The 56,834-nt window shown below is 62.8% G+C and carries 53 protein-coding genes and 2 rRNA genes (1 of these 55 running past the window's edge); 35 read left to right on the top strand and 20 right to left on the bottom strand.

Translation table 11 applies throughout. From position 1 onward, the window contains the following. The 8 genes from smpB to BI343_RS06420 form a co-directional block, all read left to right on the top strand. On the top strand, nt 1-67 hold the 3' portion of the coding sequence (gene smpB, locus BI343_RS06455; protein ID WP_255408078.1) for an SsrA-binding protein SmpB. Its footprint begins 410 nt before the window's first position; only the last 67 of its 477 coding nucleotides appear in the window; its start codon lies beyond the left edge, outside the window; it ends in the stop codon at nt 65-67. After that, nucleotides 64-414 (top strand): hypothetical protein, encoded by a 351-nt coding sequence (locus BI343_RS06450; RefSeq protein WP_071109111.1) that lies wholly within the window; start codon nt 64-66, stop codon nt 412-414. Before smpB ends, BI343_RS06450 begins: the two co-directional genes overlap by 4 nt. A gap of 89 nt (nt 415-503) precedes the next feature. Next, nucleotides 504-2,087, top strand: coding sequence for a glutamine-hydrolyzing GMP synthase (gene guaA / locus BI343_RS06445; RefSeq protein WP_139165668.1), 1,584 nt, complete (start codon nt 504-506; stop codon nt 2,085-2,087). A gap of 181 nt (nt 2,088-2,268) precedes the next feature. Further along, on the top strand, nt 2,269-3,201 hold the full coding sequence (locus BI343_RS06440) for an IS5 family transposase (RefSeq protein WP_071109109.1): 933 nt from the start codon (nt 2,269-2,271) through the stop codon (nt 3,199-3,201). 312 nt (nt 3,202-3,513) lie between these two features. After that, nucleotides 3,514-4,818, top strand: a complete 1,305-nt coding sequence (locus BI343_RS06435) for an MFS transporter (protein ID WP_139165667.1) — start codon at nt 3,514-3,516, stop codon at nt 4,816-4,818. Nucleotides 4,819-4,945: 127 nt separating this feature from the next. Continuing rightward, on the top strand, nt 4,946-5,260 hold the full coding sequence (locus tag BI343_RS06430; RefSeq protein ID WP_071109107.1) for an ElaB/YgaM/YqjD family protein: 315 nt from the start codon (nt 4,946-4,948) through the stop codon (nt 5,258-5,260). A 5-nt stretch (nt 5,261-5,265) separates the two neighbouring features. Then, entirely contained in the window at nt 5,266-5,658 is a 393-nt protein-coding gene (locus tag BI343_RS06425; RefSeq protein ID WP_071109106.1) for a phage holin family protein, read from the top strand. Continuing rightward, nucleotides 5,655-5,927, top strand: coding sequence for a hypothetical protein (locus BI343_RS06420; protein WP_043628705.1), 273 nt, complete (start codon nt 5,655-5,657; stop codon nt 5,925-5,927). The genes BI343_RS06425 and BI343_RS06420 overlap by 4 nt, the downstream gene beginning before the upstream one ends. A 26-nt stretch (nt 5,928-5,953) precedes the next feature. On the opposite strand, the gene BI343_RS06415 is transcribed toward BI343_RS06420, so the two are convergent. Then, nucleotides 5,954-6,835 (bottom strand): hypothetical protein, encoded by an 882-nt coding sequence (locus BI343_RS06415; RefSeq protein WP_139165666.1) that lies wholly within the window; start codon nt 6,833-6,835, stop codon nt 5,954-5,956. Between the two features lie 385 nt (nt 6,836-7,220). On the opposite strand from BI343_RS06415, the gene tadA reads away from it, so the two are divergent. Genes tadA through BI343_RS06400 form a run of 3 tightly spaced genes read left to right on the top strand, consistent with a single transcriptional unit; the run spans nt 7,221 to nt 8,993 of the window. Further along, the gene (gene tadA, locus BI343_RS06410) at nt 7,221-7,955 is read left to right on the top strand and encodes a tRNA adenosine(34) deaminase TadA (protein WP_071109104.1); all 735 of its coding nucleotides are present in this window, start codon (nt 7,221-7,223) and stop codon (nt 7,953-7,955) included. Nucleotide 7,956: 1 nt separating this feature from the next. Continuing rightward, a complete protein-coding gene (locus tag BI343_RS06405; RefSeq protein ID WP_071109103.1) occupies nt 7,957-8,580 on the top strand; it encodes a L,D-transpeptidase in 624 nt (207 codons plus the stop codon). Next, nucleotides 8,580-8,993, top strand: coding sequence for a DUF2721 domain-containing protein (locus BI343_RS06400; RefSeq protein ID WP_043628709.1), 414 nt, complete (start codon nt 8,580-8,582; stop codon nt 8,991-8,993). The genes BI343_RS06405 and BI343_RS06400 overlap by 1 nt, the downstream gene beginning before the upstream one ends. A 182-nt stretch (nt 8,994-9,175) precedes the next feature. On the opposite strand, the gene BI343_RS06395 is transcribed toward BI343_RS06400, so the two are convergent. The 5 genes from BI343_RS06395 to BI343_RS06375 form a co-directional block, all read right to left on the bottom strand. After that, a complete protein-coding gene (locus BI343_RS06395; protein ID WP_071109102.1) occupies nt 9,176-9,964 on the bottom strand; it encodes a class I SAM-dependent methyltransferase in 789 nt (262 codons plus the stop codon). Nucleotides 9,965-10,336: 372 nt separating this feature from the next. Then, nucleotides 10,337-11,863, bottom strand: coding sequence for a fumarate hydratase (locus tag BI343_RS06390; RefSeq protein WP_071109101.1), 1,527 nt, complete (start codon nt 11,861-11,863; stop codon nt 10,337-10,339). 235 nt (nt 11,864-12,098) lie between these two features. Next, nucleotides 12,099-12,827: an MgtC/SapB family protein gene (locus tag BI343_RS06385; RefSeq protein WP_071109100.1), complete on the bottom strand. Its 729-nt coding sequence runs from the start codon at nt 12,825-12,827 to the stop codon at nt 12,099-12,101. Between the two features lie 165 nt (nt 12,828-12,992). Further along, the gene (locus BI343_RS06380) at nt 12,993-14,645 is read right to left on the bottom strand and encodes an Nramp family divalent metal transporter (RefSeq protein WP_071109099.1); all 1,653 of its coding nucleotides are present in this window, start codon (nt 14,643-14,645) and stop codon (nt 12,993-12,995) included. A gap of 556 nt (nt 14,646-15,201) precedes the next feature. Further along, on the bottom strand, nt 15,202-16,098 hold the full coding sequence (locus BI343_RS06375; RefSeq protein WP_071109098.1) for a DMT family transporter: 897 nt from the start codon (nt 16,096-16,098) through the stop codon (nt 15,202-15,204). Nucleotides 16,099-16,193: 95 nt separating this feature from the next. On the opposite strand from BI343_RS06375, the gene BI343_RS06370 reads away from it, so the two are divergent. Then, a complete protein-coding gene (locus tag BI343_RS06370) occupies nt 16,194-17,018 on the top strand; it encodes an AraC family transcriptional regulator (RefSeq protein WP_043626918.1) in 825 nt (274 codons plus the stop codon). Here BI343_RS06370 and BI343_RS06365 read toward each other — a convergent pair. Further along, the gene (locus BI343_RS06365) at nt 17,008-18,423 is read right to left on the bottom strand and encodes a cryptochrome/photolyase family protein (RefSeq protein WP_071109097.1); all 1,416 of its coding nucleotides are present in this window, start codon (nt 18,421-18,423) and stop codon (nt 17,008-17,010) included. The two genes, BI343_RS06370 and BI343_RS06365, sit on opposite strands and share 11 nt — an antisense overlap. Beyond that, complete coding sequence (locus BI343_RS06360; protein ID WP_071109096.1) at nt 18,420-19,376, bottom strand: LysR family transcriptional regulator; 957 nt, start codon at nt 19,374-19,376, stop codon at nt 18,420-18,422. Before BI343_RS06360 ends, BI343_RS06365 begins: the two co-directional genes overlap by 4 nt. A gap of 174 nt (nt 19,377-19,550) precedes the next feature. On the opposite strand from BI343_RS06360, the gene BI343_RS06355 reads away from it, so the two are divergent. Together BI343_RS06355 and BI343_RS06350 are read left to right on the top strand one after the other, a co-directional pair. Further along, nucleotides 19,551-20,021 (top strand): DMT family transporter, encoded by a 471-nt coding sequence (locus tag BI343_RS06355; protein WP_071109095.1) that lies wholly within the window; start codon nt 19,551-19,553, stop codon nt 20,019-20,021. Nucleotides 20,022-20,023: 2 nt separating this feature from the next. After that, complete coding sequence (locus BI343_RS06350) at nt 20,024-20,488, top strand: DMT family transporter (RefSeq protein ID WP_071109094.1); 465 nt, start codon at nt 20,024-20,026, stop codon at nt 20,486-20,488. 8 nt (nt 20,489-20,496) lie between these two features. Here the strand turns inward: BI343_RS06350 and BI343_RS06345 are convergent, their stop codons facing one another. The 3 genes from BI343_RS06345 to hmpA are packed head-to-tail and all read right to left on the bottom strand — an operon-like array spanning nt 20,497 to nt 22,568. Beyond that, nucleotides 20,497-20,838 carry a YnfA family protein gene (locus BI343_RS06345; protein ID WP_043626911.1) on the bottom strand — a complete coding sequence of 114 codons (342 nt, stop codon included), beginning with the start codon at nt 20,836-20,838 and terminating at the stop codon, nt 20,497-20,499. A 22-nt stretch (nt 20,839-20,860) separates the two neighbouring features. After that, nucleotides 20,861-21,298: an Rrf2 family transcriptional regulator gene (locus BI343_RS06340; RefSeq protein WP_043626908.1), complete on the bottom strand. Its 438-nt coding sequence runs from the start codon at nt 21,296-21,298 to the stop codon at nt 20,861-20,863. 55 nt (nt 21,299-21,353) lie between these two features. Continuing rightward, entirely contained in the window at nt 21,354-22,568 is a 1,215-nt protein-coding gene (gene hmpA / locus BI343_RS06335) for an NO-inducible flavohemoprotein (protein WP_071109093.1), read from the bottom strand. Nucleotides 22,569-22,974: 406 nt separating this feature from the next. Here hmpA and BI343_RS06330 point away from each other — a divergent pair, with 406 nt between their 5' ends. The 3 genes from BI343_RS06330 to BI343_RS06320 all read left to right on the top strand — a co-directional run bounded on the left by BI343_RS06330 (nt 22,975) and on the right by BI343_RS06320 (nt 26,542). Continuing rightward, on the top strand, nt 22,975-25,599 hold the full coding sequence (locus BI343_RS06330; RefSeq protein ID WP_083340845.1) for a glycoside hydrolase family 15 protein: 2,625 nt from the start codon (nt 22,975-22,977) through the stop codon (nt 25,597-25,599). Further along, nucleotides 25,596-25,925 carry a hypothetical protein gene (locus BI343_RS06325; RefSeq protein ID WP_083340844.1) on the top strand — a complete coding sequence of 110 codons (330 nt, stop codon included), beginning with the start codon at nt 25,596-25,598 and terminating at the stop codon, nt 25,923-25,925. Before BI343_RS06330 ends, BI343_RS06325 begins: the two co-directional genes overlap by 4 nt. Before the next feature lie 86 nt (nt 25,926-26,011). Further along, entirely contained in the window at nt 26,012-26,542 is a 531-nt protein-coding gene (locus BI343_RS06320) for a GNAT family N-acetyltransferase (RefSeq protein WP_071109091.1), read from the top strand. Nucleotides 26,543-26,612: 70 nt separating this feature from the next. Here BI343_RS06320 and BI343_RS06315 read toward each other — a convergent pair whose 3' ends face one another. Then, a complete protein-coding gene (locus BI343_RS06315; protein ID WP_071109090.1) occupies nt 26,613-26,933 on the bottom strand; it encodes a cupredoxin domain-containing protein in 321 nt (106 codons plus the stop codon). 345 nt (nt 26,934-27,278) lie between these two features. Between BI343_RS06315 and BI343_RS06310 the strand changes: the two genes are divergently transcribed. The 6 genes from BI343_RS06310 (at nt 27,279) to BI343_RS06285 (ending at nt 37,721) form a co-directional block, all read left to right on the top strand. Further along, nucleotides 27,279-27,896, top strand: coding sequence for a TetR/AcrR family transcriptional regulator (locus BI343_RS06310; protein WP_071109089.1), 618 nt, complete (start codon nt 27,279-27,281; stop codon nt 27,894-27,896). Between the two features lie 73 nt (nt 27,897-27,969). Further along, nucleotides 27,970-28,710, top strand: a complete 741-nt coding sequence (locus BI343_RS06305) for an NADPH-dependent oxidoreductase (RefSeq protein WP_071109088.1) — start codon at nt 27,970-27,972, stop codon at nt 28,708-28,710. A gap of 33 nt (nt 28,711-28,743) precedes the next feature. Further along, nucleotides 28,744-29,850: an alkene reductase gene (gene nemA, locus BI343_RS06300; protein WP_071109087.1), complete on the top strand. Its 1,107-nt coding sequence runs from the start codon at nt 28,744-28,746 to the stop codon at nt 29,848-29,850. A gap of 171 nt (nt 29,851-30,021) precedes the next feature. After that, entirely contained in the window at nt 30,022-32,091 is a 2,070-nt protein-coding gene (locus BI343_RS06295) for a prolyl oligopeptidase family serine peptidase (RefSeq protein WP_071109086.1), read from the top strand. A gap of 138 nt (nt 32,092-32,229) precedes the next feature. Next, a complete protein-coding gene (locus tag BI343_RS06290) occupies nt 32,230-36,801 on the top strand; it encodes a response regulator (RefSeq protein ID WP_071109085.1) in 4,572 nt (1,523 codons plus the stop codon). Further along, the gene (locus BI343_RS06285) at nt 36,798-37,721 is read left to right on the top strand and encodes a diguanylate cyclase (protein WP_071109084.1); all 924 of its coding nucleotides are present in this window, start codon (nt 36,798-36,800) and stop codon (nt 37,719-37,721) included. Before BI343_RS06290 ends, BI343_RS06285 begins: the two co-directional genes overlap by 4 nt. An 80-nt stretch (nt 37,722-37,801) precedes the next feature. Here BI343_RS06285 and BI343_RS06280 read toward each other — a convergent pair whose 3' ends face one another. Both BI343_RS06280 and BI343_RS06275 read right to left on the bottom strand, forming a co-directional pair. Further along, nucleotides 37,802-38,953, bottom strand: coding sequence for a PP2C family protein-serine/threonine phosphatase (locus BI343_RS06280; protein ID WP_083340842.1), 1,152 nt, complete (start codon nt 38,951-38,953; stop codon nt 37,802-37,804). Nucleotides 38,954-39,319: 366 nt separating this feature from the next. After that, a complete protein-coding gene (locus BI343_RS06275) occupies nt 39,320-40,408 on the bottom strand; it encodes a M35 family metalloendopeptidase (protein ID WP_071109082.1) in 1,089 nt (362 codons plus the stop codon). A 267-nt stretch (nt 40,409-40,675) separates the two neighbouring features. Between BI343_RS06275 and queC the strand changes: the two genes are divergently transcribed. From queC to BI343_RS06225, 10 genes are all read left to right on the top strand, one after another. After that, nucleotides 40,676-41,377, top strand: a complete 702-nt coding sequence (gene queC / locus BI343_RS06270) for a 7-cyano-7-deazaguanine synthase QueC (protein ID WP_071109081.1) — start codon at nt 40,676-40,678, stop codon at nt 41,375-41,377. A gap of 1 nt (nt 41,378) precedes the next feature. Further along, nucleotides 41,379-42,398 carry a 6-pyruvoyl trahydropterin synthase family protein gene (locus tag BI343_RS20690; RefSeq protein ID WP_071109080.1) on the top strand — a complete coding sequence of 340 codons (1,020 nt, stop codon included), beginning with the start codon at nt 41,379-41,381 and terminating at the stop codon, nt 42,396-42,398. A 65-nt stretch (nt 42,399-42,463) separates the two neighbouring features. Further along, a complete protein-coding gene (queE, locus tag BI343_RS06260) occupies nt 42,464-43,099 on the top strand; it encodes a 7-carboxy-7-deazaguanine synthase (protein ID WP_223253537.1) in 636 nt (211 codons plus the stop codon). Between the two features lie 292 nt (nt 43,100-43,391). Then, nucleotides 43,392-43,643: a BufA1 family periplasmic bufferin-type metallophore gene (locus BI343_RS06255; protein ID WP_043626873.1), complete on the top strand. Its 252-nt coding sequence runs from the start codon at nt 43,392-43,394 to the stop codon at nt 43,641-43,643. A gap of 88 nt (nt 43,644-43,731) precedes the next feature. Then, nucleotides 43,732-43,992: a BufA1 family periplasmic bufferin-type metallophore gene (locus BI343_RS06250; protein ID WP_043626871.1), complete on the top strand. Its 261-nt coding sequence runs from the start codon at nt 43,732-43,734 to the stop codon at nt 43,990-43,992. Nucleotides 43,993-44,044: 52 nt separating this feature from the next. Then, nucleotides 44,045-44,875, top strand: coding sequence for an MNIO family bufferin maturase (gene bufB, locus BI343_RS06245; protein WP_071109078.1), 831 nt, complete (start codon nt 44,045-44,047; stop codon nt 44,873-44,875). Further along, nucleotides 44,862-45,629, top strand: a complete 768-nt coding sequence (locus BI343_RS06240) for an HvfC/BufC N-terminal domain-containing protein (protein ID WP_071109077.1) — start codon at nt 44,862-44,864, stop codon at nt 45,627-45,629. The genes bufB and BI343_RS06240 overlap by 14 nt, the downstream gene beginning before the upstream one ends. Further along, nucleotides 45,626-46,102 (top strand): DoxX family protein, encoded by a 477-nt coding sequence (locus tag BI343_RS06235; RefSeq protein WP_071109076.1) that lies wholly within the window; start codon nt 45,626-45,628, stop codon nt 46,100-46,102. The genes BI343_RS06240 and BI343_RS06235 overlap by 4 nt, the downstream gene beginning before the upstream one ends. Before the next feature lie 150 nt (nt 46,103-46,252). After that, complete coding sequence (gene serB / locus BI343_RS06230; RefSeq protein ID WP_071109075.1) at nt 46,253-47,101, top strand: phosphoserine phosphatase SerB; 849 nt, start codon at nt 46,253-46,255, stop codon at nt 47,099-47,101. A 9-nt stretch (nt 47,102-47,110) separates the two neighbouring features. Further along, complete coding sequence (locus tag BI343_RS06225; RefSeq protein ID WP_071109074.1) at nt 47,111-47,635, top strand: hypothetical protein; 525 nt, start codon at nt 47,111-47,113, stop codon at nt 47,633-47,635. 6 nt (nt 47,636-47,641) lie between these two features. Here BI343_RS06225 and moaA read toward each other — a convergent pair whose 3' ends face one another. Next, nucleotides 47,642-48,616, bottom strand: coding sequence for a GTP 3',8-cyclase MoaA (gene moaA / locus BI343_RS06220; RefSeq protein WP_071109073.1), 975 nt, complete (start codon nt 48,614-48,616; stop codon nt 47,642-47,644). 567 nt (nt 48,617-49,183) lie between these two features. Here moaA and BI343_RS06215 point away from each other — a divergent pair. Further along, nucleotides 49,184-51,076: a S53 family peptidase gene (locus BI343_RS06215; RefSeq protein ID WP_169828989.1), complete on the top strand. Its 1,893-nt coding sequence runs from the start codon at nt 49,184-49,186 to the stop codon at nt 51,074-51,076. 137 nt (nt 51,077-51,213) lie between these two features. On the opposite strand, the gene BI343_RS06210 is transcribed toward BI343_RS06215, so the two are convergent. Both BI343_RS06210 and BI343_RS06205 read right to left on the bottom strand, forming a co-directional pair. Beyond that, nucleotides 51,214-51,510 carry a glycine zipper domain-containing protein gene (locus BI343_RS06210; protein WP_071109072.1) on the bottom strand — a complete coding sequence of 99 codons (297 nt, stop codon included), beginning with the start codon at nt 51,508-51,510 and terminating at the stop codon, nt 51,214-51,216. 108 nt (nt 51,511-51,618) lie between these two features. After that, nucleotides 51,619-52,359 carry an acetoacetate decarboxylase gene (locus BI343_RS06205; RefSeq protein WP_043630125.1) on the bottom strand — a complete coding sequence of 247 codons (741 nt, stop codon included), beginning with the start codon at nt 52,357-52,359 and terminating at the stop codon, nt 51,619-51,621. 252 nt (nt 52,360-52,611) lie between these two features. Here BI343_RS06205 and BI343_RS06200 point away from each other — a divergent pair, with 252 nt between their 5' ends. After that, the gene (locus BI343_RS06200; RefSeq protein WP_071109071.1) at nt 52,612-52,947 is read left to right on the top strand and encodes a hypothetical protein; all 336 of its coding nucleotides are present in this window, start codon (nt 52,612-52,614) and stop codon (nt 52,945-52,947) included. Here BI343_RS06200 and BI343_RS06195 read toward each other — a convergent pair. The 3 genes from BI343_RS06195 to BI343_RS06185 all read right to left on the bottom strand — a co-directional run. After that, complete coding sequence (locus BI343_RS06195) at nt 52,944-54,080, bottom strand: oxidoreductase (RefSeq protein ID WP_244886588.1); 1,137 nt, start codon at nt 54,078-54,080, stop codon at nt 52,944-52,946. The genes BI343_RS06200 and BI343_RS06195 overlap by 4 nt on opposite strands. A 58-nt stretch (nt 54,081-54,138) precedes the next feature. Beyond that, nucleotides 54,139-54,253: ribosomal RNA gene (gene rrf / locus BI343_RS06190) — 5S ribosomal RNA — on the bottom strand. 123 nt (nt 54,254-54,376) lie between these two features. Continuing rightward, a 23S ribosomal RNA gene (locus tag BI343_RS06185) occupies nt 54,377-56,834 on the bottom strand; the annotation flags it as partial.

The raw sequence follows: 56,834 nt of genomic DNA, 5'->3' as shown, positions 1-56,834 counted from the left end.
CGAAAAAGACCGCGAATGGCAGCGCGAGAAACAGCGCGTGATGAAGAACCAGCGAGGCGCGGCATGAAGCGCAGCGCCGCCTTGCCCATCATGCTGATCTGCCTGGGCTGCGTCTGGCTGTTGAAGAGCACAGCCCTGCTGCCCAACACCACCACCCTGCTCGCCCTGCTGCTGTTTGCCGCCGGCGTGCTGCTGTTGGCGCTGGATGGATTCAACAAATCCACCCTTGTCAGCAGCCCGCTGCTGGCTTATGCCGGCGGCGCCATCTACGCGATAGACCAGCTTGGCCTGCGCACCAGCCATTTCGTGGCGCTGGGCATGGTGCTGGCCGGCGTGCTGATGCTGATCGCGCGCAGCGACCGCGTGCCCGAACGACGCGAACCGCCGCGCCGCTTGCCGCGGGAACCCGATTGAGCGGAACCCGGCGTCTGACGCCCTGAAACCGCAGAATTATTTACAGCATTGACGATAATGGCCTTAACGGTCTGCTTTACATTTCAAGGATAGGCATGGACAAGATCCTCATTCTCGACTTCGGCTCCCAGGTCACCCAGCTGATCGCACGCCGCGTACGCGAAGCTCACGTCTACTGTGAGCTTCATTCTTTCGACATGCCCATCGAAGAGATCCAGGCTTTCGCGCCCAAGGCCATCATCCTGTCCGGCGGCCCCAACTCGGTGTACGAGTCCGACTACCAGGCCGATCCCAAGCTGTTCGAGCTGGGCGTGCCGGTGCTGGGCATTTGCTACGGCATGCAGTTCATGGCCCAGACCCTGGGCGGCAAAGTGGAAAGCGGCGACAAGCGCGAGTTCGGCTACGCCCAGATCAAGGCACGCCACCATTCCAAGCTGCTGGAAGGCCTGCAAGACCAGATCGATGACGCCGGCAATGGCTTCCTCGACGTCTGGATGAGCCACGGCGACAAGGTAACCCAGCTGCCGGCCGGCTTCCAGGTGATCGCCGAAACGCCGTCCTGCCCTTACGCGGCTATGGCGGACGAGGCCCGCTGTTTCTACGGCGTGCAGTTCCACCCTGAAGTGACCCACACCAAGCGCGGCACCGAGATGATCCACCGCTTCGTGCTGCACATCGCCGGCTGCAAGCCCAGCTGGACCATGCCGAACTACATCGACGAAGCGGTGAAAAAGATCCGCGAGCAAGTCGGCGACGAGGAAGTCATCCTCGGCCTGTCCGGCGGCGTGGATTCCTCCGTGGCTGCCGCGCTGATCCACCGCGCCATCGGCAACCAGCTGACCTGCGTTTTCGTCGACCACGGCCTGCTGCGCCTGAACGAAGGCAAGATGGTGATGGAAATGTTCGCGCAGAACCTGGGCGTCAAGGTGGTGCACGTGCAAGCCGAAGCCGACTTCATGGCCAAGCTGGCCGGCGAAACCGACCCGGAGAAGAAGCGCAAGATCATCGGCGCGGAATTCATCGAAGTGTTCGACCGCGAATCCGGCAAGCTGACCAACGCCAAGTGGCTGGCCCAGGGCACCATCTACCCGGACGTGATCGAATCGGCCGGCGCCAAGACCAAGAAGGCGCACACCATCAAGAGCCACCACAATGTGGGTGGCCTGCCGGAAGACATGAACCTGAAGCTCTTGGAGCCGCTGCGCGAGCTGTTCAAGGACGAAGTTCGCCAGTTGGGCGTGGCGCTCGGCCTGCCGCACGACATGGTCTACCGCCACCCCTTCCCGGGTCCGGGCCTGGGCGTGCGCATCCTCGGCGAAGTAAAGAAGGAATACGCCGACCTGCTGCGTCAGGCCGACGCCATCTTCATCGAAGAGCTGCGCAACACCGTGGACGAGAAGACCGGCAAGAACTGGTACGAGCTGACCAGCCAAGCCTTCGCCGTGTTCCTGCCGGTGAAGTCCGTCGGCGTGATGGGCGACGGCCGCACTTACGACTACGTCGTCGCATTGCGCGCCGTGGTGACCAGCGACTTCATGACCGCGCACTGGGCCGAGCTGCCGTACAGCCTGCTGGGCCGCGCCTCCAACCGCATCATCAACGAGGTCAAGGGCATCAACCGCGTGGTTTACGACGTCAGCGGCAAGCCGCCGGCGACGATTGAGTGGGAGTGATTCCGCGTCTGGCAATAGCTGGCACGGACTAGCAGCAACCACCCCTGAAACCCGCATTCGTGCGGGTTTTTTCACGTCTGCGTCTGGCAACGACTGGCAAGAATTGGCAATGCCAAGCACTTACTTTCCGTGGGCGCTGTTGCACAAACCCTCCCCCACCGCAGCTTGGTAAGATAGTGGCATGACCAAGCCCCCTCTGAAACGCTACCGAACCACCAACTGGAAAGCCTACAACCAAGCCCTGATCCAGCGCGGCTCTCTGTCCGTCTGGCTGGATACGAGCATGTCATGGCAGGCGACTCCGCAGGGCAAGCGCGGACGGACGCAGACCTATAGCGATGCCGCCATTCAATTCTGCCTGACCATCAAAAACCTGTTTGGACTGGCGTTGCGGCAGACCATCGGTTTCATGCAAAGCCTGATCCAGTTGGCGGGCCTGGACTGGAGCGTCCCAGATTACAGCACGCTATCCAGGCGGCAGCAGACGCTGCAGGTCAAAATTCCCTACCAGAAAAGTGCTGGCGCGCTGCATCTGCTGGTGGATAGCACAGGCATCAAGATGCTTGGCGAAGGTGAGTGGAAAACCAAGAAGCATGGCGCGGAATATCGCCGGCAATGGCGCAAGGTGCATCTGGGCATCGATGCGGAAACCCTGCAAATCCGCGCCATCGAGGTAACCGACAACCGCCAGAGCGATGCGCAAATGCGACCTTCGCTATTGACGCAAATCCCGGCTGATGAGCCGATAGGCTGCGTGAGCGGCGATGGGGCTTTTGATACCAAGGCGTGCCATGAGGCGATTGCCGCGCGGGGCGCGATCGGGTGCATTCCGAGCCGCAAGAATGCGAGACCGTGGAAAGGAAGTGTGCTGGGAGTGCTGGCGCGGAATGAGATTCTGCGGACCACCAAGCGACTAGGCCGGGCGATCTGGAAGCGTTGGAGCGGCTACCATCGCCGCAGCTTGGTGGAAACCAAGATGTATTGCTTTAAACGGCTAGGCGAGAGGGTGATGGCCCGGCGTTTCGATGGTCAAGTGGCAGAGCTGCAGGTACGTGCTGCCATCTTGAACCGCTTCAGCATGTTGGGCCGGCCGTGCACGGTGCCGGTGGCGTAAATCCGTTTGGGGAAAGGGGAAACTCGTCCTGTTCAGGATTTGTGCAACAGCGCCGTTTGCGGAGGCAAGTCCGGGCGGCCTTGAGCTCAAGCGCCACGCCATTGTTCTGCTCTACAGCTCTTTTAAACATTTAATTTGCATTAAAAAATCGTATCAAGGCAGCCTTACCTACCTCAAATGCCGCCAACCGCGTTACACTGGCGGCCTTGCGGGGCCGCCAGCGGCTCCAGGGAGCCTGCTCGAACGCGCCGCGCGGGCTTCATTCATGATTACAGCGGGCTGACCCACAGCCCCGGCACCTCGTGATTGACCATGACCACAAACCAATCCACACCGCTCACTCGCACCGACTACAAGACCCTGGGTCTGGCCGCGCTGGGCGGCGCGCTGGAAATCTACGATTTCATCATCTTCGCCTTCTTCGCCACCACGCTGAGCAAGCTGTTCTTCCCGCCGGACATGCCGGAATGGCTGCGCCTGCTGCAAACCTTCGGCATCTTCGCCACCGGCTACCTGGCGCGGCCGCTGGGCGGCATCCTGATGGCGCACTTCGCCGACGTGCTGGGCCGCAAGCAGGTGTTCAGCCTGACCATCCTGCTGATGGCCGGCCCCTGTCTGCTCATCGGCCTGATGCCCACCTACGCCGACATCGGCATCCTCGCTCCGCTGATCCTGTTGTCGCTGCGCATTCTGCAGGGCGCGGCAGTAGGCGGCGAGGTGCCCAGCGCCTGGTCCTTCGTCGCCGAGCACGCGCCGCTGCGCCATCGCGGCTACGCGCTGGGCGTATTGCAGGCCGGGCTGACCTTCGGCTACCTGCTGGGCGCGCTGACCGCAACCTTTCTGGCCCGCGTGTTCACGCCGCAGGAAATGCTGGATTACGGCTGGCGCATTCCCTTTTTGCTGGGCGGGCCGTTTGGGCTGATCGGCGTCTGGCTGCGCCGCTGGCTGAGCGAGACGCCGGTGTTCCTGGCCATGCGCGAGCGCCAGGCCGAGCGCGCCGCCTATCCGCTGCTGGATGTGTTGCGCCGCCACAAAGCCACCCTGCTGCCGGCCGCCGCCCTGACCTGCGTGCTAACCTCGGCGGTGGTGGTGCTGGTGGTGGTGACGCCCACGCTGTTGCAGCAACGCTTCGGCATGCATGCCGACCACGCCTTTGCCCTGAGCAGCGTGGGCATCGTGTTCCTCAATATCGGCTGCGTGATTGCCGGCCGGGTGTGCGACCGCATCGGCCAGCGCCGCAGCCTGATCCTGTACAGCGCGCTGCTGCCGGTGGGCGTGGCCGTCCTGTACGGCAGCCTGATCGGCGGCTGGACCTGGCCAAGCCTGGCCTACGCCTTTGCCGGATTGTGCTGCGGGATTGTCGGCGTGGTGCCGTCTATCATGGTGGGCATGTACCCGGCCGATGTGCGCGTTTCCGGCATTTCATTCACCTACAACATCGCCTACTCGATCTGGGCCAGCGTGACGCCGCTGCTGCTGATCGCCGCCATGCCGTGGAATCACTGGATTTGCGTGCTGTATTGCGCTGCGGTGGCGCTGGTGGGAATTTTCTGCGCCCGCAGCGCGCGCCCGGCGCGGGAACCTTTGCTGGACGAGGCGCTCTACCAACGCGGATGAAGCGTTTGACCACATGGTTTGACGCGGCCGCGTCAGGCTGTTAGCGTGGGTTGGCGCAGGCTATGCTTTGCGCCATGCCATGTCTGCGTTTCGAGTCGGTTCCGTTCACCACTGTCAGGAGGTTGCCATGTCCAATGCCACCATCGCCAAGGAAAAAGAACAGCTGCTGGATGACGTACGCCAAGTTTTGGCCAGCACCGAAGAACTGATTGACGCAACCGTCGACGACGGCAGCGCGCACAGCAAAGAGCTGCGCAAGCGTCTGGCCGAGAAGCTCGGCACCGCCAAAATCAAGCTGCGCGACGCCGAACAGGTCGTCATAGGCAAGGCCAAGGAAGCAGCCAAGGTCACCGACGATTACGTGCATGAAAACCCGTGGAAGTCCATCGGCATCGCAGCCGGCGTCGCCTTCCTGCTGGGCATGCTGGTATCCCGCCGCTGATCGATATGTCCGACCCGTCCCGCCAACCCCGCCCCGGCACCCTGCGCTCCTTCATCAATGGCGTCGTGTCTTTGTTGCTGACGCGCGCCGAACTGCTGTCCCTTGAAGCGCAGGAGCTGAAGGATGACGTCGTCGGCAACCTGCTGCAAGGCATGCTGGGACTGGTGCTACTGGGATGCGGGCTGATCGCCGCCGTGCTGGCCTTGTGGGCCTTGACGCCGGCGCCGTGGCGGCTGGCCGTCATGGCCGGCTTGGCGCTACTGTTCTGCGGCGCCAGCGCGATGCTGTTGCTGGGATTGCGGCGCAAGATGCGGCATCAAGCGCCCCCGTTCGCCACCACGCTGCAAGAAATGCGCAAGGATTGGGCCGCATTGGGGCCAGGCGGAGACAAGCCATGACGCCGCAGGATCGCGCCTTGAAGAAACAGCTGCTGGTGATGAAGGGAGAGGCCTTGCGCGTCAAGCTGCGGCTGGAGCAGCAAAAGCTGACAGGGCCGCTGCAATGGGCTTGCGATGGCCTTTCATTCTGGCGCGCGCCCGGCGGCTTAAGCTCGGTCTTTGACCTCTTGGGCAAGCTGATGCCAAGCGACAAGCTGGGCCGTTGGCTGAAAAGCGGCGCGGCTTTACTGGCAGCTTGGCGGCTGCTGCGCCGCGCCTTGCGGCACTGATCGCATACGCAGCCTGCTCCTCGCCCTCACGCGACAGTCGAAGACGCATCCGCTGGCGCGCTCACGTTCACATCCATTTGACCGCTGAGCGCCGCCAGCGCCTCCGGCCCGCCTTTGAGTATGGTGTCCACATCCTGCAGCGCTTTGCCCGCCTGTTCCTGATCCTCTTTCATCTTCCGGTCTTCTTGCGCCTGCAACTGCAAGGCCATTTGCTTGATGAAGGCCTGGACCATCTTCAGTGTGAGCAGCATCTCCTGAATGTCCTGATCTGCGGCTACCGGGTTGCCATGAGCCAGCATATTGCGCAGTGCCGCTTGCGGATCAGCGGCATTGGCTGCGGCTTGGTCGGCCGCGCCCTGCGGGGCAGCCGCGTCGGACGATCCTGCCGGCGCATCGGCCTGGCTAGCCGGCTCTTGCGTTGCGTTGCCGCTTGCCGGTTCGGCGGAGGAAGCCGGCGATGCGTCGGCGGACGCACTGGCCGATGCGACAGCGGCCGTCTCGGCGCTGCTGGCGGCTTGCGCGTCATCCCCCGCATGATCCTGCCCTGGCGAGGCGTCTTGAGCGGATGCGGCTGCCGAATCGGCTGAGGGCTGATCCGCCGCGCCGCCTAAACTGACTGCCATCTGCTGATCCGCGGCATTCTGGGTCATGCTGGCGACCAAGCTCTTCAGCTCGCGCGCCAACTGGGCCAACTGGCTGGCCAACGCCCGCAAACCGGCTTTGTCGCGGGTCATCATCATCATCTGGCGCAAAGCATCCACTCTTTGCTTCAGCAGCTGTTTATCCATCTGGTCCGCCGCGGCGCTTTGCCGCTTGACCGGGCGGCTCAGATCGACCCGGAGTTTTTGCATGTAATCCTGCCAGCCCTGATTCAGCGACTTCTGCAAATCGCTGCGGATGCTGGACATGAGCGCGGCTGGCGAGGGCTGCGCATCCAGGCCGCTCCCCTCCGTCTGGGGCGCGGACGAGGGCGTTGCCACAGACCGGCCGCTGGAAACCAGGCGATTGCGCCACTGCTCGATTCCTGCGATGGCGGATTGAATTGTGATCACGGACATGGTTAGGCTTTCGACTATTTTCTACTCATATCGACCGTTTTTCTGCTTTCTGTATGCCAATACTGCCAGATAAAACCTGAATAAAATGCGATGCGCCTACCCTCACCCACTCTTGGAAATCGACGATTTGCATAAGGCAGAAACGCCCCATCCGCCCTCGCCTAGCCGGATTTGGTCTGCCGCGCCAAACCGGCGATAATGACCACATTGCCGCAACCGTATTTGTTTTCCCCTCGTGACGCTGACATCCCCCCCGCTGCCGCCCTCGGCTCTGGCCTGGCTGGCCAAGCTGAATATCCACACTCGCCAGCAGTTGCTGGATTGCGGCGTCGTCACCGCTTTTCTGCGCCTGAAAGCCGCCGGCCATACCGTGACCCGCCGGCTGCTGTTCGCCTTGGAGGCGGCCGCGCGCGGCATTCATTGGCAAGATCTGCATGATGAGGACAAGGCCGCCCTGCTGCGGCAACTGGCCGATCACCCGCCGGTTTCCCTGCCGCCCGCGCAAGCGGAAATTCAGCGTTTCCTGAAGCTGGCGCGCGAGCTGGCGGCACAGGCCGCCGCAGAGGGCGAAGTGCCGGTAGGCGCGCTGGTGGTGAAGGACGGCGAGGTCATCGGCCGCGGCTACAACCAGCCGATAGGCCGCCATGACCCATCGGCGCATGCCGAAATGCTGGCGCTGCGCGACGCCGCCGCGCGTCTCGGCAACTACCGGCTGGATGGCTGCGATCTTTACGTCACGCTGGAGCCGTGCCCGATGTGCAGCGGCGCCATCCTGCACGCCCGCATCGCCCGGGTGATCTACGGCGCGCGCGACGCCAAGACCGGCGCCGCCGGCAGCACAGTGAATCTATTCGCCGACGCTCGGCTCAATCACCACGCCGCCGTGTTCGGCGGCGCGGAGGCAGAAGCCTGCGCGGAACAACTGTCAGCCTTTTTCCGGCGACGCCGGCAAGATGTCGGGAGGGATTGATATGCGAAGCTTGGGCGCCATTCTGATCGCCTGCCTTGCCCTAACCTGCCATGCCGCAGGCGACGCGGCATGGGTGCTGCAAGCGCAAACCGATGGCCCCTTGCAAACCACGCATCCTAATGCCCGCCATTACGGCGCACCATGGATCTGGGTGGGGGTAAAGTCGCAAACGCTGCGGCTGCTGGATGGCTGGGGACTCACTCAAAAGGAATATACAGTCTCGACAGCCAAGAACGGCGTCGGCGAAACCACCGGCAGCTACCAAACGCCGCGCGGCTGGCATACGGTGTGCGACAAGATAGGTGATGGCGCGGCAGAAAACACCATCATCTTCCGCCGCCAGGTCACGCCATGGAAATACACGCAGACACTGCACGCGCAATACCCGAACAAGGACTGGATACTGACCCGCATCCTATGGCTATGCGGCCAGGAGGCGGGACGCAATCAAGGCGGGAAGGTCGACAGCTATGATAGAGCGATTTACATCCATGGCGCCGGCGATCATGTACCATGGGGCCAGCCCAGCTCGCTGGGCTGTATCCGCATGAAGAACCGCGATGTGATAGAACTGTTCGATGCCGCGCCCAATGGCATCGATGTATGGATAGACGAGAATTCCTGATGCACTCCGCACTGAACCTGGCCACGCCGGCCCTGCTGTTTCCTGCCGTCTCGCTGCTGCTGCTGGCCTATACCAACCGTTTTCTGGGGCTGGCCAGCATCATCCGCAATCTGTACGAAGAGTACCGCGACAGCAAAGACCAGAAAATCCTGCGCCAGATCGGCAATCTGCGCACCCGCATCACGCTGATCAAATGGATGCAGTTCATGGGCATCGCCAGCCTGTTCCTGTGCACCGTGGCGATGTTTCAGATCTACACCGGCTGGCAGGCGACTGGAGAGATCACTTTCGGCGCCAGCCTGCTGTGCATGATCGCCTCGCTGGCCATCTCGCTGATCGAGCTGATCCGCTCATCGGACGCGCTGAACATCCTGCTGTCCGACCTGCAGGCCGAATACGACCGGCAGCACTAGGAGCTGTTGACGTTTTGGCAGAGGTCGCGCCGGGATGCGTTTTGCGCCGAATCGAGGCGTTTCGCGCGCCGCATAGCCATTCTCTGCCGGCGCGGAACAACGAAGAGTCGGCGCGAAAGGCGCCCGGCCCTGCGGGTTTGGCGAAGCTCAAACGCGATCCACTCACCAAACGTCAACAGCCCCTAGGGCGTCGGCTCAATCACTGCCGGGAAAAACCGGGCCGCGTCCTTGCGCGCCACCAGCAGATGCAGAGGCAGTTCGACGCGCCGCTTCTCTCCGCCATGCCCCCAAGCCCGGGCGATGCGCAGGCAGGCCTCGTCCAGAATGCTCTCTCCCAGCGCCTGCTTGCACAGCTTGCTGGCGGAGGTGGTGTTGAGGAAACCGAGAAAATGATCCAGCGTCCAATCTTCGCGGATGGAAAAGCTGGGCGCCTTCAGCAAGGGCAGCGGACAACCGCTGCCGCGGAAGTCATCCCACAACAGCTCGCAGCGACTGGACCAGAATGGTTCGATGATGGACCACAGCACGCTGCAAGCCTTGTCTATCTCCGGCGTCACCACGCAATGATGGTATCCCCAGGCGGCAAAGATTCCGCCAGGCTTCAGCACGCGCTGCGCCTCCGGCCAGAACGATGGTAGGTGAAACCAGTGCAGCGCCTGGGACACGCAAATCAGATCGAAGCAATCGTCGTCAAACGGCGTCACCTCGGCCGGACACTCGCGGTAATACACCTGGGTATGCCGTTCCGCTACTGACAGCTGGTTGGAGCTGATATCGGTGGCGTCGACGCGCGCAAAGCTGTTCCCCAGCCGCACCGCAGTCTGGCCGTTCCCCGTAGCGCAATCCCACGCCCGCTGATAGCCGGGGCACAAGGGCAGCAGCCAGTCATACAGCGATTCTGGGTACACGGGCCGAAAGCGCGCGTACAAATCGGAATACAGGCTGAATGCCTCGACGGAGCTGGTCGTCATACTCATTATCCGATAAGTAAAAACACCGAAAACATGCCGTGAACATTTTCAGTATGTATGACGTAAGCGGCGGATTTGCAAGACAAAAATAAAATTAAATCGCCTGGCCGCAAGTGGTTGCAGCCAAGTCACAACACACTCCCTCATAGAGAGATTCACCAGTTCCGCTCTGGAATATCCTGGCGCTCGATCAGCCAAAAAAATGCCGCCCATCGGGCTAATGCCGTTCACTTAAGAGAAAAGCACCGTCTCCATGCATGGGAAACGGTGCTTTTTTTGTGGATTCCTGTGCTCTCAAGGCCAGAAAAGTCGCCCGAAAATCCTTAAGTGAACGGCATTACGCCCATCGGGCGGCATTTCACAAGCAATCATTTAAGCCTGGCTGACCGGTATCTTCCCAATCTTCACCCGCCACTCAGCCGGGCCGGTGTTGTGCACCGAGGTGCCACAGGAGTCCACCGCCACCGTCACCGGCATGTCCTTGACCTCGAATTCGTAGATCGCCTCCATGCCCAAGTCGGCGAAGCCCACTACCTTGGAGGCCTTGATCGCCTTGGACACCAGGTAGGCGGAGCCGCCCACGGCCATCAGGTAGACCGCCTTGTTGTCCTTGATCGCCTCGATGGCCGCCGGGCCGCGCTCGGCCTTGCCTATCATGCCGAGCAAGCCGGTCTCTTCCAGCATCTGGCGCGTGAACTTGTCCATGCGGGTGGCGGTGGTGGGGCCGGCCGGGCCGACGACTTCGTCGCGCACCGGGTCCACCGGGCCAACGTAGTAGATGAAGCGGTTAGTGAAGTCCACCGGCAGCTTCTCGCCCTTGTTCAGCATGTCCACCATGCGCTTGTGCGCGGCGTCGCGGCCAGTCAGGATTTTGCCGTTCAGCAGCAGCACGTCGCCCGGCTGCCAGCTGGCCACTTCTTCGCGGGTGATGTTGTCGAGGTCCACGCGCTTGCCGTTGGAGGCGTCGTAAGTGATGTCCGGCCAGTCTTCCAGCTTGGGCGGCTCCAGGCGCGCCGGGCCGCTGCCGTCCAGATGGAAATGGATATGGCGGGTGGCGGCGCAGTTCGGGATCATCGCCACCGGCAGCGAGGCCGCGTGGGTCGGGTAATCCAGAATCTTCACGTCCAACACCGTGGTCAGGCCGCCCAGGCCCTGGGCGCCGATACCGAGCGCGTTGACCTTGTCGAACAGTTCCAGGCGCAGTTGCTCGACGCGGGACAGCTCGGCGCCGCTGGCCGCCTTGGCCTTCAGCTCGTGGATGTCCACGTGGTCCATCAGGCTTTCCTTAGCCAGCAGCATGGCTTTTTCCGGCGTGCCGCCGATGCCGATGCCGAGGATGCCCGGCGGACACCAGCCGGCGCCCATGGTCGGCAGGGTCTTCAGCACCCAGTCGACGATGGAGTCGGACGGGTTCAGCATCGCTAGCTTGGACTTGTTCTCCGAGCCGCCGCCCTTGGCCGCGCAGATCACCTCCACCTGGTCGCCTTCGACGATCTCGAAATGCACCACGGCGGGAGTGTTGTCCTTGGAGTTCTGGCGCTTGCCGGCCGGGTCCAGCAGCACAGAAGCGCGCAGCTTGTTGTCAGGATGGTTGTAAGCGCGGCGCACGCCTTCGTTGACCATCTCCTGCACGCTGAGTTGGGCGTCCCACTGCACTTTCATGCCCACTTTCAGGAACACCACCGCGATGCCGGTATCCTGGCAGATCGGGCGCTGGCCTTCGGCGCACATGCGGCTGTTGACCAGGATTTGCGCCATAGCGTCCTTGGCGGCGGTACTTTCTTCGTGCAGATAAGCCTGGTACAGCGCGTCGATATAGTCTTTCGGGTGGTAGCAACTGATGTACTGGAAGGCATCGGCGATGCTCTGGATGAAGTCTTCCTGGCGGATGATGGTCATAAGGCTGTCTCGAGAAGCCGGGCGCCGCTGCGGCCGCCCGTGGATTACCCCGCCGCCGGCGCTGGAGAAAAACCATGCCGCGCGACAACTAAAAACCTGTCTCGATTGTAACACTGTCCGTCATAAACTTTGACTCTGAACAAGGCGTGCGCATGCCTACCCTGCCGGGCTGCCGCCAAATGCAAAACAGCCGCCGGACTCGCGTCCAGGCGGCTGCCTGCGCTACTACGCACGATTACTCGCTGGTGCTGGTATTCCAGTAAGCCTGGCTGATGTACGGCTTGGCCGCCAATTCGTCGGCAATGCGGTCCAACTCGTCCGAATCCACCGAGGTGGCCAGCAGCGTGGCGGTCATTTCCACCTCGTCGTCGCCAAAGGCCTCCACATCCAGATCGCCCACCGGATAATTGGCCCGCTCCAATAGCTCCCCCACATGCGCCAGCGCCTGCTTCTGCTGCTCGCGAGTGGAAATCACGCACAACTGATACGTGACTTCGCTGGCGTCGTCGTCGATCGGACGGCGGTTGATCGAGTTCACCACCGGCCGCAGCAGCGTGTTGACCGCCAGCACGAACACCGTGGTCAAAATGGCCTGGCCCAGCATGCCCGCGCCGGCGCAGGCGCCGGTGGCCGCCGAGCCCCACAGCGTGGCCGCTGTGTTCAGGCCGCGCACGTTCAGGCCTTCTTTCATGATGGTGCCGGCGCCGAGAAAACCCACCCCGGACACGACATAGGCCACCACTCTGGAGGCGCTGCCGGAGCCATCCAGTTGCAGCGCCATATTGACGAAAGCGGCGGCGCTGACTGCCACCAGCGCGTTGGTGCGCAGCCCGGCGGTGCGCTGGCGGTATTGCCGCTCCAGGCCGATCACCGTGCCGCAAACAAAAGCCATGGCCAGACAAATGGCGGAATGCAACAAGCCGAATAAATCAAAATCGAACAAGTTATGCAGGTTGTAGTGCATGCGTCCTCCTGCTTGTAGAGTTGTTATGTGTATAAGGAACGTGCATCGTGGCTTTCCGCGAAAGCCACGAGGAACCCTCCCTCATGCGAAAAACCGCCCAAACGGGCGGTTTCGCTCCGCCGGCTGCGCCTCGCCGCGCAACCGGCCACAACCATACCTTGCCGATCAGTGGCCTAGCAAGGCGACTTGCGTCACTTTATACACCACCATGATGACAGCCACGACCAGATAGCCGCGCAATACCGCCATCCACAGACGATTGGCGCGCGACAGTACCATGGGCTTCAACTGGTCCAGCGGCGGCATGCGCCAGGTCTGCATATACAGCTTGCTGGGTTTGGCTTCGTCAGCCAGATCGGCCCCGGTTTCGGCGTCGCGGCGCAGTTTCACGGTATGCGCGGCAATCACCACGATGCCGCCGATGATGCCGCCGCCGACCAGCACATTGATGATGGTCTGGCTGGAAATATCCGGCCACAGCACGGAGGCAGTCAAAATCACCGACAACAACACCAGCACGGCCGCCACCGCGCCGGTAAACAGATTGGTCCAACGGCCGTTCACCCACGGGCCCAGCACTTCCTTGTCATTGCACAGCAGCAGCAGGAATACGGATGCGGACGGCAGCAGCACGCCGGCCAGGGTTTGCACGGCGTTGGTCAGCAATCCCAGCGGCACGCCCGGGATCAGCACCAGCGCGGCGGCGCCTGCGATCAGCAGAAAGTAGACCAGATAGAAGGCCCGCGCGTCGCTCGGCTTGCGGTGCAGCGAATGCTTCATGTTCAGCACGTCGGCCAACGCGTAAGCGGTGGACAGCGACACGGCGCTGGCGCCGATCAGGCTGGCGTCGATCAGCGCGATAGAGAACAGCACGCCGGCCAGATGGCTGTGATACTTGCCCAGGCCGGCGGCGACGGCGCCGGCATCCTGGAAATTACCGAACTCCGGCTTGCCGGCAAACAGCGCGGCAGCCATGCCGATGATGGCAATGGCGCCGATCAGCACCAGCACGATGCCCAGCCACAGGTCGGCGCGTTCGTACTTGATGAAGCGCGGGGTGATGCGCTTGTCGATCACATAGCTTTGCTGGAAGAACAACTGCCACGGCGCCACGGTAGTGCCGACGATGGCTATGATCAGCAGCATCACGTCGGACAGCTTGCCGCCGGCCGGCATGCCCGGCACCAGCAGGTCATGGCCGATCTGCCCCATCGGCGGATGCACCATCATGAAAACCGGCACCAGAAACAGGCTGAACACCACCAGGATCATGGCAAAACGCTCAAAGCGGCGGAAATCCCCGGTGCTCGCGGCGGCCATCACCAGCAGCGCGGCCGCGACTACCCCCCACTCCTTGGGCAGGCCCAGATACTGCAGGGCCAGGGTGATGCCGATGAATTCGGTGACGATGGTCAGCGCGTTCAGCAGGAACAGGTCGATGGCGCTGAAGGCGCCCCAGAATTTGCCGAAGCGCTCCAGGATCAGCCGGGCATGGCCGACGCCGGTGACGGCCCCTAGGCGCAGCACCATTTCCTGATTCACGTACAGCACCGGGATCAGCAGGATCAGCGTCCACAGCAGCGAGGTGCCATAGTTCTGGCCGGCCTGGGCGTAGGTGCTGAAGGCGCCGGCGTCGTTGTCGCCGACCATCACGATCAAACCAGGGCCCAAGATGGCCAACAGCGTGCGCAGGCGCTGCCAGATGCCGGTGCGGGCAGCCACGTCGCCGTGGCGGATGGTGCCAAATGCGCCGCGGATGTCTCCGACGTGGGCGCTGTCCAATACAGCTTCGTTCTTGACGGCATTTGTCATTGTCATCGTCTCCGTGCGGGCAGCGCAAGCGGGGGCCGCCCGTCGTTTTGCAAGCAAACGAAGGCATGCGGGCACGAGCGTGGCTGCGTCGGCGAGCGAAAACGCTCAGCGTATGCAAGCACGCACGTGCGCAAACCTGATTTAGGCGTCCGAATCGGTTCGGTACGCGGTCATCAGCAGTAACGGTATAGGGGTAAGTACGCGGCGCGGGCCGGATGGCCACGCCTGAGATGCGCACTGTCTGGCTTCACGGCAAGACAGCGGCCAATAGAATGGAACGATGCCTGTGCCGGTCAGCGCGACCCGGTAGATAACCAACTACTACTGCAACTTTCCAAGGCATCAGCCCCCAGTAATGAAAACGCGGCGATGGTACGCCCAGCTATTTATTTACGTCAACACCCCAGTCACTTCGCATTTCTGCGAGGCCATCTGGAACTGCGCAGCAATCTGCCATGACATCGGCCAAACATGCGGAATCATGAAAAATTGCTGCGCTGATTATTTTATATGCGCAATGAAACGCCTCAAAAACGAAGTAAATTTTTGTTAATGGAATGTATCATTTATTCACGAAAGACAATATCAGCCCCGGCCGAACCCGCAACAATCCCTGTCCCAACGCCACACCCAGCAAGATCAAGGCGCCGCCCAGCCAATGGTAGTGGCGGATGGTTTCCCCCAGCAGCGCGCTGGCCAGCAAGGCCGTGAACAGCGGCAATAAATTCATGAAAATGGCGGTGCGCTCGCTGCCCAGTTTCTGGATGCCGCGCATCCAAAAATAGGCCGCCATCACCGATGACCCTATGCCTGCGAACAACACCAGACCGATGCCCTTGGCAGGAATGGCCATGCTTTGCGCGGTGAAGGTCAGCGGCAACAGCAGCAGCACCGCCAGGCTGGCTTGCAGGTACAGATTGACCCAGGCGCCGAACGGCGGCGCCCAGCGCTTGAGCAAGATGCCGTACAAGGCATACGCAGCCGCTCCGGCGAGCATCAGCGCATCCCCCGGGTTAATGCCATGCGCCAACAGGCTCAGCGGATCGCCTTGTCCCAGCAGATAAGCCACGCCGGAAAAGGACACCGCCACGCCCAGCCAGGCCATGGCGCCGACTGGCTGGCGGAATACCGCCGCGTTCAATAACAAGCCCAATAGCGGCACCAAGGCGGTGATCACGCCCATATTGGTGGCGCTGGTGCTGTGCGCGGCGTAATAGGCCAGGCACTGGAACATCACCATGCCCAACATGGCCAGCACCAGCAGCCTGGGCAGCCAGCGCTTCAGCTCGCCCAGATGGCGGCGCACGGCCGGCAGGCAGAATGGCATCAATACCAGCGAGGCAAGCAGCCAGCGGTAAAGCGAGATCGCCGCCGGGTCCAGCACCTGGGCGGCGGCCTTGGAAACAATGGTATTGGCGGCCCAGATCAGCACCGCCAGCAGGGGAAACAGCATGGCCATCACAGCCTCCTTCTACAAGATTGTTCTATTTTAAAATCGTCCGTTATGGACGATATAATGCAAAACAGACAATCTACTCAGGCAAACCGGACAATATGGCCACCGATACCGGCGATGATTACTTCGCCAGCGACAGCAGCCTGCCCGAGCCGGCGCCGCTGACCTTCCGCTACCACCGCTTCACGCCGAAAAGCGAATTCGCCCGCCATCGCCATCGCTGGGGGCAACTCAACCGGATCAGCCTGGGCCTGGTGGAGCTGCTGCTGGACGAGGGCAAGGTGGTGGCGCCGGCGCAATACCTGCTGTGGACCCCGCCGGAGGTGCCGCACGCCGCGTACATCCGGCAGGCCATGCATTACACCTCGATCTATGTCTGCGATGAGCTGGCGGCGCGGCTGCCCGGCCATACCTGCCTGATCGAGCAGACGCCGCTGGTGCGCGCGCTATTGGACGACTTCAGCCTGCGGCAGATCACCGTGCCAAGCGATCCCTGGGACATCCGCCAGGCCGAGCTGCTGTGCCGGCGCCTGCAAGAGTCGGCGCATGAGGCCAGTTATCTGCCCGACAGCCCGCACAAACTGCTGCGGCCGATACTGGACGCCATCCGCCAGGACCCGGCCGACGCCACGCCGCTGAAAGAATGGGCGGAAAAGGTGTACAGCACCGAGCGCACGCTGGCGCGGCTGTTCCAGCGCGAACTGGGCATCAGTTTTGGCCAATGGCGCGGCCGGGCCAGGCTGGTGGAGGCGCTGGCGCGGCTGCGCCAGGGCGACAGCGTGCAGGCCATTTCGGCGCAGCTGGGTTACGCCACGCCGTCGGCCTTCATCGCCATGTTCCAAAAACAGCTGGGCGCGTCGCCGGAACGCTACCGCCGCCAATTTCTGCAAGCAGGCCAGTGGCAAGAGGGACTCAGCGCTTGAACAAGGCCAATGCCTGCTCGCGCTGCACGGCGTGGTCGACGATGGGATGCGGGTAATCGCGGCCCAGCCGCACGCCCGCATCCATCAACTGCTCCGGCCTGGCCAGCCACGGGGCGTGGATCAGCTTGTCAGGCAGCCGCGCCAGCTCCGGCACATAGCGGCGGATGAAACGGCCGTCGGCGTCGAACTTCTCGCTCTGGCTCACCGGGTTGAAAATCCGGAAATACGGCTGGGCGTCGCAGCCGGTGCTGGCGGCCCATTGCCAGCCGCCGTTATTGGCCGCCAGGTCGAAATCCAGCAGTTTCTCGGCGAAGTAGCGCTCGCCCCAGCGCCAGTCTATCAGCAGGTCCTTGACCAGAAAGCTGGCCGCCACCATGCGCAGCCGATTGTGCATATAGCCGCTGCGGTTCAGCTGGCGCATCGCAGCGTCCACCAGCGGGTAGCCGGTGCGGCCCTCGCGCCAGGCATCGAACCATTGTTGATGATTCGGAAACGGCAGCGCGTCGTATTCTGGCTTGAAGGCATGCTCGACCACATCCGGCCGGTGCCACAGCACTTGCTGGTAGAAATCGCGCCAGATCAGTTCGTTGAGCCAGCTCATCGCTCCCTCTCCGCCGTCATGCCAGGCAAAGGCGGCCAACCGGCGGATGGAAATAGTGCCGAAGCGCAGATGGACGCTCAGATAAGAAACGCCCTTGATGCCGGGGAAATCGCGGGCAGTTTTGTAATGGGCGATGCGGCGGGCGAAATCGGCAAACAGCGCCTCCGCGCCCTCGGCGCCCGCCTTCACCGGCAAGGAGGAGAGATCGCTGGGCTGGAATCCCAAGCTCTCCAGGCTAGGCATCGCCTCCGGCTGGCGCGGCATCAGCGCATCGAGATAACGCCGCACCGGATAGGCCTGCAGATGGAAGGGCGTCAGCGCCTTCAGCCAGGCATTCTTGTACGGCGTGAAAACGCCGAAAGGCTTGCCGGCGCCGGTCAGCACTTCGTCGGTTTCAAAGATCACCTGATCCTTGCTGTGATGGAAGGCGATGCCCTGCTCCGCCAGCCGCTTTTCCACCTCGGCGTCGCGCGCGCGAGCGGCGGGTTCGTAATCGCGGTTGCAGAACACCGCATCGGCGCCCAGCTCCGCCGCCAACTTGGGAATGTCATCCTGCGGCACGCCGTGGCGCACCAGCAGGTCGCCGCCCAAGGCATTCAGTTCCGCCTTCAGCGCCGCCGCGCTCTGCCAGATGAAATCCACGCGGCGGTCATCGCGCGGCAGCGCGTCGAGAATGGCGCGGTCGAACACGAAGACCGGCACCACCGCCTGGCTGTGTTTCAGCGCGTGGTAGAAGGCGGCATGGTCGTCCAGCCGCAAATCGCGGCGCAGCCACAGCAGCGCTGTGCGATAGCGTTTGCTCATGATGGTTTCCCTGTTTGCGGTGACAGCACAGATGGGGGCAGTCCTTCATCCCACAATGGCGCGTCCCCACCCAGCCTCTCATCGAGGAAATCGATGAAAGCGCGCGCCTTGGCCGGCAAGCGGCGGCGTTCCGGAAACACCGCATGGATGGCGTGCAACGGCAGCGGGTAGTCGGTCAAGACCGGCAACAACCTGCCGGCGGCCAGGTCCGGGCCGACAATGAAGGTGGGCATTTCGCAAATGCCGAGTCCCGCCAGCAGCGCGTCGCGCCGCGCCTCGCTGTTGTTCACCTGATAGTTGCCGCGCGGCTGCACGCGAATTTCGCCCTGCGGTCCATGAAACGTCCAATAGGCGCCGCCGCGGTAATAGGAATAACAGAGGCAGTTATGCCGGGCCAGATCAGCCGGATGGCTGGGCGCGCCGTATTCGGCCAGATAGGCCGGCGACGCGCACATCACCACCCGGCACGGCGCGATGCGCCGCGCCACCATGCTGTTGCCGGGCAGATTGCCGATGCGCACCGCCAGGTCGTAGCCGCCTTCCACCAGGTCCACCATGCGATCGTCCATCGCCATGTCCAGCTGGATGTCCGGATAGCGGCGCAGAAACGCCGGCACCAATGGCGACACGTGCAGTCGGCCAAAAGCCATCGGCACGCTGATGCGCAGCAATCCCTGCGGCCTGCCCTGCAGGCCGGCGGCCACCTCCTCCGCCTCTCTGGCCAGCGCCAATGCGCCGCGCGCGCGGTCGTAATAGCGTTCACCGGCCTCGGTCAGGCTCAGGCTGCGCGTCGTGCGCTGCAATAGCCGCACGTTCAGCGCGGCCTCCAACTGCTGTACCCGCTTGCTGACGGCGGATTTGGTCAAACCCAGCTTGGCCGCGGCGGCGGAAAAGCTGCCCGCCTCCACCACGGCGACGAAGATGGGTATCGCGGCGAAGTGTTCCACTTTCATTGTCCACTTCCAATCTACAATCCCTTTCCATAAAAACGGATTATCAGCCAATAAACCACAATATACCATTCCGGCACGCGTCAACGGCCTGCGCCTCGCCCAGCACGAATGCCGCATTCCACCAACGTCGCTGCGCTCGTCGTCCGCCCCCTATCTAGACACAAGGATCGCATCATGTCCCCACCCCACGCCGCGTCCCGGCTGCTCAAGGATTACGGCCCAAGCCTGCTGGCGCTGCTCGCTGGCGCCTTGCTGGCGCTGATGATTCACTGCAATAGCCAACTTTCCAGCTTCAGCAACCCTTTGTCCGCATCCTGGCTGGCCCACGGCATAGGCATGCTGACCGCCCTGCTGCTCTGGATGGCCAATCGACGCGCGTCTCCCGGCACCACATCCGCGCCGCGCTGGGCTTACCTGGGCGGCATGCCCGGCGCGCTGGTGGTGGCGTTGGCGGCAATCACCGTCAACAGCCCACTGGCGATGTCCGGCACCCTGGCGCTAGGCATGGCCGGACAGCTGTTGTTCGGCCTGCTATCCGATCACTTTGGCGGGTTCGGCATGCCGCGGCGGCGACTCTCCCTCAATGATGTTTTGGCACTGCTGCTGGCGCTGTCCGGCTGCGCCATTCTGATTTTTGGAGCCTGATCATGCTGTATTTCGTGACCCTCGCCCTGATCAACGGGCTGTGCATAGGCGGCAGCCGCGCCATCAACGGCACGCTAGCCCAGCGCCATGGCGCCTTGGCTGCCTCATTCTGGAATCATCTGGGCGGTTTTGTGTTTCTGAGCCTGTTATTAGGCTGTGGCGCGGCGGCGCTTCATTTGCCGCAGCACGCCCCATGGACCGCTTGGTGCGGCGGCGTCATCGGCGCCGGGTTTGTCGCGTTGAACAGCTTCGTTTTGCCGCGGCTGGGCACCCTGAAAACCGCGCTGCTTGTCATTGCCGGCCAGATGCTGACCGGCGTGCTGATTGACCGCCTGGCGGGACAGAGCCGTCAATCCGCCCTGGTCCAGCTGGCAGGCATCGTCCTGATCACCTTGGGTCTATACCTGTCCAAGCGCGGCCAGGCCAAACCGGCGGCAGCGGCCCCTGCGCTGCGCGCCATGCGCTGACCGGCGGCTCAGCCGCGCGGGGCCAGCATGATCACCGCCATTCCGGCCAGCGCCAGCGAACAGCCTAGCGCGTCCCAGCGGTCTGGCCGGATGCCGTCCACCAGCCATAACCAACCCAGTGCCACCGTCACATAGACGCCGCCATAGGCCGCATAGACGCGGCCCGCCGCCGCCGGATGCAAGGTCAACAGCCAGGCAAACAGAGCCAGAGCGCCGGCGGCGGGCAGCAGCAGCCACCACGGCTTGCCTTCTCGCAACACCAGCCACGGCAGATAGCAGCCGACGATCTCCATCAGCGCGGTCAAGACAAAAAGGCCTGCCACGCGGGGCAGGCCGGCTAGCCATTCCATGTTTTCTCCTTGAAGCAGCGCCTCACCTCACGCCGCGATGCAAACGGATGATGGCCTCGCCGGTGGGGCTGGCGACAATGTCCCGCAGCGTGTAGCCGTCCAGCGTCTGGAAAAACGCCGCCAGCGCCCCGTCCAGCGCGCCCTTGAGCAGACAGCCCTGGCGCAGCGCGCAGGGCGGCTCGGCGCAGTCTATCAATTGCGGCGAGCCCTCCAGCGCGCGCACCACTTCGCCCAGCCGGAAATGCTCCGGCGGCCGCGCCAGCGCCAGCCCGCCGCCCTTGCCGCGGCTGGTGGCCAGCCAGCCCTGCTGCGCCATGAAGTGCACCACCTTGACCAGATGGTTGCGCGACACCTCGAACCGCTCGGCGATTTCCGGGATGGTGGCCAGCTGGCCGGATTCCAGGCCGGTCAGATACATCAGCACGCGCAGGCCGAGGTCGGTAAAGCGGGTCAGTTGCATGGCGAGGAACCGGTAAGGAGGACCGGCGGCAGCATACCGCGTCTGGCCCTATGCCTCAATCGCCGCCGGGATGGGAGCCGAACACTTCGTAATGGATGCGTTCGGCCGGCGCGCCCAGCCGGCGCAGGCTGTCGCGCTGGGAGCGCATGAAGCCCAGCGGGCCGCACAGGTAGTAGTCGGCATCCGGCAGCAGGGCCAGTTCTTTCACTTCGTCCAGATTCAGCCGGCCCGCCGCGTGGTAATCGATGCCCAGCGCATCCTGCGCGCGCGGCGCTTCGTAGCGGACATGGATCTGCAGCTGCGGATGTCGCTCCGCCAGCTGTCGCACCTGCCAACCCATCGCATGCGCGCCGCCATGCCGCGCCGCGTGCAGGAAGCGCACTTCGCGCTGGCCGCGCTTGAGCAGTTGGCCCAGCATCGCCTGCATCGGCGTCTGGCCCACGCCGGCGCTGATCAGCACCACCGGGCCATTCCTGTCCTCATGCAGAAAGAAATCGCCCTGGGGCGAGGTCAACTCCAGCACATCGCCTTCGCTCACCTCCCTATGCAGCAGATTGGAAATACGGCCGGCCGGCTTGCCTTCCGCCGCGTCCTCGCGCTTGACCGAGATACGCAAGTACTCGCCATTGGGCGAGTCGGACAGGCTGTACTGGCGCGTCTGATTCAGCCCCCACTCAGCGACGAAGCGCTTCACCGATACATACTGGCCCGGCTTGAACGACGGCAGCGCGCCGCCATCGCACGGCGCGAGATAGAAGGACGCGATCTCCTCGCTTTCCTCCACCTTTCGCGTCACACGGAACGGCCGCCAGCCGCTCCAGCCGCCGTCGCCAGCGGTCGTCGCGCCGTACAACCCATTCTCAATGCCGATCAGCAGATCCGCCAGCTGGCCATAGGCTTCCGCCCAGGCCTGAATCAGATCATCGCCGGCCGCGTCGCCCAGCACCTCGCGGATGGAGGCCAGCAGATGATTGCCGACGATGGGGTAATGTTCGGCGCGGATGCCCAGGCTGACATGCTTGTGCGCCACGCGGGTCAGCACCGGCAAGAGCGGCGACGGGTCTTCGATGTGCTGGGCATAGGCCAACACCGCCCCGGCCAGCGCCTGCTGCTGCTGGCCGGAGTGCTGATGGCCCTGATTGAACAGGTTCTTCAGCTCCGGATTGTGCTGAAACATGCGTTGGTAGAAATGGCTGGTCAGCGCGACGCCGTGTTGCTGCAAGACCGGCACAGTGGCTTTGACCAGGGATAGGGTTTGTTCGCTCAGCATGCGGAACTCCTTAAGATTTATTAAAAATACATCTTTATTTATCCAAAAAAACCGCCGCATGCCATCACGGCGGATAAGATGTGAAAATAATACATTTTTAATTAGTCATTGTCAGAAAATTACTTTTCCCATGCTAAGGCTGTTGCCATTTTGCAGCAGCCCACCTGCAGTCCACTCGCAGCCATCCTTTTGGCATTGCCAGCAATCCGCTCAGATAAAGCATCAATTTGAGGCATTGCGCCGCCATCTGCGCCATTGTTGGTCACTAAAAATCAAACTAGCGTTTGAACCAGGACAAATGCTGCTCTCCGCCTTTTGCTATAGTCCGTAACAAAATTACATCGGCATTCGGTAAGACTTTTATCCGTAGGTCAACCTGCCGTACTACAAAGTGGAGACAATCACCATGCCCTACCCGTCCCTGACACGCCCGGCCCTGCTCGGCATCGTCATCGCCAGCCTGTTCAGTCCGTTTGCCCATGCCGCCGAAGCTTTCGGCGCCCCCGGCGACGCGCCGGTACGCGGCCCGGCCGCCAAATCCTTCCTCGGCACCGCCGTGGGCAGTTCGTCCAAGGTTTATTTCACCGGCTACCGCGGCATCGTATCCGAGGTGTACTACCCGGTGCTGGACACGCCAGAGTCTGTCGATTTGCAATTTTTGGTAGGCGACGCGGGTAAGACCTTCGTCGATGAGGAGAAACGCCAGGCCTACTCCGCCAGCCAGAGCGACGCCCGCACCATGAGCTGGGTCGCCAGCACCGGCAACGCCGGCCACAACTGGCAAATCAGCAAACGCATCTTCGCCGATCCCAATCACGACACCCTGATCCAGCGCGTCACCTTCACCGCGCTGAACGGCCATACCTTGGGCGACTTCAATCTCTACGTTTTGTTCAAGCCTTACCTCGATAACACCGGCAGCGGCAACACCGCCCAGACCGTGGCGGCCGCCGGCGGCTACGCCCTGGCCGCCAGCCACAACAGCCGCGCCTCGGCGCTGATGGCCAGCCAGCCATGGAAAACGGCCAACGGCCAGCCCATGCTGTCCAGCGGCTTCGTCGGCCAGAGCGACGGCTGGACCGATCTGATAGGCAGCGGCGACAACAAGATGGACTGGACCTTCAGCTCCGCCAGCAACGGCAACGTGGCCCAGACCGGCTGGCTGGACCTGGGCGATCCCACAGCCACCAGCGTGTCCTTCGACGTGGTTCTGGGCTTCGGCAAGAGCCAGGCCGATGCGATCAATAGCGCCGCCGCCTCGCTGAGCTCCGATCTCTCCGCCGCGCAGCAGCAATACGACAACGCCTGGCACGGCTACGCCGCCGGCCTGTCCACCCAGGGAGGCCTGGCCGACGATCGCTACTATCTGGCGGCGATGACGCTGAAAACCATGCAGGACAAGAGCAATGGCGCGATGATCGCCGGCATCGGCACGCCATGGGGCGAAACCCAGGGCGACGCCAACCAGGGCGGCTACCACTTGGTGTGGCCTCGCGATCTGTTCAAGTTCGCCAACGCGCTGACCACAGCCGGCGATGCGGCCACCGCCACCACTGTTGTGAATTACCTATTCAACACCCTGCAACAGACCAGCAACTGCGGCGCGGCCGAATACAATGCCGCCGGCTGCGCGGCCGGCTACAGCCGCGTCGGCCGCTTCCCGCAAAACGCCTGGGTCAGCGGCTGGCCGTACTGGCAAGGCACGCAGATGGACGAGCAAGCCATGCCCATCCTGCTGGCCTGGCGGCTGGGGCCGTCGGTCTCCAGCCCGCTGTGGCCCAAAATCAAGCTGACGGCCGACTACATCGTCTCCACCGGCCCGTGGAGCTATCAGGAACGCTGGGAAGAGAATTCAGGCTATTCGCCATCCACCATCGCAGCCGAAATCGCCGGCCTGGTGGCCGCCGCCGACATCGCCCGCAACAACGGCGACGACGCCAGCGCCGGCCGCTACCTGTCCGCCGCCGACTACTGGCAGCAGAACATCGCCGCCTGGACCTATACCAGCAGCGGCGGCTTCGGCAACGGCGGCTACTATATCCGGATCAATCCGGCCAGCCGCGCCGGCAGCGGCGCCGACCGCGCCAGCTTCGCGCCGGCCGCCGGACCGGACACCCCGCAAACGCTGACGCTCAAGAACGGCGGCGGCAGCCACGACGCCCGCCGCGTGGTGGACGGCGGCTTCCTGGAGCTGGTGCGCATGGGCGTCAAGCGCGCCAACGATCCGACCATACTCAACACCATCAATGTTTTCGACAGCGTGCTGGGGCAGAAATTGGCACTGCCCGGCGCGCCCGCCCTGCCGGTCAACGCCTGGTTCCGCTACAACTTCGACGGCTACGGCGAACATAACGACGGCGGCGACTTCAACGGCACGGGCGCCGGCCGCCTTTGGCCCATCTTCACCGCTGAGCGCGGCATGTACGAAATCGCCCGCCAGGGCAATGGCGGCGCCGGCCAACCCTACTTCGCCACGCTGAAATTGCTGGCCACGCCGGAGGGCATGCTGCCGGAGCAAGTGTGGTCCAATAGCGCCACGCTGCCGGACGGCTGGACGGTAAGCACGCCGGCCGGCTACCAGCCCGGCACGCCCACCAAATCCATGGCGCCGCTGAACTGGGCGATGGGCGAATACATCAGCCTGTTGGCCTCGATCCACGCCGGCAAGGTGGTCGACATCCCGCAAGTGGTCTGCGCCCGCTACAACAACTGCCGCGCCGCGCCCAAGGCCGGCGAGGTGCCGGTCAGCATCAATGTGACCGCCAGCACGCAGTGGGGGCAGCAACTTTACGTGACCGGCAACGCACGGGCGCTGGGCAACTGGAACACCGATCTGGGCATTCCAGTGGATGCGGCCAACTACCCGGTATGGCAAAACGGCGTCAACCTGCCGGCCAGCCAGCAAATCGCCTACAAGTACTACCGCAAGAACGCCGACGGCAGCGTCACCTGGGAAAACCTGTCCGGCAATCGCAGCCTGCAGACCCCGGCCAGCGGCAGCCTCAACCTGAATGATCAGGTGAGCTGGTGAGTCCGCGCCGCACCTGGCCTGCCGCCCTGCTCTTGAGCGCGGCGGCGGCCGTCGGCGCGGCCTGGTGGCTGTGGCCGGCGGAGGTGCCTGCGCCTGCGCCGGCGGTAGCCAAGCCCCCGGCCGCCCTGCCCATCCAGCCCATCGTCCATTTACCGACGCCCGTCACGCCATGGAAACCGCCCAGCCGGCCGGCCCTGCCGCCGGTGAAAAAAGGCGGCAACAGCTGGCGGCCGGAAGCGGCGCCTGTGGTGAACAAGGTGGAAGCCCAGCGCGGCGCGCCGGACATCCCGGACGCGCAGCCGCTGCCCAGACCGCCCGATCCTTGATCGGAGACGCCGCGCCAGGCCCGGGAAACCGGGCCTGTTTCTTGCTTATTCGGTGCGATCACGCCCACAGGAAGAAAAGAAGCAAGATGCCGCACCCGGAAATCCTCTCGCTCGACGCCGCGCCCGCAGCCGCCCTGCTGCCGGAACTGGCCGAACTGCTGCACGCCTGCGTGCATGACGGCGCCAGCATCCATTTCGTGCTGCCGTTTTCCCTGGAACAGGCTACCGCCTTCTGGCGCGACAAAACCCTGCCCGGCGTTGTCGGCGGCGGGCGATTGTTGCTGGCGGCGCTGCTGGATGGCGAACTGGCCGGCTGCGTGCAGCTCGACTGCGACACCCCGCCCAACCAGCCTCATCGCGCCGAGGTATGCAAACTTTTGGTGCATCCGCGCTACCGCCGCCAGGGCATCGCCCGCGCGCTGATGCTTGAACTGGAACGACACGCGCAAGCGCGTGGCCGCAGCCTGCTGACGCTGGACACCGCTAGCGGCGACAAGGCCGAGCCTCTTTATCGCTCGCTCGGCTATCAAGTCGCCGGCATGATCCCAGGCTTCGCGCTCGATGGCCGCGGCGAAAAGCTGAATGCCACCACGATCCTGTACAAGATGCTGAACTGAAATTCACCCGCGCATGAAAAAGCGGCTTCTCATCCGGAAGCCGCCTCTCAGGTCATGAAAGATGAAGCGCTCAGGGCTTGCGCACGTGCACCACGCCAGTCATATACGGGTGCACGGCGCAGAAATAGGCGTAGTCGCCCTCCTTGTCGAAGACATGTTCGTAGCGGTCATCGGTGTCCAGCGCCTTGGAGACAAAAGATTTGTCGCGGCCGGACACCGTATGCGGGACTTCGTCGTGATTGATCCACACCACTTTCGAGCCAGGTGCCACCGTGATTTCCTTCCGCGTGAAGGCGAACTTGCTGATATCCACTACCTGCGGTCCTTTGTCTGCCCAGGCTACGCCGGCCAGGCAGACGCTCAACAGCCCGCCCATTTTCCAAACACTCATGCCGCCTCCCCATCCGGCAGAAATCGGCCGCTGGCGGTAAAAGAATCTGAACAGGGGCTCAATGATCGAGCGGCGTATCCACCAAGGCCAGCAGGCTGCTGCCAGGCACCGCCGTGATCTGCCGCGTCCCAGCAACTTTCCCAACTTTCCGGCCGGCACTTTGACCTGGGGCGGCTCGCCGAATCAGGCTCGTCCCGGCGTCGGCAAAGGATTGGCGAACAAGCGGTATGAAAGACGGCATGGCTTTGGCCTAAAGTGTCTGCATAGGTGTGAAAACGCAACAAAACCATCCCAGGCGGCATGCTGACCTTGAAACTAGACGACTGGTCTAGTAGTATCCAGCTCATGTCACGAGCCAACCACACCGCAGATACCCGCGAGCACCTGCTTGCCACTGGAGAAGCCATCATCCAGGGCAAGGGTTTCGCCGCCGTCGGACTGGCGGAAATCCTGTCCTACGCCGGCGTGCCCAAAGGTTCGTTCTACCATTACTTTCCGTCCAAGGAAGGCTATGGCGTGGAGATGCTGCGCCGCTATTTCCTGAACTACGACGAAAAGCTGGTTCTGCTGCTGCGGCCGGAGGCCGGCCATGCCCGCGATTGCCTGCTGGCTTATTTCCAGGGGTGGGTAGACCATCACCAATGCAGCGAGCACAGCCACACCTGCCTGGCGGTGAAGCTGGCTGCCGAAGTGTCTGACCTGTCCGAGCCGATGCGTGAGATGTTGGCCGAGGGCATGGGCAGAGTGATCCACCGCCTGGCCGACGCCATTCGCCGCGGCCAGCAAGAAGGCAGCTTGTGCACGCATCTGGAGCCGGATGAGCTGGCCGCCAGCCTGTACAGCCTGTGGGTGGGCAGCGCGCTGTTGTACAAGGTGCTGCGTTCGCAGCAACCCATGCTCAACGCCTACAAATTGACCGAAACCATGCTGGTGCAGCCCGATAGCGCCAGTTGCAAGCGATAGCGAACCCCGCCGCGACTGGCGGGTTTTCTTGAATCAAATACTAGACGACTGGTCTACTTAAACGGAGTCCATCATGAATGAAACCCTGCAACTGATGCATCAACACCGCAGCGTGCGCAGCTACCAGGACAAAGCGGTCGCACCGGAAATGCTGGACGCGATTCTGGAAGCGGCATGGAAAGGCCCAACTTCGATCAACGGCCAACAGGTCTCCCTGGTGGTGGTGCAGGATGCGGCGCGCCGCAAGCGCATTGCCGAAATCGCCGGCGGCCAGCCTTGGATCGCCCAGGCGCCGGTCTTCATCGCCGTGGTGATGGACTTCCACAAGACCCGGGTCGGCGTGGAAATGGCTGGCGAGAAGCAGGTGATCCACAACAGCGTCGAGGCCTTCGCCGTCGGCGGCGTGGATGCAGGCATCGCCTTGGGCAATATGATGACCGCCGCCCACGCCGCCGGCCTGGGCGTGGTGCCCATCGGCGGCATCCGCCGCGACCCGCAGGCCATGATAGAACTGCTGGAGCTGCCGGAGTTGACCTTCCCGCTGGCCGGACTAGTGATCGGCCACGTCAAGGACGACAGTGAGCAGAAGCCGCGCCTGCCGCGCGACAGCTTCGTCCACCGCGAGCGCTACCACGCCGAGGGTCTAGCCGCCCACATCGCCGCCTACGACGACACGCTGCGCCGCCACTGGCAGGACATCGGCCGCGCCGACGGCGAGCCGTGGTCCAGCAGCATCGCGCGTTTCTACCGCCAGGTTTACTATCCGCAGGTCGCGCCGGTTGCGCGCGCCCAGGGATTTGGATTCGATCAGTAAGCCCAACGCAATAGACTTCAAAAGGAAGAAAACATGCAAGCCGACAAACTGTTCACCCCGCTGACCGTGGGCGCCGTCACTCTGGCCAACCGCGTGGCGATGGCCCCGCTGACCCGCCTGCGCAATATCGAACCGGGCGATGTGCCCGGCCCGCTGGCCAAGGAATACTACCGCCAGCGCGCCAGCGCCGGCCTGATCGTGGCCGAAGGCACCCATATTTCGCCGACCGCCAAGGGTTACGCCGGCGCGCCGGGCATCTACAGCGAAGAACAAGTGCGCGCCTGGAGCGAAGTCACCGCGGCCGTGCATCAAGCCGGCGGCAAGATCGCGCTGCAGCTGTGGCACACTGGACGCATCTCGCACCGCTCGCTGCAGCCTAACGGCGACGCGCCGGTCGGTCCGTCCGCCATCCAGGCCGACAGCCGCACCAATATCCGCGCCGCCGACGGCAGCCTGGTGCGCGAGCAGTGCGACACCCCGCGCGCGTTGGAAACAGAGGAAATCGCCGATATTCTGGAAGACTACCGCCGCGCCACGGACAACGCCCGCCGCGCCGGCTTCGACCTGGTGGAAATCCACGGCGCCCACGGCTACCTGCTGGACCAGTTTTTGTCGCCGGCCGCCAACGTCCGCACCGACCAGTACGGCGGCAGCGTGGAAAACCGCGCGCGCTTCCTGCTGGAAGCGGTGGACGCTGTAGTGGCCGAGTGGGACGCCGATCATGTCGGCATCCGCATCTCGCCGCTGGGCATCTTCAACGGCGTCTCCAATACCGACCAGCTGGAAATGGCGCTGTATCTGGCCGAACAACTGGCCAAACGCAAGCTGGCCTTCCTGCACATCTCCGAACCGGACTGGGCCGGCGGCCCCAAGCTGGACGACACATTCCGCGCCGAGCTGCGCAAGCGCTACCCCGGCGTGATCATCGGCGCCGGCGGTTACACCGCGGAGAAAGCGGAAACCCTGATCAAGCAAGGCTATATCGACGCCGCCGCCTTCGGCCGCAGCTATATTGCCAATCCGGATCTGGTGGAGCGGCTGAAACAGAACGCCCCGCTGAATCCGCCGCAAGCGGAAACCTTCTACGGCGGCGACGCGCCCGGCTACACCGACTACCCGACGCTGCGACAGCAGGCGTAACGCCCGCTTCCGCCCGGCCCCACTGGCCGGGCTTTTTTACGCCCCAAGCGGATGACAACTGGTTTTGAAACGCGCTACAGTCTGGGATCGCCGCGACACTGCCGCGGCGGCACAATGACAGGCGCCCGGCACGCCGATGCGCGGCAAGGGCGCCGCACTCAGGAGAACATCATGAAGACCAGACTGCTCGCGTCCGCCGCCCTGATGCTGGCCGCGCAGAGCCACGCCGCAGCCGACCCATATTTGTGGCTGGAAAACATACAAGGCAAACAGGCCATGCAGTGGGTGCGCCAACAAAACGCGCTGACCGACAAACAGACGGAAAGCTGGAACAGTTTTCCCGGACTGAAAAAAGACATCCTGGCCATTCTGGACTCCAGCGCCCGCATCCCGGGCATCGAGAAGATCGGCGACCGCTACTACAACTTCTGGCGCGACGGCCAGCATCCGCGCGGCATCTGGCGCAGCACCACGCTGGAGGAATACCGCAAGGCCGATCCCGCTTGGGACACTGTGCTGGACCTGGATCAACTGGCCAAGAACGAGAAGGAAAACTGGGTGTGGCAGGGCGCGGACTGCGTCAAGCCGCAACAAGACCGCTGCCTGATCCGCCTGAGCCGCGGCGGCGGCGACGCCGCCGTAGTGCGCGAATTCGACCTGCCGGGCAAACGCTTCGTCGCCGATGGTTTTGTGGTGCCGGAAGCCAAGAGCGAGGTCAACTGGAAAGACCGCGACGCGCTGTATGTCGCCACGGACTTCGGCAAGGGCACGCTGACCGCCTCCGGCTACCCGCGCATCGTCAAGCAATGGCAGCGGGGCCAGCGCCTGGAGCAAGCCGCCACGCTGTTCGAAGGCAAGGCCAGCGACATCTCGGTCAGCGCCAACCGCATCGACAGCGCCGGCTACCAATACCATCTGATCAGCCAGGGCACCAGCTTCTTCAGCAACGACCTTTACCTGCAGCGCGACGGCAAGTGGCAGAAGCTGGACAAGCCCGGCCACGTCGAAGCCAGCTTCCACGGCCCATGGCTGTTGTTGAAACCGCGCCAACACTGGACCGTGGGCGGGCATGACTGGCAAGCCGGCAGCCTGCTTGCCATCAAGCTGGACGATTACCTGCAGGGCAAGCGCGACTTCAGCCCCTTGTTCCAACCCACCGCCTCCACCTCGCTGGCCGAAAGCACGGACACCCGCAACGCCGTCATCCTGACCGTGCTCGACGACGTCAAGAGCCGGCTGGTGGAATGGCAAGTCGTGGACGGCAAGTGGCAATCGCGCGCCGTGGCCGCGCCAGGCTACGGCAGTATAGAAGTCAGCTCGATAGACAGCGACAGCTCGGACGACTACTTCTTCACCTTCACCGACTTCCTGACGCCGACCTCGCTGTCGCTGGCCCATGCCGGCAGCGACGCGCGCGAGCCGCTGAAGCAACAGCCGGCCTTCTTCGACGCCAGCCCCTACCGCATCCAGCAGTTCTTCGCCCGCTCGAACGACGGCACCCAGGTGCCCTACTTCGTGGTGGCGCGCAAGGACTTGAAGCTGGACGGCAAGAACCCGACCCTGCTATACGGCTACGGCGGCTTTGAAGTATCGATGACGCCCTACTACAGCGGCACCATGGGCAAGGCCTGGCTGGAGCGCGGCGGCGTCTATGTGCTGGGCAATATCCGCGGCGGCGGCGAATACGGCCCGGCCTGGCACGAGGCGGCGTTGAAACACAAGCGCCAGAAGGCCTACGACGATTTTTCGTCCATCGCCAAGGATCTGGCGCGGCGCGGCATCGCCGACGCACGCCACCTGGGCATCAAGGGCGGCAGCAATGGCGGCCTGCTGATGGGCGTGATGCTGACCAAGTATCCGCAGCTGTTCCACGCCGTCGTTTGCCAGGTGCCGCTGCTGGATATGCGGCGCTTCAACAAGTTGCTGGCCGGCGCCAGTTGGATGGACGAATACGGCAATCCGGACCAGCCGGAAGACTGGGCGTATATCAAACGCTACTCGCCATACCAGAACCTCCGCTCCGGCACCGCCTATCCGGCCACCCTGTTCGTTACGTCCACCCTGGATGACCGCGTCCATCCGGGCCACGCCCGCAAGATGTACGCGGCGATGAAGCAGCTAGGCGCCAACGTGCATTATTACGAACGAACCGAAGGCGGCCACGGCTCCGCCGCCAACCACGAGGAGGAGGCCGGCATCGCCGCCATGGAATACGCCTTCCTGTGGCAGCAGTTGCGCTGACCGCGCGCGGCCCCGCGCAAGCGGGGCCGTTATTCCAATGCATCGCATTCCCACGGCCTCGCGATGCGATTTGAATGAAGCGGCCGCTTTTCTATACTGGACAAAGGCTATCCTTGACCCCATGCCGGGAGCTGCGCCTTGTCCATCCTTCCCCGCGCCGCGCGATTGCGGCTTGAATGGTCGCTCGTCGCGTGTTTCCTGCTGATCACGCTGATCGTTACCGCCGTCGTGGTCTGGCAAACCGGACAACATCAACGCCAGCAGCTGCTGGCCGCATATCAGACCCGACTGGGCTACGTCTCGCAAACCCGCAACGCCATCCTGCGCAGACAGTTTGACCAGCTAGCACGCGATGTGCGTTTTCTCAGCGCCACGCCGCCCATCGGCGGCATCATCCGCGCCAAAGCCGACAACGGCATCGACAAGCAGGAAAATTCCACGCTGCAGAATTGGAACAAGCGCCTGACCGGCCTGTTCAGCGCCTTCCTGGCGGCCAATCCGGAATTGACCTCCGCGCGGCTGATCGGAACTGCCGATGGCGGGCGCGAACTGCTGCGCGTGGAGCGTGGAACGCGCGGCGACATAGTCGTCGTCGCGGAAGGGCAGCTGGCCCGGCGCGGCGATCGAAATTATGTAAGCGAGGCGCTGCGCCTGCCGCCGGGACAAGTCTTTTTTTCGGACCTCTCGATGGGTTCGCGCCCGCGGGAAGGGCGTGGCGCGCCGACGGTGCCGACTCTGCATGTATCGATGCCGGTCCGCGATGACAACGGCGCGGTATTTGGCGTGGTGGTCATTAATTTCAACGCCGGCGAACTGCTGGCCTCGTTAAAACGCAACATTCCGACGGAAATCCAGATTTACCTGACCGATCAGAACGGCAATTATCTACAGCAACCGGACCCGACCCGCGCTTTCGGCGCCGACACCGGGCGCCTCAAGCGCTGGCAGGATGATTTCCGGCCGACATCGCAAAACATGGGGCAACCGGCTACCTTGCGCACCTTCGACTCGCCATACGGCATCGCGTACGCGCATGCGATCCACGTTCCATTCACGCCCAGCGCGCCTGAACACTATTGCCAGCTGATCGCCGTGCTGCCGGACAAGCAAGTGGCCAAACTGGTCGCCAGCACCCAGGCCGCCGTGCTGACCAATGCGCTGAGCGTATTCCTGCTGTTGGGCCTCGCCTGCCTGCTGTATTTCCGCACCTACCGCCAGGCGGCCATCCGCCAGGCCGAACTGGCCGCGATCATGGAAAGCTCGCAGGACGCCATCATCGGCTGCACCGCCCAGGGACGCATCGTCAGTTGGAACGCCGGCGCGGAACGCCTGTTCGCTTGTCCGTCCGAACAGGCGATAGGCCAAACGCTGGACAGCATCATTCCCCAGCCCGAAGGCGCTCCCGCCTCTTCCGAACGGCTGCTGCAGGCCCGCGAGAATGGCGCGCCAAGCAACCTGCGCTGCGGCCTGCGGCTGCCGGATGCCCGCTGGCTGGACGTGGACATCACCATTTCGCCGATTCGCCATGGCCGCGGCCAGCCCAGCGGCGTGGCGCTAACCATACGCGACATCAGCGAACAGCAAGCGGCTGAAAAATACATACGTGAATTGAGTGCCTCGCTGGAGCAGCAGATCGAACAGCGCACCCGGCAGCTGCGCGCTTACTCGGCCATGCAGAACGCCATCCTGGCCCACTCCGGCTACGCCATCATCGCCACCGACGGCAACGGCCTGATCACGCTGTTCAACCCGGCGGCGGAACGGATGCTCGGTTATCCGGCGCCGGACATGATAGGCAAAGCCTCTTTGGCCGACTTCCATTGCCGGGACGAATTGGCCGAACGCTCGATCCAGCTGTCGCACGAACTGGGCGAAACGGTGGGCGCGGACTTCGAGGCCGTGGTCGCGCCGGTGTGGCGGCAAGAAACCGACGAAAGGCAATGGACCTATGTGCGCGCCGACGGCAGCCGCTTTCCGGTGCAGCTGACGGTCTCCCGGCTGGAGAACGAGGGCGGCGACGCCGCCGGCTATCTAGTCATCGCCTCCGACATCACGCAGCGGCTGCAGGACCAGCGCAGCCTGGAATCCGCCCGCGACCAACTGATCAAGGCGGCGGAAGTGGCGGAACTGGGCATCTGGAGCTGGCGCATCGCCAGCGACACGCTGGAGTGGAACGACAGGATGTTCGACATTTACGATATCCCGCGCTCCTTCCGCGACTTCGGGCTTTACTACAACCACTGGCGGGGACGGGTCCACCCGGACGATATCGCGGACGCCGAGCTGCGGCTGCAGCAGTGCCAGGAAACCGGCGCCGCCTTCAACCAGACCTTCCGCATCGTGCGCCAGAACGGAGACATCCGTTACGTGCAAGCGGCGGCGGTGGTCGAATGCGGCCCGGATGGCAAACCCAGCCGGATGCTGGGAATCAATCGCGACATCACCCAGCAACGCGAGCAGGAAAACTGGCTGCGCGAGGCCAAAACCGCCGCAGACAGCGCCAGCCGCGCCAAGTCTGATTTCCTGGCCAATATGAGCCATGAGATCCGGACGCCGATGAACGCCGTGCTGGGCATGCTGCAACTGTTGCAGCACACCAGCCTGGACAACCAGCAAGCGGACTATGCCGACAAGGCCGCCGTCGCCGCGCGCACCCTGCTCGCCCTGCTCAACGACATTCTGGACTTCTCCCGCGTGGAAGCCGGCAAGCTCACGCTGGACCCGCATCCGCTCAGCCTGGACAAGCTGCTGCGCGACATCGGCGTCATCCTGTCCGCCAATGTCGGCGCCAAAGACGTGGAAGTCGTGTTCGACATCGCCCCCGATCTGCCCGACACCATCGTCGCCGACTCGCTGCGCCTGCAGCAGATCCTAATCAACCTGGCCGGCAACGCGATCAAGTTCACCGAGCGCGGCGAAGTGGCGCTGTCGGCGCAGTTGGTGGAACGTGATGCGGACCGGCTGCGCATCGCCTTCGCCGTGCGCGATACCGGCATCGGCATCACGGCGGAACAATGCCAGCGCATCTTCGAAGGCTTCTCCCAGGCCGAATCATCCACAGCGCGCCGCTATGGCGGCTCCGGACTCGGCCTTGCCATCAGCCAGCGCCTGGTCGGGCTGATGGGCGGCAAGCTGCGGGTGGATAGCGAACCCGGCCACGGCAGCACCTTCAGCTTTGAAATCGAATGCGAAGCGGCGCCGGCCGCGGCCATGCCCGTCGCCACAGGCGTCGTGCCGCTGCAAAACCTGCGCTGTCTGGTCATTGAAGACAATGACAGCGCCCGCCAGACGCAAAGCGCCATCCTGCGCTCCTTTGGCTGGCGAGTCGATGCCGCCGCCAGCGGCGAAGAGGCGCTGGCCATGATTTCAGAACAGCCTGCCGGCCTGGATTACGACGTGGTGCTGGTGGACTGGCGCATGCCCGGCATCGATGGCTGGGAAACCTGCGAGCGTCTGCGACGCCTTCCGCCGCAGGGCCAGCCGCCGGTGATCATGATGGTCACCGCCTACGGACGCGAGCTGTTCGAGCAGCGCCGCAAGCAAAGCCCCGGCGTCATCGATCACTTCCTGATCAAGCCGGTGACGGCATCCATGCTGTTCGACGCCGTCGCCGACGCGCGCGCCGGACGGGGCGTGCGCCAGGCCCTGCCCCGGCTGCCCGCCGGCCAAGCGCCGCGGTTGGCCGGCCTCAAACTGCTGCTGGTGGAAGACAACGCCACCAACCAGCAGGTGGCGCGCGAACTGCTGAGCCAGGAAGGCGCCGCGGTGGATGTGGCGGACTGCGGACAGGCGGCGCTAGCCGCCCTGACGCCTCCGGCCCGTTACGACCTGGTCTTGATGGACATCCAGATGCCGGACATGGATGGCTATGAGGCAACCCGCCGCTTGCGCGCCCAGTTCCCCGCCAGCGCCCTGCCCATCATCGCGATGACCGCCAACGTGATGCCGGCCGACCGCGAACAGGCGCTGGCCAGCGGCATGAACGACCATGTCGGCAAGCCCTTCGACCTGGATCAGCTGGTGGCGGCGATACTCCGCCACACTGCGCGCGCGCCCCAAGCCAAGATGGAGCCCCCCGCCCAGGCGGAACCGGCCCACGCAGAACCCACAGCCAACAGCGGCTTGATCAACAGTCGCGCCGCCATCCTCCGTTTCGGCGGCAATGTCGAAATCTACCGCCGCACCCTGCTGAGCTTCTGCGAAGAACTAATCGGGTTGATGGCCAGCTTGCAAGGCCAGATCCAGCAAACCCCGCGCGAGCCGGCGATCCAAACCCTGCATACGCTGAAAGGGCTGGCCGCCACGGTCGGCGCCGACGCACTGGCCGCGCTCGCGGCCGACAAGGAGACCTGGCTGCGCGATCCAGCGCGCGGCTGGCCAGCCGACTTCTCCGCGCTGCGACAAGCGGCGGAAGAGGCGACTGCGGCGGCACAACGCTTGGCCGAGGAGCTAGTCGCGCCCCCCTCCGCGCCGCACCCCTCGGTGGGCGATGTCGCCAACATCCGGCAGGAACTGGCCGATCTGCGGCTGCTGCTAAACACTTCCAATCTGCAAGCCGTTCAGCGCTTTGAGCAGCTGGAACAACAATATCGCGTGGCCATGCCGCAGGAACTGGAACAACTCGGCGACGCCATCATGCAGCTGGACTTCGCCGCCGCCACGCGTCTATGCGACGACCTGATCAGACAACAGAAGGTGGATCAGCCATGAACGATGTGCCCTTCCTTGCCTCCGGCCGGCGCGGCAGGATACTGGTCGTCGACGATCTGCCGGCCAATATCTTGGCAACGCATCAAATCCTGCAGCCGGAACATGATGTATTCATGGCGACCACCGGCCAACAAGCCATCGATTTTTGCCAGTCGACTCCGCCAGACTTGCTGCTGCTGGATATCGAGATGCCCGGCATGAACGGCATGCAGATCTGCCGGCAACTGAAGCAAGATCCAGCCACTTGCGACATCCCCGTCATTTTCGTGACCGCCCATCAGGGGCAGGAACAGGAAATCGCCTGCTGGGAGGCCGGCGCCGTGGACTTCGTCAGCAAGCCAGTGACGCCCGTCACCTTGCGCAAGCGGGTCAATGCCCATCTGACGCTGAAATTCCAGGCCGACCAACTACGCGCGCTGGCCTTCAGCGACGGACTGACAGGCCTCGCCAACCGGCGCCGCTTCGATGAGCGGCTGGAGCAGGCCTGGCGCCATGGCGTGCGCCACAATCATCCGCTCTCGCTGATCATGGCCGACATCGATCATTTCAAAAAATACAATGACCGCTATGGCCACAGCGCCGGCGATGAATGCCTGCGCCGGGTGGCGCAGACGCTGCGCGAGCAACTGAACCGCTCTTATGATCTGGCCGCCCGCTTCGGCGGCGAGGAGTTCGCTTGCCTGCTGCCGGAAACCACGCTGGCCGGCGCCGCCTCGCTGGCCATGAAAATGGAAGCGGCCATCCGCGAGCTGCGGATCGAACATGCCGATTCGGACGTGGCGCCCTGGGTCACCCTCAGCCTGGGTGTCGCCTGCCTGCAGCCGATTGTCGACTGCCGCAGCCAGCGCTTGATAGAACAGGCGGACGGCCAGCTTTACCTGGCCAAGGGCTGCGGGCGCGGGCGCGTCTGCCCCATTTAGACCCGCTCACAAAATCGCTGATCTTGCGTCGGCGCGCCTGGTCCCAGGCCCGCAATGAGGTTTTGTCAACGGCGGCCAGGCTAACCGGCCGGGTGGCGGATGACCAGCAGGGAAATATCGTCGCAGGCCACGCCGCCCAGCATATGGGCCTTGGCCGACGACAACACCGACTCGCCTATCGCTTGCGGCCAGCCCTGGCGCACCGCCGCCTCGACGCCGGACAAGCCGAACATCGCGCCGGAGCCGTCCTTGGCCTCGGTGATGCCGTCCGAGCTGACCACCAGCACCTGCGACGGACGCCACTCCAGCGTCTGCATCGAGTCGTCAAAGTCTTCGGCCGCCAGCACGCCCAGCGCCGGATGGCTGGACTTGCAGCGCGCCGCCACTTCGCCCTGCTCGTCGAACAACAGCACGCAAGGCACGCCGCCATTCCAGATCCGCAGCGCGCCGCCGCCGGGTTCGATGGCGATCAGCGCCGCCGCCACGAAACGGCCGCCCGGCAGCAAGCGGTGCAGTTTCTGATTGACCCCGCGGACGATGTCCGCCATGTCGCAGCCAGCCTCGGTCATCTCATGGAAACAATCTATGGCCGGCAGCGCGCTGATGGCCGCGGTCAAACCGTGGCCGGTGCAATCGGCCAGCATGATGTGCTCGCCGCCGGCCGGCGTCGGACAAATGATGATCAGATCGCCGTTGAAGCCGGCGGCCGGGCTGAGGTATTGCCAGATATGGCTGGGCGTGGACGTGCGCAGGCTGATCAGCCGCTCGATCAGCTCCAGCGCCAGTTGCTGCTCGAACTCGTTTTCGCGGTAATACTTTTCCAGCCGCAGCGCATCCTGGTTGATCTGGTTCTGCATCTCGGCGATGCGCAGAAAAACATGGATCTTGGCGGATAAGAGGTCGAAGCTCACCGGCTTGGCCAGGTAGTCGTCGCCGCCGGCCTTCAAGCCCTGCACCACGCTCTCCAGCTCATTCAGGCTGGTCAGAAAGATGATGGGCACCCAGTGCTCGCCGAACATCCGGCGCAGCTCCGTGGTTGCCTGCAAGCCATCCATCTCCGGCATGATGACATCCATCAGGATAAGGTCCGGCAGCTGGCTCTGACAAAACGCCACCGCTTCCAAGCCGTTCTTGGCCGAAACGCAGCGATAGCCAAGCTCCATGATGAACTGCTCGATGAAATAGCGATTGGTCGCGCTATCCTCTACCAACAAGATTGTCGTCGACGACATCCCATCCTCGCCTGATGCAGCTGCTGCCAGTCACAAACCGAATCCATCCCGGCCACGTCGTCATGCTGCGCCGCTGACAAATCCCCTGCTACTGCATAAGCCCTGGGCCGTCCGCGCCAGGGCACTCCGCGCTCCGCGCTTGCATTAACAAGGCCAAGAACCGGCCGCCGGACAGCCATGCGCTCAATCAGCCCACTCCCATAATAAGACTACTGCCGACAACACTCCAAGTTGCGATGCAATATCGCGCACTGGCACCCCTTGTCCAAGAAAAATCCCCGCGGACGCGGGGAGGAAAAGTTGGCGATCCAGCGGCCGTCGACTCGGCGCAGCGCGTCTGCGGGCCTGGCGCATGCCGCTTGCAGCTCACGGCTGGAATGGCGTGTTTTCGGCAAAGTACTCGTGGTTGTCGGCATTGTTCAGGGCCTTGGCCGGGTTGCTCCTGGCCAAGTCCTGGGCGCCGCTCTGGCCGTAGACATTGTCCCGCGTCCCGGCCACCACGGTGAAATGCGACAACTCATGCACCAGCGTGCCGCCTTTGGAATCGGTGCCCTTGGTCGGCGCTCTCCAGAAAGCCCCGCACAAATAGATGGTATACGGCTGCGACGGATAGACGTAGGCAAAGGTGTCGCTGTCGGTGCAACTGCAATCCAGCTTGATGGGCTTGGTGTCCAGCGCGTCCTTGATCTTCACATAGTGGGACTTGGCCGTGTTCCAGTTGGCCTGGCTGTACGTGCCAAACCAGGTGACATAGCGCGGCGACGCCGATTGCGCCCCGCTCAGATACGCCGCGGTCTCATCCGCCATCGCCCCGGCGGCCACCACGCCATCCTTGGATTGCGACTGCTGGCTGACCGAGCAGTTGCCTGCATAACTGATGCCGCTGACCGCGCTACGGCTTTGAACCTGCCAAGCCTGCTTCGCCGAGCGCGAGCGCAGCAGCAAGGGGCTGATCTTGCCGGCGCTGACAGCGCCGACCGCATTGGACACGATTTCCTCGTCCAGCTGCGGCGCTGCCTGCTTGGCGCTGATGCCGGCAGGCAGGCCGCGGTTCAGCACCCGCTTGCCGCTGCTTTCGAAGCGAACGCTCAACTGCCCCCCTTTGGACAGATCGTAATAATCGGACACCCTAACCTTGGCGCTCAGCGTCGCGCCCGGCGCCAGCGTCACCGTATCGCGCAGCGACGGCGCCACCCGCTTGTACTGCGGCCCAAGGTACTCTGCCGGCTGACCGTTGACGCTGACCGCCAGGAAACGCTCCTGCACTTCCTTGCCAGGCAGGTACCAGCGATAGAGATGCAAGGGCTGCTTGCCGGTATTGCGATAGCTGACGGTCACATCGACGTCCTGTTCGGCGCTGACGCTGGGCTGGCCGAGGCTGACTTGCAGATCGCCGGCAAAGACGGATGAAGCGAACAACAGCGCCGCTGCAACGATAGGTAATCTCTTGTCCATTTTATTGTTCCCTTTAGAGGATTCTTTCATCACGGAAAGTTATATAAAACGCACTCATCATGCGCAAATCATTAATTGCACGAACCAGCCATGACGACAATCAATAAAATTACCGATGTTGCAAAATGCATACAGCATATCCATGACACACCCCGCCTCAGCGCCAACATCGTCGGTCTATAGTGCGGTAAGATCTCAGGTTGACTGCGTCGGGTGAGACCGATCCCGGCGCGCGGCCACAACCCTCGACTGTTTTTCGACGGAATCATGAATCAAGCATCTGAAAAAGCCCTGGTCGTCCTGTCCGGCGGCCAAGACTCCACCACCTGTCTGTACTGGGCGCTGCGCCGTTTCGGCGCAGGCAATGTGGAAGCCGTCACCTTCGACTACGGCCAGCGCCACCGCGTGGAGCTGGATTGCGCCCGCGAAATCGCCCAGCTGGCCGGCGTGCGCCAAACCGTTCTGCCCATCGACACCTTCGCCGCGATAGGCGGCAACGCGCTGACCGACGACGCCATCGCCCCGGAAGAAGGCGTGCGCGACGACGACGCCCTGCCCAACACCTTCGTGCCCGGCCGCAACCTGATCTTCCTGACCTTCGCCGCCGCCTTCGCTTACACCCGCGGCGCCCGCCATCTGGTCACCGGCGTCGCCCAGACCGACTACTCGGGCTATCCGGACTGCCGCGAAAACACGCTGAAGGCGCTGGAACTGGCGCTGCGCCTGGGCATGGACAGCCGGGTAGAGCTGCACACGCCGCTGATGTATCTGTCCAAGGCCGAAACTGTGACGTTGGCGCAACAGGTCGGGGCGATGGAAGCGCTGGCCTGGAGCCATACCTGTTACAACGGCGAGGTGCCGCCCTGCGGCCATTGCGCATCGTGCGAGCTGCGCGCCAAAGGCTTCGCCGAAGCCGGCGTGGCCGACCCCTTGGTGGAACGCTGCCAGGCCGAAGCGGAAAGGCTCTGAGATGCACGCGAGTTATCTGCTCGCCGGCGCCGGCTTTGAAGCGGCGCGGCAGCTGCCGGCCGCTGCCGGCAAAGCCTCCCGCCCGCATGGCCACAGCTTCCGCGTCCTGGTCCGCAGCGAATCGCAATGCGGCGATGCCGCGGCGCTGGAAGGCGCCGTGCATGCGGCCCTTTCGCCCCTGGACTACACCGACCTGAACGCTCAGCTGGCCGACAGCGGCGATCTGGCGCTGGCGCGGCACATCGCCCAGGCCCTGCCCCATCCAACCGCCATCAAGCTGCAAGGCGCGCCGGATCGCGGCGTGACGGTGGATGGACCACACGCCTTCTGCTGGCTGAACGCTTCCTTTGAAGCGGCCCACCATCTGCCGCACGTGCCGGTTGGCCATAAATGCGGCCGCCTGCATGGCCACGGCTTCGGCGTGCGGCTGGTAGCCGATGCCGCGCGCTGCGGCATACAGGAACTGGAACAGGCCTGGGCACCGTTGTTCCATCGCCTGAACCATCGCTATCTGAACGATATCGCCGGTCTGGACAACCCCACCAGCGAAGTGCTGGCCCTGTGGCTGCATCAGCAATTGAAGCCAACGATGCCAGGCCTCGCCTGGGTGGAGGTGCGCGAGACGCATACCGCCGGCAGCCAATTCGACGGCCAGCGTTTCCGCATCTGGAAAGAACAGCGCTTCGAGAGCGCGATGCCTTTCGACGAAGCCGGCAACTACACCGGCCACAGCTATCTGGTCCGCCTGATGCTGGCCGGCGACATCGACCGCGCCATGGGCTGGCTGCTGGACTTCGGCGACGTCAAGGACCGCTTCAAGCCGATCTACCGCCAGCTGGACCACAATCCGCTGGACAAGCTGGCCGGCCTGCGCCGCCACGACAACGCCGCGGTGGCGGAATGGATCCATGCCCAATTGTCTCCGCTGGTGCCGGAACTGGACCGCATTGATCTGATGGAAAGCGAGCGCGCGGGCGTCTCGCTACACTTCCATCAGGACATGCGCTGGCCGCTGCTGTAAACGGCCTCGCCGCATACTGAATCCCGCGCGGGCAAGCCGCTCGCGCCATGCCCTCGAGAAATAGCGTGACTACCTACACCGTCAAGGAAATCTTCTACACCCTGCAAGGCGAAGGCCGGCAGGCCGGCCGCGCCGCGGTGTTCTGCCGCTTTGCCGGCTGCAATCTGTGGTCCGGCCGCGAGGAAGACCGCGCCAAGGCGATCTGCCAGTTCTGCGATACCGATTTCGTCGGCGCCGGCCCGGACGGCGGCAAGTTCGACGGCGCCGCCGCGCTGGCCGCCCGCATCGCCTCGGAATGGCCCGAGGACGCCGGCGGCGTCCGCTATGTGGTGTGCACCGGCGGCGAGCCATTGCTGCAACTGGACAGCGAACTGATAGACGCCCTGCACGCCGAGGGCTTCGAAATCGCCGTGGAAACCAACGGCACTGTGGCCGCGCCTCCGGGCATAGACTGGATCTGCGTCAGCCCCAAGGCCGGGGCCGAGCTGAAACAGCTCAGCGGCAACGAGTTGAAGCTGGTCTACCCGCAAGCCGCGCAGCTGCCCGACACCGTGGCGCATCTGGATTTCGACACTTTCTACCTGCAACCGATGGATGGCCCGGATCTGGCCGCCCACACCCGCGCCGCCATCGCCTACTGCATGGCTCACCCCAAGTGGCGGCTGTCGGTTCAGACCCACAAGATGGTGAATATCCGCTGACTCCCAAGCCGCGCTACGCGGCTTTTTTTGTGTCCGCATTGCTCAGCCATTCAAGCAACCATGACATTGGCGCGCTATAACGACGAAAGCATAAGCACCGGGCTACAGGCGGAACCGCCCGGCACGGAGATCCTGGCGCGGAAAAAATTTTTCTCTATACCGTGTAAGAAGCGGCCAGCCATCGCGACTCAATGGAGGTAGGCGATGCTGCCAGCAACAGGACTGTAAGCATCCGCCGCTTACGGCGACCAATCGCCATCACCCGCATGGGTGAACTACCCAGGAGAGAACCATGAGCAGCAACAAAACCCTTATCGCTAGCGCGCTCAGCGCGGTCATCGCCGTCGGCGCGCTGAGCAGCATGCCGGCCGCGGCAGCGGACAAGGACCAATGCTTCGGCATCGCCAAGGCTGGTCAAAACGACTGTAAAAACGCCGCGCACGCCTGCGCCGGCCAAGCCAAGGTCGACAACGACCCGACCGACTTCAAGCTGGTCCCCACCGGCACTTGCCAGCAAATGGGCGGTCAAACCAAGCCGATGTAATTTTGCCGGCTGGCAAGCCCAGCCATTTTGATTACCATACCCCGGCTTGGCGGCACCCGCCGCCAAGCGCCATACCAAGGAGTCAGACATGAAGCAGAACAAAGCCCTGATCGCCTCCGCGCTCGGCGCCGTCATCGCCATGGGCGCCCTCTCCGCCGCGCCGGCCAGCGCCGCAGACAAAGAAAAATGCTATGGCATCGCCCAGGCAGGCAAGAACGACTGCGCCTCCGCCTCCGGCACGCACTCCTGCGCCGGCCAGGCCAAGGTGGACAAAGACCCGGGCGACTGGAAATACGTCGCCAAGGGCAGTTGTGAAAAAATGGGTGGCAGCACTACGCCTAAGAAGTAATTCGCACCATCCGGCCCGCCATGCGGCGGGCCGCCCTGCCGGGAACCGCAGCATGTCATACACCAGCCTACCCAGCGTTTGCGGCATCGGCCTGCGCGCACCTCATTACCGCGAAGCACTAGACACCGCGCCACCCCTCGGCTGGGTAGAGGTGCACAGCGAAAACTTCTTCGATGGCGGCACGCCGCTGGCCATGCTGCGCCGCGTCGCCGAAACCTGGCCCTTGTCCCTGCATGGCGTCGGCCTTGGCCTGGGCTCTGCCGCCCGGCCCGACGCCGGCCATCTGGCGTCGCTGAAGCGACTGGTCGACGAGTTGCAGCCGGCGGCGGTATCGGAACATCTGTCGTTCAACCACTCGGCGCAGCGCTACGTGAACGACCTGCTGCCGATTCCTTATACCCGCGCCGCGCTGGATACCATCGCCGGCCATGTAGCGCAGACGCAGGACGCCCTGCGTCGCCCCATCCTGCTGGAAAACCTGTCGAGCTACGTCGAGTTTCCCGGCAACGAGATGAACGAAGGCGAATTCCTCGCCGAACTGGCGCGCCAGACCGGTTGCGGCATCCTGCTCGACGTCAACAATCTCTACGTCAATCGCATCAATCTGGGCACAGACACCGACGCCGTGCTGGCGGCGCTGCCGGTCGAGGCGATAGGCGAAATCCATCTCGCCGGCTACAGCGAACGCGAGGGCCTGCTGGTGGACACGCATAGCCAGCCGGTGCATGACGGCGTCTGGCAGTTTTACCGCGAAGTGATAGCGCGCATCGGGCCGCGTCCTACCTTGATCGAATGGGATCTGGAGATTCCGCCGCTGGCGGTGTTGCGCGGCGAGGCAGCCAAAGCGCAAGCGATACTGGAGAGCCGTCATGAACTGGCATGACTGGCAGCACGCGCTGCTGGAGGCGATTGCCGACCCGGCGCAACAGCCGGCCGCGGCGGAATGGGGACTGAACCCCGCCGGCCTGGCGGTATACCGCAACAATTACCGCGTCGGCCTGATCGATACGCTGGCGCACAGCCATCCGGTATGCCGCGAATTGGTGGGCGAGGAATTCTTCGCTGCCCTGGCGCGCGAGTATGTCAAAAACCATGCCTCGGCTAGCGGCAACCTGCATGTCTATGGTTCCGGCTTCGCCGACTTCATCGCCGGCTTCGAACATTGCCGCGAACTGCCGTACCTGGCCGATGTGGCCCGCCTGGAATGGGCTATCCACCGCAGCTATTACGCGCGGGATGCCGTATCGCTTGAAGTCGCCGCGCTCAGCGCCGTGCCGCAGGCGCAATGGGGCCAGTTGATCTTCACGCCCTTGCCGGACGTAGCGCTATGCCAGGCCCGCTCGCCCGCCGTCAGCATCTGGCGGGCGCACCAGGACCACGGACCGCTGGAAGGCATCCTGCAACGCCCGCCGGAGGACGCCCTGGTCTACCGCGAGCATGGCGCCGTCCAGGTCAAAGCGCTGGCGCGATGCGACTACGTCTTCTACGCCGCGCTGTTCGATGGCCTGCCGCTGGCAGAGGCTGCGGATCATGCGCAAACGCTGGATGAGGCCTTCGATCTGCAAGCAGCCCTGCTCGGCCTGTTCCAACCGCCTCTGCTTGCCTCCTTCCATCTTCAGCCGGACGCCTCCTCATGAATCACGTGCTCAAATCCGCCTTCTGCGCCTATCGCCTGCTGATCCGCGCCGGCGACCTGCTGCAACCGCTGGTGCTGGTGTTGCTGCGGCTGTGGATCGCCCATGTGTTCTTCAGCTCCGGCCTGACCAAGATCGCCGACTGGGACATCACTCTGGCCTTGTTCACCGACGAATACCATGTGCCGGTATTGCCGCCGAATGTCGCGGCCATCATGGCCACCTGCGGCGAGCTGGGCCTGTCCAGCCTGCTGGTGCTGGGACTGGGCGGGCGCTTTGCCGCCGCCGGCTTGTTCATCCTCAATGCGGTGGCGGTGATCAGCTATCCCGGCCTGACCGAAGCCACGCGCCAGTTTCATTATTTCTGGGGCGCGCAAATCCTGGTGCTGCTGGCCTTCGGCCCCGGCCTGCTGTCGTTGGACGCTTGGCTCAAGCGCTGGCTGCAACGGCATTGCCCCAACTCAGGCAGCGGCTGAAAACTGCGCGCTTCCCTCTACGAGGTGCCTTGGACAAGGCGTCTCGCCGCAAGCAAGGCAGCGAATCCAGCGTCGGCACGACTGCCAGCAGGGCAAGCGGCGCAAGTCATGGCATAATCAAAGCAACCACCTTGATGCCGATCGCACTACATGAGCACACAGCAAACCCTGGCCGTCGTCGCCGCGCATGCCGACGCCCCCTTTATCGATGACCTCGCCCGCCTGGCGCAAACCAGCCGAATCGACCTCACCCGCCAAGGCGTCATCCGCCTGGATGGCGTAGCAGGCGAACAGAAGTCGGATCTGCTGGGCCTGTGCCGGCAACATCGTTGCGATGCGGGCCTGGTCGACAGCGAGCGCCGTTTTGCCGATTTCGGCCTGCTGGTGTCCGATATGGACTCCACGTTGATCAGCATCGAATGCATCGACGAAATCGCCGACCTCAAGGGCATCAAGCCGCAAGTGGCGGAAATCACCGAGCGCGCGATGCGCGGAGAGTTGGATTTTTCCGCGGCACTGCGGGAGCGCGTGGCTTTGCTGGCAGGCCTGCCGGAGGCCGCGCTGCAGGAGGTGTATGAACAGCAGCTGCGGCTGAATCCCGGCGCGCCGCAATTGTTGGCGGCCTGCCGCGAGGCTGGCATTCGGACGCTGCTGGTATCCGGCGGCTTCACCTATTTCACCGACCGGCTGAAAGCGGAACTGGGCCTGGACGAAGCGCATGCCAACCAGCTGGAAGTCATCGATGGCAAGCTGACCGGCCGCGTGCTGGGCGGCATCGTCGATGCCGAAACCAAGCGGCGCCTGCTGATCGCCGCGCGCGAACGCCTGGGCCTGCGTCCGGATCAAGTGCTGGCGGTGGGCGACGGCGCCAACGACCTGCCCATGCTGCGCGAGGCCGGCGTCGGCATCGCCTATCACGCCAAACCGCGCGTCGGCGCCGAGGCGGATCTGGCGGTCGAGTACGGCGGCCTGGATGTCATCCCGCAATTTTTCCTCTGAGTACGCGCCATGCAAGCTCCCTCCGCGGCCGATCTGCCGCAACTGGACACCGTCAGCTTCGATGCCGAACTGCCTCTGGCGGCCCAGGCATTGGACGGGGAATACCCGCCGCGCATGCAACGTGAAACCAGGCTATCCCTGCGCGTGCTGGCGGCGCCGACGGAAACCCCTGACGACAGCAACCCCGTGATGCTGCGGCTGGAGGCCAAGCTGGATCTGGCGCTGGAGGTTTCCCTGCTGGAACGGCATCCGGATCGTCCAAACAATACGCCTTGCCGGCTCGGCTTGAACAGCATAGCCTGGCGCGATCAGCAGAATTGGCAGCCCGGGCAGCGCCTGCTGCTGCGCCTGCATCCCAATCCGGACTCCGCGCTCAGCCTATGCCTCTGCGGCGTCATCGCCAGCAATCAGCCCGCAGGCGAACGCGATTATCTGCTGACGGCCGACATCCACGAATCGTTCGACACCGACACGCATCTGCTTTGGGAAAAGTGGGTGTTCCGCCGCCATCGGCGGGCGATACAAGAGCGCTGAGCGAACTCAACCGCCGGTCATCGACATGAAGCGGACCAGTTTTTGCGGCTGCTCGCGGAATTCATGCCGCTCCGGCTTCAGCTCTATCGCCTGACGGATCGCGGCCTCCAGGCCGGCATCGTCGATGCCGCCGCGCAGCAAGGGCCGCAGCTCCATTTTCTCTTCCTGCCCCAGGCACATATACAGCGTGCCATCCACCGATAGCCGCACCCGGTTGCACGTCGTGCAGAAGTGTTGCGAGATGGGCGTGATCACGCCCAGAGAGAAACTGCCGTCGCGGCGGCCCCAGTAACGGGCAGGCCCGCCGCCCAGCGTCTTGGCCTGCTCCACCAGATCGTAACTGGCGCACAGGCGCTTCAGCACCGGCTGCAAATCGAGGTACTGGGTGGCGCGGCCGGTGTCGCCCATCGGCATGGTCTCGATCAGACGCAGGATCAGCCCGTGCTCGATGCAAAACGCCACCATGGCGTCGATGTCCTGCTCATTGACACCGCGCATCGCCACCATATTGATCTTGATCGGCGAAAAACCGGCCGCCTTGGCCGCCATCAGGCCTTCCATCACCCGCGGCAGGTTGTCGCTGCCGGTGATCTGCTCCACGCAGTCGCGGCGCAGCGAATCCAGGCTCAAATTCAAGCGGCGCACCCCGGCGGCGTACAGCGCCTCGGCATGGCGCGGCAACTGGGTGCCGTTGGTGCTCAGCGACAAATCCTCCAGGCCGGGCAGCGCCGCCAGCCGGGCAGCCAGTAGAGGCAAATCGCGCCGCAAAAGCGGCTCACCGCCGGTCAAGCGCAAGCGGCGGGTGCCCAGCCGGGCGAACACGGCCACTACCCGCTCGATCTCGTCGAAAGTCAGCCAATGCGCCGGCTCCTCGAAATGCTTGAAGCCCTTCGGCAGGCAATAACTGCAACGCAGATCGCAACGATCGGTCACCGATAGCCGCAGATATTCGATGGCTCGGCCGAAACGGTCAATCAACATGCTCTCTCCAAGCCTTGCTCCACACTGTGTCATTTAGTCGTCGCCGGAACCGATTTCTGACGCCCGCCATGACGCCTCATCGGCATTGAGACGCTGCAAGAGCGCAAGCGCATTTTCATTGTACTGCACACTACGCCCCTCCACAGGCTTGCAATGGATAGTCTGCCCCATCCAAATCTGCGCCGCCATCATGAGAAGCCATCAATAATGGCGCGCTTTCACCACCGTATTGCCGGCAGACCGGCGCCATCAAGCTAAAAAGTACATTGAAAGCGCTTGCTATTTATTTTAATAATCAAAGCCTTAAATCAATCTCGATGACATAAACGATACACAGAACGTTACAAAAACACTTAACTTGACGCAATTCGCCATTCTTATACTGGTCTCGCCAATTTATTCAAATTGGATCAAAAAGCGCCAAATACCTTGTGGCCACTTCCTGCCTTACCGGCCCCATGCCCAGAGAGCGCAATCATCAGGAAGGCGGCGCGGCGCCCACCCGGCCCACGCACAGCCCTCCCCCAAAGGAGAAATAAAAGCATGGCCAAAGCATTCACAATAAAAATGTTGGTTGCCGCCCTGACCGCCGTCGCCTCCTCCGGCGCGATGGCGGCGACGGCGCAGGATCTGGGCAAAGTGGAGCAAGCCGCGCCGGCGCAGAAACTGACAGTGACGCTAGCGCTGAACCTGCGCGACCGCGACGCCGCCACCCGCTATCTGCAAGAGGCTCACAGCCCGGCCAGTCCGAACTACCACAAATTCCTGACGCCGGCCGAGTTCCGCGCCCGCTTCGCTCCGAGCGATGCCACCGTGGCCCGAATCAGCGCGCGGCTGCAGGCCGCCGGGCTCAGCGTCAAGCGCATAGGCAGCGCGCTGTTGCAGGTCAGCGGGCCGGCCGCCACCGTGCAGAAGGCCTTCGGCGCTGAAGTCCATGTATTCCAAAACAAAACCACCGCCCAAGCTGGCGTGTCCCGCTATATCGCCCCGGTACGCGCCGGCACGCCCAGCGTCGATCTAAGCGATGTGCAGGCAGTGATCGGTCTGGATAGCCGTCCGCACTTCCGGCCGCACCTGCGCCAACTGCCCAGCCATCTGCAACCGGCCGCCGGCAAGACCAGCGGCACCGTCACCGGCGGCAACGCGCCGGGACAATGGACCGTCACCGACCTGGCCCGCTATTACAACATCACGCCGCTGTACAATCAGGGCATCCATGGCAAAGGCGCCACCATCGGCATCGTGACCCTGGCCAGCTTCACGCCTGCCGACGCCTTCCAGTACTGGAGCCAGATCGGCCTGAATACCGACCCGAACCGTCTGAACGTGGTCAACATCGATGGCGGCCCGGGCGCGCCCAGCGATGACGCTGGCTCCGACGAAACCACGCTGGACGTAGAGCAATCGGGCGGCATCGCGCCGGACGCCAAGATCATCGTCTATCAGGCGCCCAACACCACCCAGGGTTTCGTCGACGCTTTCGCCCAGGCGATTGAATCGAACACCGCCGATACCTTGTCGGTCAGCTGGGGCGAATGGGAATGGTTCGACCAGCAGGCCCAGGCGGCCAATCCAGTCAATGGCCAAACCAGCAATGTGCTGCAGGCCTACCATGACTTGTTCCTGCAAGCCGCCCTGCAAGGCCAGACCATGTTCGCCGCAGCCGGCGACGCCGGCGCCTATGACGTGAACCGAGCAGCGCCGCTGCCGCAGTACAGCAAGGTGTTGTCGGTGGATAGCCCGGCCAACCAGCAATTCATCACGGCGGCGGGCGCCACCACGGTTCCCTCGACCCTGACTTTCCACCCGAATGGCAAGGCCATGCAGGTCAAGATTCCACGCGAGCGCGCCTGGGGCTGGGACTACCTTAACGGCCTGTGCCAGGCGCTGGGCAAGGATCCGGTGGCATGCGGCACTTTCCCAGTGGGCGGCGGCGGCGGCGTCAGCGGCTTCATCAGCCGTCCGTTCTATCAGTATTGGGTGCCGGGCATGCAAAGCACGCCGGCAGGCCAGCAGCTGGTGGACAACAGCCAGAATCCTCCGCAAGTGATCGCGTCCGTCCCGGCCAACTTCAAAGGCCGCAACGTGCCAGATATCTCGATGAACGGCGACCCGGAAACGGGCTACGTGGTGTACTACACCTCCAGCAAAACCGGCTTCTCCGTCTTGAGCAACAACGGCGGCACCAGCTTCGTCGCGCCGCAGCTGGCGGGCATCACCGCGCTGTTGAATCAGTCGATGGGTGGACGTCTCGGCTTGCTGAACTTCTCGCTGTACGGCCTCTTGGCAACCGGCCATGCCTATCACGGGCACGGCCATCACGGAGCGCCGCTGCGCGAAATCACCGCCGGCGACAACTGGGGCTACAACGCGCATCGCGGTTATAACCAGGCCACCGGCGTAGGCGTGCCCGACGTCGCCAATCTGGACGCCGCCTTGCATCGCTACTTCTGGTTCTAATTAGCGGCCACAATAGAAAACGGCCATCTCTGAGAGATGGCCGTTTTACTATTAGACGCGATCCGCTTCATTCGCCAGGCGGCACCCACTGCGATGAAACAAAGACCAGCGCCAGGCATGCATGGCAAGCCACTCCGTCAATGATGCTTATGATGCTTATGATGCTTGTGGTGCTTGCCGTGCTTGTGCCCGGGCTTGTCTTGCCGCTTGCCTTGCTGCTCGCGGCCGTAGTCATGTCCCAGCGCCGCGCCGGCCCCCCCGCCAATCGCGCCACCGATGATGGCGCCATCGCGCCCGCCAACCGAGTGACCGACAGCCGCCCCGGCCGCGCCGCCCAAGGCCCCTCCGACGATGGCGCCTGTTGACGAATCGGCGCTGGCCACTGCGGACAGCAGAGCCAGCGCCATGCCAGCAACCGCAAAAACTGACTTCATTTCCATTTTCCTGCAATGAATCGGAAAACGGAGCTTAAGGGTCGAAGCGGATTTGGTCTGTATCCATATGTTAGAGAATGTGAATATTCATTCACAAAACATGCCGCGCTATTGCTGCAGATAATCGAAGACCACCGTGCCCAGATCCAGTGTCAGATCACAGATGAAGTGACGCGCCGACAACACTTCCAGCACAGGCAGCTCGGCCACCGGCGCCAGCGCATGCGGATGCAGCTCCAGCGCGCCCGGCGCGCTCCAGGCGCCTTTGATCGTCACATCCGTGGTGTGATAGCGCACCAACTCGCAGATGCGCGGCGTGCCGTCCACATGCGGAATGATCTTCAAGAGGAAATTCGGTTCCGCCATGCTCTGTTGCAAGGCCGCGTGATCCAGTGCCTCGTACTTGTAGCCCATGGTGCCGGTGGCGATGCGCAAGGGCCCGAAATCCAGGGTGCCGATCAGCGTTTCCCGCTGTACTTCCAGCCGCGGATGGCCCGCCTTTTTTGGAAAGCCCCATAGTTCGCGGCCGCCGGCAATAGGAGGATGGTCATCCAGAAACATCGAATGGACATAGCTGCCTTGCGCGCCGCGGAAGCTGACCGGGATCACCTGCCCGCTCTCGGTATAGTCGCCAAAGCCAGTGGAATCGGGCATGCGGATGAATTCATACTTGACCACCGGCTCGGTTGCCTGCAGCGGCTCTGGCAAGATGGCCTGAATCGCCGCCGGATCCGTGCGATACGTGATGACCATGTACTCCCGATTGACGAAACGGTACGGCCCAGGAGGAAACGCCGGGCTGGTCAAGGGCATGGCAAAGGCACGGCTACGCACTTCTTGTTGCTTCATGGGACTTCTCCTTTAGAAACACTCGAAAGACGGCAAGCAATCGGCACAATCAGCGGTGACTATAGATGAATGAAAATATGTCAGCGCACCGCCAAATTCAATAAGCATAAACACAGAGCGGAATTCGTCCGCATGCGACAATCCCCCACAGCAAAGCAAGGCGAGGTTGACGCGCCGTGCAAGAGCCGACGATCATTACAGGCGCTTGACCGGACTCGTCCGTCAACATCGCGCCAACAGACAGGAAAAAATATGAACGCCGCCAAGAAAATCCGCCGCTTCATCGAAGAAGGCCACGACCCGCAACAAATGCATGTCCTGAAAGAGCTGGCCGCCGCATTGGAAATGGGCCGCTCGTTCGACCTGAGCAAGCTATACGATATCGACATGCGCTACTTCGATGTCGCCATCGATCTGCTGAAAGACTGGCGCTTTGATCACCACATCAGCTCGCGCAGCAAGCTGCTGGAACAGTTGCTGACAGAAATCGCGCCGGAACAACAGGCGGCGATCAGCGCCGAGGAAGTCATTGCCACCGCTCAACACGCAAGCGGCGATGGCGGCGGCAAAAAGAAGGGCAAAAATTAACAGGCCAACGCTGCCGGGACAGTCTGCCAATGCTGTTGGTCCGCGCTGAGCCAGCCAAGTTCCAGCAAAACCATGATCTGCCACGCTTGTATTGCAGGCACGGGGTTAGCCGCGCCATGCAGCAGGGCATCGCGTACGCTGGAGTAATACCGCGTATAGTCGCCGGCAGGGCCGACATGCTCGCGCGGCACGCCATCCGCCAGCACCAAACGCCCAGGCAAGCCATCCCTGCCCCAAGCGGCGCTGCCCGGCATGCCTCCGGCCTTAAGCTCTTCTTCTTGCGGGTCCAGGCCATATTTGCTGAAGCTGCCTTGCGTGCCATGGATGATGAAGCGCGGTCCGGCGTCGGCCACCAGCGCGCTGCCATGCAGCATGACTCGCTTATCCGGATAGCGGAGTAGCGCATGAAACCAGTCATCGGAAAGCGCGCCATCGCGCAGGGCCGCCTTCTCTAACAAGATGGCTTGCGGCAGGCCAAACAACTGCACAACCTGATCCAGCAGATGCGGTCCCAGGTCATACCATAGCCCCGCGCCCGCATTCGTCGACTCGCGCCAGCGCTGGCGCACCTGAGGCCGATAGCGATCAAAATGCGACTCAAAATGGACTACCCTGCCCAGCAGTCCGTCTGCTATTAGCTGTTGTATCGCCAGGAAGTCGGCATCCCAGCGCCGGTTATGAAAGACCGACAACAGCAACTCCAGCCGCCCCGCCAGTTCGACCAACTGCTCCGCTTCGGCAGCCGTCAATGTGAACGGCTTATCCACGACCACATGCTTGCCAGCCCGCAAAGCCGCCTCAGCCAAGGGGAAGTGGCTATCATTCGGCGTGGCGATCACCACCAGATCGATGTCCGGCGCCATCAACAAGGCATCGGGGCTTGCATGAACCTGAACATTCGGCAACACCGCCGCCACCTGCTCCGGCCGACTGGACGCCACCGCTACCAACTCGATGCCATCCACCGCTCGCAATAGCGGCGCATGAAATGTCGAACCAGCATAACCAAACCCAAGTAGTCCCACTTTGAGCGTTTTTGTCATCATATTCTCCGGCGCAATCCGAACATGATACGGGCGACGGCTATAAACGCCAAAGCCCCGGCAGTGTCTGTCGGGGCGGGTGTCGCGCATTCGGCGCGCGCAAAGCGCAAAGCCCAGCTCGGTTGAGCTGGGCTTTGTCGTATCGGGCGTCTGGCGGTGTCCTACTTTCACATGGCGAATGCCACACTATCATCGGCGCTAAGGCGTTTCACGATCCTGTTCGGGATGGGAAGGCGTGGGACCACCTCGCTAAGGCCACCAGACATAAACTGTACAAACTGCAAGAAGCCTGAACCAGAGTCGCTCTCTGATTCTGAATATTCGGTATTTGATGTTCTTCGCACATCCACTCTCGTCACTTAGCCTCGCTAAGCCACTCAAATGATAGGATCAAGCCTCACGAGCAATTAGTATCGGTTAGCTTCACGCCTCACAGCGCTTCCACACCCGACCTATCAACGTCCTGGTCTCGAACGACTCTTCAGGGAGGTCAAGCCTCCAGGGAAGTCTCATCTTCAGGCAAGTTTCCCGCTTAGATGCTTTCAGCGGTTATCTCTTCCGCACTTAGCTACCCGGCGATGCGACTGGCGTCACAACCGGTACACCAGAGGTGCGTCCACTCCGGTCCTCTCGTACTAGGAGCAGCCCCCGTCAAACTTCCAACGCCCACTGCAGATAGGGACCAAACTGTCTCACGACGTTTTGAACCCAGCTCACGTACCACTTTAAATGGCGAACAGCCATACCCTTGGGACCGGCTACAGCCCCAGGATGTGATGAGCCGACATCGAGGTGCCAAACACCGCCGTCGATGTGAACTCTTGGGCGGTATCAGCCTGTTATCCCCGGAGTACCTTTTATCCGTTGAGCGATGGCCCTTCCATTCAGAACCACCGGATCACTATGTCCTGCTTTCGCACCTGCTCGACTTGTCGGTCTCGCAGTTAAGCTACCTTTTGCCATTGCACTATCAGCACGATTTCCGACCGTACCTAGGTAACCTTCGAACTCCTCCGTTACACTTTGGGAGGAGACCGCCCCAGTCAAACTGCCTACCATGCACTGTCCCCAATCCGGATCACGGACCAAGGTTAGAACCTCAAAGGGGTCAGGGTGGTATTTCAAGGTCGGCTCCACCAGAACTAGCGTCCTGGCTTCTTAGCCTCCCACCTATCCTACACAAACCACTTCAAAGTCCAATGCAAAGCTACAGTAAAGGTTCACGGGGTCTTTCCGTCTAGCAGCGGGGAGATTGCATCTTCACAAACACTTCAACTTCGCTGAGTCTCAGGAGGAGACAGTGTGGCCATCGTTACGCCATTCGTGCGGGTCGGAACTTACCCGACAAGGAATTTCGCTACCTTAGGACCGTTATAGTTACGGCCGCCGTTTACCGGGGCTTCGATCAAGAGCTTGCACCCCATCACTTAACCTTCCGGCACCGGGCAGGCGTCACACCGTATACGTCCACTTTCGTGTTGGCACAGTGCTGTGTTTTTGTTAAACAGTCGCAGCCACCGATTCTCTGCGACCTCTCAAAGCTTCGAACGCGAAGTCCTACACTCTAAGAGGCATACCTTCTCCCGAAGTTACGGTATCAATTTGCCGAGTTCCTTCTCCTGAGTTCTCTCAAGCGCCTTAGAATTCTCATCCTGCCCACCTGTGTCGGTTTGCGGTACGGTTCTTGTGTAGCTGAAGCTTAGTGGCTTTTCCTGGAAGCGTGGTATCAGTCACTTCAGGTCCGTAGACCCTCGTCATCACGTCTCGGCCTTAAGGGGCGGCGGATTTGCCTACCACCCCAGCCTACCGGCTTAAACAGACTATTCCAACAGTCTGATGACCTAACCTTCTCCGTCCCCACATCGCACTACACAAAAGTATGGGAATTTTAACCCGTTTCCCATCGACTACGCTTTTCAGCCTCGCCTTAGGGGCCGACTCACCCTACGCCGATGAACGTTGCGTAGGAAACCTTGGGCTTTCGGCGAGCGGGCTTTTCACCCGCTTTATCGCTACTCATGTCAGCATTCGCACTTCTGATATCTCCAGCATCCCTTACGAGACACCTTCACAGACCTACAGAACGCTCCCCTACCACGCATCGGCTTCCCTTAGCCTGCTTGTTTCCCTCATGGCCTGGCGACCATTGGGGTGGGCTTTGTCATCGCTTCGCGATGACAAGCTTGCAACAAGCTAAGGTGAAGCCGACGCATCCGCAGCTTCGGTTATCAGTTTGAGCCCCGTTACATCTTCCGCGCAGGACGACTCGACCAGTGAGCTATTACGCTTTCTTTAAATGATGGCTGCTTCTAAGCCAACATCCTGGCTGTCTAGGCCTTCCCACTTCGTTTACCACTTAACTGATCATTTGGGACCTTAGCTGGCGGTCTGGGTTGTTTCCCTCTTGACGATGGACGTTAGCACCCACCGTCTGTCTCCCATGCTCGCACTTTCCGGTATTCAGAGTTTGCCATGGTTTGGTAAATCGCAATGACCCCCTAGCCATAACAGTGCTTTACCCCCGGAAGTGATACATGAGGCACTACCTAAATAGTTTTCGGGGAGAACCAGCTATCTCCGAGTTTGTTTAGCCTTTCACCCCTATCCACAGCTCATCCCCTAGTTTTGCAACACTAGTGGGTTCGGACCTCCAGTGCGTGTTACCGCACCTTCATCCTGGCCATGGATAGATCACTCGGTTTCGGGTCTACGCCCAGCAACTAAAGCGCCCTATTCGGACTCGGTTTCCCTACGCCTCCCCTATTCGGTTAAGCTCGCTACTGAACGTAAGTCGCTGACCCATTATACAAAAGGTACGCAGTCACGGAACACGTCCGCTCCCAC

This window comes from Chromobacterium amazonense (assembly GCF_001855565.1).
Lineage (GTDB): Bacteria > Pseudomonadota > Gammaproteobacteria > Burkholderiales > Chromobacteriaceae > Chromobacterium > Chromobacterium amazonense.
The sequence above is the reverse complement of the archived record's forward strand: the minus strand, read 5'-3'. Positions and strand labels throughout refer to the sequence as shown.

Excerpts from the sequence above, each read along its gene's own strand:
- BI343_RS06450 (WP_071109111.1), top strand. The coding sequence starts at position 64 with ATGAAGCGCAGCGCCGCCTTGCCCATCATGCTGATCTGCCTGGGCTGC.
- BI343_RS06440 (WP_071109109.1), top strand. The coding sequence starts at position 2,269 with ATGACCAAGCCCCCTCTGAAACGCTACCGAACCACCAACTGGAAAGCC.
- BI343_RS06435 (WP_139165667.1), top strand. The coding sequence starts at position 3,514 with ATGACCACAAACCAATCCACACCGCTCACTCGCACCGACTACAAGACC.
- BI343_RS06430 (WP_071109107.1), top strand. The coding sequence starts at position 4,946 with ATGTCCAATGCCACCATCGCCAAGGAAAAAGAACAGCTGCTGGATGAC.
- BI343_RS06425 (WP_071109106.1), top strand. The coding sequence starts at position 5,266 with ATGTCCGACCCGTCCCGCCAACCCCGCCCCGGCACCCTGCGCTCCTTC.
- BI343_RS06420 (WP_043628705.1), top strand. The coding sequence starts at position 5,655 with ATGACGCCGCAGGATCGCGCCTTGAAGAAACAGCTGCTGGTGATGAAG.
- BI343_RS06415 (WP_139165666.1), bottom strand. The coding sequence starts at position 6,835 with ATGTCCAGCATCCGCAGCGATTTGCAGAAGTCGCTGAATCAGGGCTGG.
- BI343_RS06405 (WP_071109103.1), top strand. The coding sequence starts at position 7,957 with ATGCGAAGCTTGGGCGCCATTCTGATCGCCTGCCTTGCCCTAACCTGC.
- BI343_RS06400 (WP_043628709.1), top strand. The coding sequence starts at position 8,580 with ATGCACTCCGCACTGAACCTGGCCACGCCGGCCCTGCTGTTTCCTGCC.
- BI343_RS06395 (WP_071109102.1), bottom strand. The coding sequence starts at position 9,964 with ATGACGACCAGCTCCGTCGAGGCATTCAGCCTGTATTCCGATTTGTAC.
- BI343_RS06390 (WP_071109101.1), bottom strand. The coding sequence starts at position 11,863 with ATGACCATCATCCGCCAGGAAGACTTCATCCAGAGCATCGCCGATGCC.
- BI343_RS06385 (WP_071109100.1), bottom strand. The coding sequence starts at position 12,827 with ATGCACTACAACCTGCATAACTTGTTCGATTTTGATTTATTCGGCTTG.
- BI343_RS06380 (WP_071109099.1), bottom strand. The coding sequence starts at position 14,645 with ATGACAATGACAAATGCCGTCAAGAACGAAGCTGTATTGGACAGCGCC.
- BI343_RS06375 (WP_071109098.1), bottom strand. The coding sequence starts at position 16,098 with ATGGCCATGCTGTTTCCCCTGCTGGCGGTGCTGATCTGGGCCGCCAAT.
- BI343_RS06370 (WP_043626918.1), top strand. The coding sequence starts at position 16,194 with ATGGCCACCGATACCGGCGATGATTACTTCGCCAGCGACAGCAGCCTG.
- BI343_RS06365 (WP_071109097.1), bottom strand. The coding sequence starts at position 18,423 with ATGAGCAAACGCTATCGCACAGCGCTGCTGTGGCTGCGCCGCGATTTG.
- BI343_RS06360 (WP_071109096.1), bottom strand. The coding sequence starts at position 19,376 with ATGAAAGTGGAACACTTCGCCGCGATACCCATCTTCGTCGCCGTGGTG.
- BI343_RS06355 (WP_071109095.1), top strand. The coding sequence starts at position 19,551 with ATGTCCCCACCCCACGCCGCGTCCCGGCTGCTCAAGGATTACGGCCCA.
- BI343_RS06350 (WP_071109094.1), top strand. The coding sequence starts at position 20,024 with ATGCTGTATTTCGTGACCCTCGCCCTGATCAACGGGCTGTGCATAGGC.
- BI343_RS06345 (WP_043626911.1), bottom strand. The coding sequence starts at position 20,838 with ATGGAATGGCTAGCCGGCCTGCCCCGCGTGGCAGGCCTTTTTGTCTTG.
- BI343_RS06340 (WP_043626908.1), bottom strand. The coding sequence starts at position 21,298 with ATGCAACTGACCCGCTTTACCGACCTCGGCCTGCGCGTGCTGATGTAT.
- hmpA (WP_071109093.1), bottom strand. The coding sequence starts at position 22,568 with ATGCTGAGCGAACAAACCCTATCCCTGGTCAAAGCCACTGTGCCGGTC.
- BI343_RS06330 (WP_083340845.1), top strand. The coding sequence starts at position 22,975 with ATGCCCTACCCGTCCCTGACACGCCCGGCCCTGCTCGGCATCGTCATC.
- BI343_RS06320 (WP_071109091.1), top strand. The coding sequence starts at position 26,012 with ATGCCGCACCCGGAAATCCTCTCGCTCGACGCCGCGCCCGCAGCCGCC.
- BI343_RS06315 (WP_071109090.1), bottom strand. The coding sequence starts at position 26,933 with ATGAGTGTTTGGAAAATGGGCGGGCTGTTGAGCGTCTGCCTGGCCGGC.
- BI343_RS06310 (WP_071109089.1), top strand. The coding sequence starts at position 27,279 with ATGTCACGAGCCAACCACACCGCAGATACCCGCGAGCACCTGCTTGCC.
- BI343_RS06305 (WP_071109088.1), top strand. The coding sequence starts at position 27,970 with ATGAATGAAACCCTGCAACTGATGCATCAACACCGCAGCGTGCGCAGC.
- nemA (WP_071109087.1), top strand. The coding sequence starts at position 28,744 with ATGCAAGCCGACAAACTGTTCACCCCGCTGACCGTGGGCGCCGTCACT.
- BI343_RS06295 (WP_071109086.1), top strand. The coding sequence starts at position 30,022 with ATGAAGACCAGACTGCTCGCGTCCGCCGCCCTGATGCTGGCCGCGCAG.
- BI343_RS06285 (WP_071109084.1), top strand. The coding sequence starts at position 36,798 with ATGAACGATGTGCCCTTCCTTGCCTCCGGCCGGCGCGGCAGGATACTG.
- BI343_RS06280 (WP_083340842.1), bottom strand. The coding sequence starts at position 38,953 with ATGTCGTCGACGACAATCTTGTTGGTAGAGGATAGCGCGACCAATCGC.
- BI343_RS06275 (WP_071109082.1), bottom strand. The coding sequence starts at position 40,408 with ATGGACAAGAGATTACCTATCGTTGCAGCGGCGCTGTTGTTCGCTTCA.
- queC (WP_071109081.1), top strand. The coding sequence starts at position 40,676 with ATGAATCAAGCATCTGAAAAAGCCCTGGTCGTCCTGTCCGGCGGCCAA.
- BI343_RS20690 (WP_071109080.1), top strand. The coding sequence starts at position 41,379 with ATGCACGCGAGTTATCTGCTCGCCGGCGCCGGCTTTGAAGCGGCGCGG.
- BI343_RS06255 (WP_043626873.1), top strand. The coding sequence starts at position 43,392 with ATGAGCAGCAACAAAACCCTTATCGCTAGCGCGCTCAGCGCGGTCATC.
- BI343_RS06250 (WP_043626871.1), top strand. The coding sequence starts at position 43,732 with ATGAAGCAGAACAAAGCCCTGATCGCCTCCGCGCTCGGCGCCGTCATC.
- bufB (WP_071109078.1), top strand. The coding sequence starts at position 44,045 with ATGTCATACACCAGCCTACCCAGCGTTTGCGGCATCGGCCTGCGCGCA.
- BI343_RS06240 (WP_071109077.1), top strand. The coding sequence starts at position 44,862 with ATGAACTGGCATGACTGGCAGCACGCGCTGCTGGAGGCGATTGCCGAC.
- BI343_RS06235 (WP_071109076.1), top strand. The coding sequence starts at position 45,626 with ATGAATCACGTGCTCAAATCCGCCTTCTGCGCCTATCGCCTGCTGATC.
- serB (WP_071109075.1), top strand. The coding sequence starts at position 46,253 with ATGAGCACACAGCAAACCCTGGCCGTCGTCGCCGCGCATGCCGACGCC.
- BI343_RS06225 (WP_071109074.1), top strand. The coding sequence starts at position 47,111 with ATGCAAGCTCCCTCCGCGGCCGATCTGCCGCAACTGGACACCGTCAGC.
- moaA (WP_071109073.1), bottom strand. The coding sequence starts at position 48,616 with ATGTTGATTGACCGTTTCGGCCGAGCCATCGAATATCTGCGGCTATCG.
- BI343_RS06215 (WP_169828989.1), top strand. The coding sequence starts at position 49,184 with ATGTTGGTTGCCGCCCTGACCGCCGTCGCCTCCTCCGGCGCGATGGCG.
- BI343_RS06210 (WP_071109072.1), bottom strand. The coding sequence starts at position 51,510 with ATGAAGTCAGTTTTTGCGGTTGCTGGCATGGCGCTGGCTCTGCTGTCC.
- BI343_RS06205 (WP_043630125.1), bottom strand. The coding sequence starts at position 52,359 with ATGAAGCAACAAGAAGTGCGTAGCCGTGCCTTTGCCATGCCCTTGACC.
- BI343_RS06200 (WP_071109071.1), top strand. The coding sequence starts at position 52,612 with ATGAACGCCGCCAAGAAAATCCGCCGCTTCATCGAAGAAGGCCACGAC.
- BI343_RS06195 (WP_244886588.1), bottom strand. The coding sequence starts at position 54,080 with ATGCGCGACACCCGCCCCGACAGACACTGCCGGGGCTTTGGCGTTTAT.